This window comes from Micromonospora sp. NPDC048947, from assembly GCF_040649495.1.
Taxonomy (GTDB): Bacteria; Actinomycetota; Actinomycetes; order Mycobacteriales; family Micromonosporaceae; genus Micromonospora; species Micromonospora alfalfae.
The window spans coordinates 129,545-180,213 of sequence record NZ_JBEZFO010000008.1; the positions used below are offsets into that span (position 1 = coordinate 129,545).

The window sequence follows — 50,669 nt, forward strand, 5'->3', positions numbered from 1 at the left end:
CGGGGCCCCGCCGCCCCCCCCGCCGCCGGGGCCCGCGGGGGGGGGCGCGCCGGGGGGGGGGGGCGGGCCTCTGCACCACCCGCGCCGGCCCCCCGTCGGGCCCCGGCGCGGCTCGTCCGACCTTGGTGGCACCGGTCAGCCTCCCGCACCCTGGCTGGTCACCGACGGCTCGCCGGTCGCCGGCTGGGGCACGCCGATGGTCTTGCCGTCCGGCAGCCGGATGTAGCCGGGCTCGCCCGCGTCGACCAGGCCCAGCCGGCGCGCCTCGGCGGTCAGGTTGCCCGGCGCCTTGGACTCGGCGATCTGCTTGTCCAGTTGCTGCTTCTCCAGGTCCAGTCGAGCCTGCTGCTGCTGCAACCGCTCAAGCCGGAACGCGTTCTCATTGATCTTGGTGTTGACCGCCAGGATGCCCAGCACCCCGCCGACCACGAGCACCACGATCAGCGCCGCGAACGGAGCACGCGGCACCGAGATCGGCGGCGGCGGCGCCACCCGCAGCCGCGGCGGCCGGGCGCTGGTGGCGCTGGCGGTCTTCTCGACCGGTCGCAGCGCGGCGCTGCCCTGAGTCGGGAACTCGCGCGCCCCCCGGGCGCGAGTCTCCCCCTGCCGATTCGTTCGATCGATGCGTGGCGTACCGTTTCCGAGGCGCGGAGCCCGCTCCGCCGCGATCCGGCCCCCCGACCGCGGTGCGCGCTGCCCGCCGCCGGTGACGTCCCGGCGGTCGCGCTTGTCAATGCTCATGTCCCTCCCCCTCAACGTCCGTCCCTCTAGCCGTCCCGGTGCCCCTGACCCCCCACGGATCAGGCGGACCCCGTGCCCGGTTGGTGCATTCCCTTCACCCGTCGGCGAGACCGTTCGCGGTCGGTCCGCCAGTGCTCTGTCGCGTTCGGGTCGAGTCGCTCCGCGGCCCGCAGCCGCACCGAGGCGGCCCGCGGGTTCGCGGCGACCTCCGCCTCCCCCGGCAGTTCGGCGCCCCGGCTGAGCAGCCGGAACGTCGGACCGGACCCGGGAAGCTCGACCGGGAGGTCAATCGGGCCCTTACTGCGGACCCGGTCCGTGAGGGCCGCCTTGGTGAGCCTGTCCTCCAGCGAGTGGTAGGACAGAACCACCATGCGACCGCCCACTGTCAGTGCGTCGAGTGCGGATGGCAACGCTGTCTCCAGCGCTGCCAGCTCTCTGTTTACCTCGATCCGTAAAGCCTGAAACGTTCTCTTTGCCGGGTGCCCACCCGTTCGTCGGGCTGGTGCCGGGATGGAGTCCCGAACCAGCTCCGCCAGCAGCGCGGACGAGGTGATCCGGGCCCGCTCCCGCTGCCGGATGATCGCCGAGGCGATCCGACCGGCGAACTTCTCCTCGCCGTAGACCCGCAACACCCGGGCCAGGTCCGGATGCGCGTACGTGTTGACCACCTCTTCGGCGGTCACCCCCCGGGTCTGGTCCATCCGCATGTCCAACGGCGCGTCCTGGGCGTACGCGAACCCTCGGTCGGGCGCGTCCAACTGCAACGACGAGACGCCCAGGTCGAACAGGATGCCGTCGATGGCCGGATAGCCCAGCCGGTCCAGCACGTCCGGCAACTCGTCGTAGACGGCGTGCTCCAGGTGCACCCGATCGGCGAACCGGGCCAGCCGGACCCGCGCGTGAGCGAGCGCCTCGGTGTCCCGGTCGAGCCCGATCAGGACCGTTTCCGGATGCGCCTCGAGCACCGCCTCCGCGTGCCCGGCCAGACCGAGCGTCGCGTCGACGTAGACCGTCCGGCCGCCTCGACCCAGCGCGGGGGCCAGCAGCTCGAGACACCGCTCGAGCAGCACCGGCACGTGCGTGCCGCGCAACTCCCCCATGATGACCCCCACTGGTTGAAACGTCCGTTCTTCTCGTGCGCCTGTCGTCGGACGGCGCTGCCGTCGTACCGCCAGATCCCCATCCGCTCCCGCCTGACACCGGACCGTCGCCCAATGACTGGATCGTGCGCCTGGCACCGGGGAAGTGATGCCAGGAACTCGAAAGCGGCTGGAGATCTCGCAGTACGTCGGGCGCCGTTACCGCCCTACAGACCGCCGGGCAGCACCCCCTCCTCGATGTCGGCGAAGTCGTCTTCGCTCTCGGCGAGGTAGGTCTCCCAGGCGACCTTGTCCCAGATCTCCACCCGCGTGCTCGCGCCGATCACCACCAACTCGCGGTCCAGCGCGGCATAGGCCCGCAGGTGAGCCGGAATGGTCACCCGACCCTGCTTGTCCGGAACCTCGTCGTGCGCGCTGGCGAAGAAGACCCGGCTGTAGGCCCGGGCCGCCTTGTGGGTCATCGGCTGTGCGCGCAACTGCTCCGCGATCCGCTGGAACTCAGGGGTCGGGAAGACGTAGAGGCAGCGCTCCTGCCCTTTAGTGACCACGACACCCCCCGCCAGCTCATCCCGGAACTTGGCCGGAAGGATCAACCGGCCCTTTTCGTCCAGGCGCGGAGTGTGGGTGCCGAGAAACATCGGCCCAACCCCCTCGCCCCTGAGCGGCGTTCGCGGCGCCGCTGACCCCCCGGGCCGGTGAGCCCTCCCGGCCTCACCATTGGTCCCCACTCTACTCCACTTCCCTCCACCCGCAACCAAATTCGCCCGCGTGGCGCGCCTGACTCGGGGACAAAACCGCACGTCACAAGGGGTGGAGCGGAGTGGAGGGCTTCGGCCGCGCCTCGGCGTGGTCCGCTTTCCGACATAGATCGACTCCGTCCGGGGGAGGCCGACCCGGCCGCCCGCGCAGCCACCACTGCCGAACGGTTCCCCGTCGGCGGCGATCTGGTGAGGTCGGCGGTCCGGTAACCTCGCTCGCGTGACGGACGCGAAAATGCCCCTACGGGCCAAGGTGGCCAGCTCCGTGTCACGGACCGCCGCGGCGCTCTCCCGGGCGGCCGGCCGTGGCGACGGTTCAGTGATCGGCGGGTGGATCGGCCTGAAGATCGATCCGGACCTGCTGGCCCACCTGTCGGCCGGGCGCGCGATCGCGCTCGTCTCCGGCACCAACGGCAAGACCACCACCACCCGACTGACCTCCGCCGCTGTCGGCGTGCTCGGCCGGGTCGCCACCAACTCGTTCGGCGCCAACATGCCCAGCGGGCACACCTCGGCGCTGGCCAAGGCCGGCAGCACCCCGTACGCGGTGCTGGAGGTCGACGAGCACTACCTCGCGCAGGTGCTGGAGGCGACCGAGCCGCACGTTGTCGCGCTGCTGAACCTCTCCCGCGACCAGCTCGACCGCGCCAAGGAGGTCGCCATGATGGCGCAGCTCTGGCGCGCGGCGCTGGTCCGGCACACCGACGTACGGGTGGTGGCCAACGCCGACGACCCGCTGGTCGTGTGGGCCGCTACCCCACCGGGTGACCCCGCCCGGGGCATCAACCCGCCGCACGTGACGTGGTTCAGTGCCGGCCAACGCTGGCATGACGACTCCTGGGTCTGCCCGGAGTGCGGCTCCACCATCCAGCGCTCCGGCGAGCAGTGGTGGTGCACCGGCTGCCCGCTACGCCGACCGGAGCCGCACTGGGTCGTCGAGGACGAGGGCGTGCTCGACCCCACCGGCGCCTGGCACAAGGTCTCCCTCCAACTGCCCGGCAAGGTCAACCTCGGCAACGCGGCGACCGCGCTGGCGGTGGCCGCCGAGTTCGGCGTCCGCCCGGTTGACGCGGTGTCCCGCCTCGGCATCGTCACCTCGGTGGCCGGCCGCTACGCACAGGTCGACAAGGACGGGCGCAACATCCGGCTGCTGCTGGCCAAGAACCCGGCCAGTTGGCTGGAGGCGTTCGACATGGCCGACGACGCGCCGACACTGCTCTCCATCAACGCGCGCGATCCCGACGGTCTGGACACCTCCTGGCTCTACGACGTCGACTTCGCCCCGCTCCGAGGCCGGCAGGTGTTGATCACCGGCGACCGGGCATACGACCTGGCGGTTCGACTGGACGTCAACGACGTGCCGTTCCAGCACGTCCGCACGTTCGACGACGCACTCCGGTCGGTCCCGCCCGGCCGGCTGGAGGTCATCGCGAACTACACCGCGTTCCAGGACATCCGAGCGGAGTTGGACCGTGTCATCTGAGAGTCTGCGCATCGTCTGGATCTACCCCGACCTGCTCTCCACCTACGGAGACCGGGGCAACGCCCTGATCCTCGCCCGGCGGGCCCGTCAGCGCGGGATGCCGGTCGAGGTGCTGGAGGTCCGCTCCGACGAGCGGCTGCCCGCGACCGCCGACATCTACCTGGTCGGTGGCGGCGAGGACGGCCCGCAGGCGCTCGGCGCCCAGCGGCTGCTGGCCGACGGCGGCCTGCACCGCGCCGTCGCGCAGGGCTCGGTGGTGTTCGGCGTCTGCGCCGGCTACCAGCTCCTCGGCACCTCGTTCTTCGCCAAGGGTGTGCAGTGCCGCGGGCTGGAGCTGCTCGACCTGCGGTCCGACCGGGGCGAGAGCCGGGCCGTGGGCGAGCTGGCCGGTGAGATCGACCCCCGGCTCGGCCTGCCGCCGCTGACCGGTTTCGAGAACCACGGCGGTCGTACCCACCTCGGTCCGGAGGTCTCCCCGCTGGCCCGGGTCACCGCCGGGGTGGGCAACGACGGTGCCACCGAGGGCGCGTGGCGCGGCAAGCTGCTGGGCACCTACTCGCACGGGCCGGCGCTGGCGCGCAACCCGGCCCTGGCCGACCTGCTGCTGCGCTGGGCCACCGGGGCACACCAGCTCCCGCCGTTGGACGACACATGGTCGGACCGGCTCCGCAACGAGCGCCGCTCCGCGGTGGCCGCCGCCCGGGCATGATCCGTGCCGTCCGGCGGCTGCTCCGGCAGCCGTCGGCCGCCCGGTTCGCGCTGCTCCTGCTCCTGATCGGCGGGTGCGGGTTACTCCTGCTGCTGGTGCCCCGGCCGGATCCGGCGCAGTTGCCGCTGGTCGCCGACCGGCTGGGCGACCTCGCCCCGGTGGCGGCGATCCTCGGTGGTGCGCTGCTGCTTGTCGCGCTGGTGCCCCGGACCTTCATCACGCTCGCCGCAGGTGCGATCTTCGGCCCGCTGGAGGGCGCCACGTACGCCCTGGGCGCGGCGCTGGTGGCGGCGGCGATCGGGTTCACTGTCGGCCGGTTGCTCGGTCGGGAGTTTGTCGCCGAGCGGGTCCGCGGTCGCCTGGCCCGCCTCGACGGCTGGTTCGCCCGGCAGAGCGTGCTCGGTGTGGTCACCGTCCGGCTGCTGCCGATCGCCGGCTTCGGCCTGGTCAGCTACGGCTACGGCACGACCGGCGCCCGAGTGCTGCCGTTCCTGGCCGGCAGCGTGATCGCGTCCGCGCCGACCGCCTTCGGCTACGCGGCGATCGGCGCGGCGGTCAGCTCCCCCGGCCACGTCAACTGGTACGCCGCGGCCCCGGCCAGCCTCGGCCTGATCGCCAGCCTGGTGCTCATCCACCAGTGGTGGCGAGCAGAACGTCGCCGCCGTCGCACCATGCCCGTCTAACCCCACCCCCCACTCCCGCGATCTTGCAGTTTCTGTCCCCGCATCACCGGATATAAGGGACAAAAACCAAACCGAAACTGCAAGATCGCGGGGTGGGGGCGGGCAAGGCGCGTGCGGGGGTTAGGCGACCACCGAAACCATCCGGCCCTTGACCACGATGACCTTGCGGGGCTCCTTGCCACCCAGGGTCGCCGCCACCGCGTCCAGCGCCGCCGCGCGGACGCTCTCCTCGGAGGCGTCGGCGGGGACCTCGACGCGGCCACGGACCTTGCCGTTCACCTGCACCGGGTACGTCACCGTGTCGGCCACCAGCAGCGCCGGGTCGGCGGTCGGGAAGTCGGCGTACGTCAGCGAGGTGTCGTGGCCCAGCTTGCGCCACAGCTCCTCGGCCATGTGCGGGGCGAACGGCGCCACCATCAGCACCAGCGGCTCGGCCACCTCGCGGGGCGTGGCCGACAGTCGGGTCAGCCCGTTGGTCAGCTCGATCAGCTTGGCGATGGCGGTGTTGAACCGGATGCCGTCCATGTCGCCGCGGACCCCGTCGATCACCTTGTGCAGCAGCCGGCGGGTCGCCTCGTCGGCCGGGTCCTCGGTGATTCGCAGGGCGCCCGTCTGCTCGTCGACGACGGCCCGCCACACCCGTTGCAGGAACCGGTACGAGCCGACCACCGCACGGGTCTCCCAGGGGCGGGAGACCTCCAGCGGGCCCATCGACATCTCGTACACCCGGAAGGTGTCCGCGCCGTAGGCGGCGCACATGTCGTCGGGGGTCACCACGTTCTTCAGCGACTTGCCCATCTTGCCGTACTCGCGGTTGACCGCCAGGTCACCCAGGTAGTAGGCGCCGTCGCGCTCGAAGACCTCCTCGGCCTGCACGTAGCTGCCGCGCGAGTCGGTGTACGCGTACGCCTGGATCATGCCCTGGTTGAACAGCTTGCGGAACGGCTCGAACGACGACACGTGCCCCAGGTCGAACAGCACCTTGTGCCAGAACCGCGCGTACAGCAGGTGCAGCACGGCGTGCTCGGCGCCACCGACGTACAGGTCGGTGCCCCCGCAGTCACTGTCGGCGCGCGGGCCCATCCAGTACCGCTCGTTCTCCGCGTCGACGAACCGCTCGCTGTTCGTCGGGTCCAGGTAGCGCAGCTCGTACCAGCAGGAGCCGGCCCACTGCGGCATCACGTTGGTTTCCCGGGTGTAGCGCTTCGGCCCGTCACCCAGGTCCAGTTCGACCTCGACCCAGTCGCGCCGCCGTGACAGCGGCGTCTCCGGGTTGCTGTTGGCGTCGTCGGCGTCGAACGTCTTCGGGGAGAAGTCGTCCACCTCCGGCAGCTCGACCGGCAGCATCTCCTCCGGCAGGGCGATGGCCGCGCCGGTCTCGTCGTAGACGATCGGGAACGGTTCGCCCCAGTAACGCTGCCGGGAGAACAGCCAGTCGCGCAGCCGGTAGGTCACCGCCCCGGTGCCGTGCCCGTTCGCCTCCAGCCAGGCGATGATCGCCGCCTTGGCGTCGGCGACCCCCAGCCCGTTCAGGTCCAGGCCGCGCTCGGGCGCGGCGCTGTTGATCGCCGGGCCGTCCCCTGTGTACGCCTTGCCGTCGAAGCCCTCCGCCGGCTGCACGGTACGGACGATGGGCAGCTCGAAGACCTCGGCGAACGCCCAGTCCCGCTCGTCCTGCGCCGGCACCGCCATGATCGCGCCGGTGCCGTAGCCGGCCAGCACGTAGTCGGCGATGAAGATCGGGATCTGCCCACCGGTGACCGGGTTGGTGGCGTACGCGCCGATGAAGACGCCGGTCTTCTCCTTCGTGTCGGACTGCCGCTCGACGTCGGTCTTGGCCGCTGCCGCCTTGCGGTACGCCTCGACCGCCTCCCGGGGGCTGGCGTGCCCGCCGGTCCAGGCGTCCCTCGTCCCGTCCGGCCAGCTGGCTGACGCCAGCGTGTCGACCAGCTCGTGCTCGGGCGCCAGCACCATGTAGGTGGCGCCGAAGACGGTGTCCGGGCGGGTCGTGAACACCCGCACCGGTGCCGCGCTGGTCGGGAAGTCCACGTGGGCACCGGTGGAACGGCCGATCCAGTTGCGCTGCATCAGCTTGATCGGCTCGGGCCAGTCCAGGCTGTCCAGGTCGTCCAGCAGCCGGTCACCGTACGCGGTGATCCGCATCATCCACTGCTTCAGGTTGCGCTTGAAGACCGGGAAGTTGCCCCGCTCGGAACGGCCGTCGGCGGTGACCTCCTCGTTGGCCAGCACGGTGCCCAGGCCCGGGCACCAGTTCACCGGCGCCTGCGAGACGTACGCCAGGCGGTGGTCGTCGACGACCTGGCGGCGCTCGGCGACGCTCAGCTCGGCCCAGGCGCGGCCGTCCGTGGTGGGCCGGTTGCCGCCCTCGAACTCGGCGATCAGCTCAGCGATCGGACGGGCCCGGCCGGCGTCGCTGTCGTACCAGGAGTTGAAGATCTGCAGGAAGATCCACTGGGTCCAGCGGTAGAAGTCGGTGTCGATGGTGGCCACCGAACGGCGCTCGTCGTGCGCCAGCCCCAGCCGGCGCAGCTGCGCCTTGTACCGCTCGATGTTCGCGACGGTGGTGGTCCGGGGGTGGGTGCCGGTCTGCACCGCGTACTGCTCGGCGGGCAGGCCGAACGCGTCGAAGCCCATCGCGTGCAGCACGTTGCGACCGGCCATCCGCTGGTAGCGGGCGTAGCAGTCGGTGCCGATGTAGCCCAGCGGGTGGCCGACGTGCAGGCCCGCTCCGGACGGGTACGGGAACATGTCCAGCACGTACAGCTTCTCCGCGCCGGCGCGTGGGTGGGTCGGGTCGGCCAGCGGGCCGGTCGGGTTCGGTGCGTGGAAGGTGCCCTCGCGCGCCCAAATGTCCTGCCAACGAATCTCGATCTCGTCGGCCAGGGCCGCTGTGTACCGGAACGGGGGAATGTCGCCCGCCGGTGCGGCTGCCTCACTCATCGTCTCTCCTCGCTTCGCTTCGCTTCGTCTCGGCACCACCGGGCCGGGCCGGCGGCGGGCACAAAAAAGCCCCTCGCGCAGGAGGGGCCGCCGTGCTGTCGCTGGGTTCAGCGCATCAGCACGGCCCGGTAAGAAGCAGGAAGACTCCGGCCATGCCCCGCAGTGTACCTCTTCCATGGTTCGCCCTGCCGGCCCCCGGGCGCTGTCGAAGCCGTTCCCCCGAGTCGGCGAATATCGGTGCGTAACCGACGGACTACCTGCGGGGGTCGGCGATAACGACAAACATGGTTAGCCTGAGAGACTAGTGAGATTCCTGCGGCAAACGAGGCTCGACGTCGCGAACCCAACGGCGGGTCCAGGTGCTCTCTAGAGAGCTGCCGTGACGGCGACGAGGAGGAGGCCCGTGACACAACAGACCTGGGACGAGGTGGGCGGCCTGTTGCCGCACGACGAGTTCCGCGCCGCCAGCGAGGCCATCGTGGCCAACATCGAGCAGGTCATCGAGGGTAAGACCGCCACCGTGCGGCTCGCCCTGGCCGTCCTGCTCGCCGAGGGTCACCTCCTGATCGAAGACGTCCCGGGTGTCGGCAAGACCAAGCTTGCCAAGGCCCTCGCGCGGTCCATCGACTGCACGGTCCGACGGATCCAGTTCACCCCCGACCTGCTGCCCAGCGACGTCACCGGGGTCAGCGTCTACAACCAGGAGACGCACGACTTCGAGTTCCGCCCCGGCGCCGTGTTCGCCAACCTGGTGGTCGGCGACGAGATCAACCGGGCCTCGCCGAAGACCCAGTCGGCGTTGCTGGAGTGCATGGAGGAGCGGCAGGTCACCGTCGACGGGGTGACGTACCAGCTCCAGACCCCGTTCATGGTGATCGCCACCCAGAACCCGATCGAGATGGAGGGGACCTACCCGCTGCCCGAGGCGCAGCGCGACCGGTTCACCGCCCGCATCGCGATGGGTTACCCGGACTCCAACGCCGAGCTGGCCATGCTCGACGGGCACGGCGCCACCGACCCGCTGCACGAGCTGCGCGCGGTCTCCGACGCGGCCATCGTCCGGCAGTTGATCGCCACCGTCCGGCAGGTGCACGTGGCGGACGCGGTCAAGCAGTACGCGATCGACCTGGTCACCGCCACCCGCGAGGCCCCCGACCTGCGGCTCGGCGCGTCCCCCCGGGCGACCCTGCAACTGTTGCGCACCGCCCGGGCGGTCGCCGCCCTGGAGGGCCGCGACTATGTCCTCCCCGACGATCTGCAGGCCCTGGCGGTGCCGGTGCTGGCCCACCGGATCATCCCGACCGCCGACGCGCAGCTCGCCCGGCGCACCACCGACGCGATCGTCTCCGAGCTGGTGCACCGCCTGCCGCTGCCACACGACAGGCAGCGCAACCCGTACGACACCCGGCCACCCGCCACCGGCAACGGTCGCGCACCCTACGAGCCGCGGAGGCCATGACGTGCGTGCCGGGCTACGCGGGCTGACCACCCGCGGGCGGTCCTTCCTCGCCGCTGCGGTCGCGGCGGCGATCTCGGCCGGCATCCTCGGCGAGAAGGACCTGCTCCGGGTGGCTGTGCTGTTGGCCATCCTGCCGTTGCTGGCCGCCGCCTACGTCGGGCGGAGCCGCTACAAGCTGGCCTGCAACCGTTCGCTGGACCCGCACCGGGTTCCGGTCGGCGCCAACTCCCGGGTGGTGCTGCGCCTACAGAACCTCTCCCGGCTGCCGACCGGCACCCTGCTCCTGGAGGACCGGCTGCCCTACGCGCTGGGCAGCCGGCCCCGGGTGGTGTTGGAGCGGCTCGGCGCGCACCAGGCCAGCTCCGTGGCGTACACGGTGCGGGCCGACGTTCGGGGCCGCTACGACGTGGGCCCGCTGGTCGTCCGGATGACCGACCCGTTCGGCCTCTGTGAACTCACCCGCTCCTTCCCCAGCACCGATCACCTGACGGTCATCCCGCAGGTCACCCCGCTGCCGTCGGTCCGGCTCCCAGGGGAGTACGCGGGCAGCGGCGACAGCCGGGCACGCTCGGTGGCGGTGCACGGCGAGGACGACGCGGCGACCCGGGAGTACCGGCGCGGCGACGACCTGCGCCGGGTGCACTGGAAGTCCACCGCCCGCACCGGTGAGCTGATGGTGCGCCGCGAGGAGCAACCGTGGGAGAGCCGGGCCACAGTCGTCCTGGACACCCGGGCGTACGGCCACCGGGGTGAGGGGCCGACTGCCAGTTTCGAGTGGTCGGTGTCGGCCGCCGCGAGCATCGCCGTCCACCTGCGGCAGGCCGGTTACAAGTTGCGCCTGGTCACCGGCTCGGGCGCAGATGTGGACGCCTCGGAGGCCGGCGGGGACGGCGCGCTGCTCGACCACCTCGCTGAGGTCCGACTGGATCAGCGCGCCGAGGTCACCGGCCTCGTGCAGCGGGTCCGTCAACGCGCCGACGGCGGTCTGATCATCGGCCTGTTCGGCACTGTCAGCGTCGCCGAGGCGGAGCTGCTGGCCGGGCTGCGGGGCAACGGCGCCACCTGCGTCGGCTTCCTGCTGAACAGCTCCACCTGGCTCAGCCTGCCGGAGAAGGCGCGGGCCGAGGCGGAGCACGCCCACGCCGCCGCCGTCCTGGCCATGTTGCAGAGTGGCTGGCGGGTGGTCGGCGTCGACCACGGCGGCCGGCTGCCGGCGCTGTGGCCGCAGGTCGGTCGGGGCGCCCAGGGGTTCGCCCTGCGGGCCGCGCTGGCCGAGACGGTCGCCGGCGGTGTGCGATGAACGGAAGGCTCCCCTCATGATCAGCAGTCGGAACATCGGCATGGTGGCGGCCGCTGCCACGCTGCTGGCCGCCGCGCCGCTGTCGGCCATCTTCCAGGGCTGGACGTGGTTGATCGAGTCCATCATCGCGGTCGCCGTGGTGGCCGGGGTGGCCGCGCTGACCCGCCTCGCCCGGGCACCGCTGTGGGGTCAGGTGCTGGGCATGCTGGCCGGCCTGATGCTCGCCCTGACCTGGTTGTTCCCCAGCGGCCAGGAACTGCTCGCGATCCTGCCCACCCCGGGCACGTTCGCGTACTTCGGCGACCTGCTCGCCGGCTCCATGCAGGACATGCGCTCGTACGGGGTCGAGGTCCCGGACACTGACCCGCTGCTGTTCATCGCCGTGCTCGGCGTCGGCGGAGTCGCCGTGCTGGTGAACGTACTGGCCGTTGGGCTGCGCCGGCCCGCGCTGGCGGGGCTGCCGATGCTCGCCATCTACTCGGTGCCGGTCGCCGTCTACGTGGACAGCGTCCCCGCGGTGCCGTTCGTGGTGGGCGCCGCCGGTTACCTCTGGCTGCTGGTCACCGACAACGTCGACCGGGTCCGTCGCTTCGGGCGCCGGTTCACCGGTGATGGCCGCGACGTCGACGTGTGGGAGGCCTCTCCGCTGGCCTCCGCCGGCCGCCGGCTCGCGGCGGTCGGGGTGGCGCTGGCGGTGGTGCTGCCGCTGGCGGTGCCCGGCATGACCGGCGGGCTGCTCGACTCGCTCAGCCGAGGGCCGGGCAACGGCACCGGCAACGGGTCCGGCTCGGGCGGCACGTCGGGTCGGATCGACCTGTTCGCCTCGCTCGCCGGCCAACTCAACCAGTCCCAGGTAGCCGACCTGGTGAAGGTGAAGACGTCCGAGCAGAACCCGTTCTACCTGCGTTACGCGGTCGCCGACGAGCTTCGCCCCGCTGGTTTCCAGGCGCGCAACCCCAGCGGCCGGTCGGTCAACAGGGACCTGCCGAACCCGGCCGACCGGGCCGGTCCAGGCGTGCAGCAGACCACCTACCGGGCGACCGTCGAGGTCACCAAGAGCCTGAGCATGTCGCTGATGCCGGTGTACGCCGAGCCGACCCGCGCCGACGACCTCAGCGACAACTGGCTCTACGACACCACCCAGCAGGTCGTCTTCTCCAACCGGGAGAACTCCCGCGGTCGGAAGTACTCCTTCGACTACGTCCGCTCCACCTTCACGCCTGAGGCGTTGCGGGCCGCGCGGTCACTGCCGACCGAGCACCCCGTACGCCGACAGATGACCGCCACCCCCGGGCCCGTGCCGGAGGTGGAAGAGCTGGTCAAAGAGCTGATCCAGGGCAAGCGCACGGACTACGACCGGGTGCTGTCGATCTACCGGCACTTTTCGGCGGACAACGGCTTCAGCTACCGGTTGAGCACCGAGAGCGGCAGCAGCGGTCAGGACATCGTCAACTTCTTGACCAACAAGGTGGGCTACTGCCAGCAGTACGCCGCCGCGATGGCCTGGCTGGTCCGCTCGGCCGGCATTCCGGCCCGGGTGGCGTTCGGGTTCACCAACGGCAGCAAGCGCGACGGCGACACCTTCACGCTGACCAACCTCAACCTGCACGCCTGGACCGAGGTCTACTTCGACGGGGCTGGTTGGGTGCCGTTCGACGCCACCCCGGCGTACGGGGTGCCCGGCTCCACCCGGTCAGCCTGGGCACCGGACACTGACGCGCCGGAGGCGCCCAGCCCGAGCAGCGACGCCACGAGCGCCCCGACGGACCCGGGCACCTCGACGGAGCCGACCGGCCAGGACAACGCCGACCGGGACACCGACGACGGGCTCTCCCTCGGCGGGACGACGCCGAACGAACAGCCACCGGTCTGGCCCTGGTGGGCAGCGGGCCTGGTGGCCCTGCTGGTGCTGCTCGCGGTGCCCGCCCTGCGCCGGATGACCCTGCGCCGCCGACGCAGTGGCCGCGCGGCGAGCGGGGCGATGGCCCCCGCGAGGGTCGACGGCGGCGCCGAGCCGGGGGCACGTCCGGTGATGGTCAGCGCGGACGCCAACCAGGCCCGCGCGGACGCGCACGCCGCCTGGGCCGAACTGCTCGACACGCTTGTGGACTTCCGGGTCCCGGTCGATCCGACCGAGACGCCCAGGGCGACAGCGGACCGGCTTGTCCGGGACTCCCTCGACGATGACGACGCGATCGGATCCGCGCGGCTGCTCGGCCGGGCGGAGGAGCGGGCCCGCTACGCGCGGGATCCGCTGACCGGTGAGCGGCTGCTGCCAGCGCTACGCGCGGTCCGTGCGGCGCTCGCGACACGGGCGGACCGGCGGACCCTCCTCCTCGCCGCCGTGCTGCCACCCTCGGTGCTGCTGCGCTGGCGCACCGCCATGGCCGACAGGTCCAGCCGGATGGTGGCGCTCACCGGTCAGGCCCGGTACCGACTGCTGCGGTGGAACCCTCGTCGGCTGCTGGCCGACCGGGCCGCACGCTGACCGAAACCCAACGCACCCACCCCGGCACCAGCGCTCCGGCGCACCCGCCGCCGCTCATCATCACTTGATGGTCAGTAGTTGCAGAGCTTCTGGCAGCTACTCCTCGTCAAGTGATCATGGGCGGGCCGGGGTGGGTGCACCGGGGTGGGTGCGCCGGTCCGGCGCAGCGGCACCGTGTCGGGATGAGGCGTAGCCGAGTAGGGCGTAGGCCGCGCGGGCCGAGCGAGGCGTAGACCACGCGGGCCGAGCGAGGCGTAAACCGGGGCGACGTCGGGTCTGCGCAGTGGCGCGGTGAAGTCGCGGTCTCCGGTGGCCGGGTGCCCCCCGATCACGCGGAACTCGAGTCGATCATGCCGCTGGTCGGGGGCGACGTCGTTCCGCGCGGATTCGATCGGGCGCAGCGGCTCAACGACTACCGGGACCGCCCAAGGTCGTGCTCGATCCAGGAAAGAGGCCCCTCCCCTCGCACACGATGCCACTACTTCCAGGATCGAGCACGATCATGCGGGAGCAGGCGCGGGAGAAGGCCACGGACCGGGCGCGGGCGCGGGAGAAGGCCACAGACCAAGCACGATCACGCGAAAGAAGGCGCGGGAGAAGACCACGGACCAAGCACGATCACGCGGAAGAAGGCGCAGCGCAGAGGACGCGAACCGGGTAAGGGCGCGCGGATACGACGGAGGTCGCCGGGGGCTGTGCCCGGCGACCGCTCGTCGCGGCGTACGGCCCGCCTCAGTGGCGGGACCGGCTCAGCGGTGCCCCTCCGGGCGCTGCCGCCACCTGTCCTCCATGCGGTCCAGGATTGACGACCGGCGACCGGATCGGCCACCGCGGGGACGACGACGACTCGTCGTGCCGCCCACCACGTGCAGGTCGGGTGACTGCGCCCGCCGGTGCGACTGCACCGCGAACGCGGCCGACGCCAGCATGACGACGAAGCCCGCCACCGCCAGCGGTGGAGTCTTGATCACCGCGCCATAGACCAGTAGAGCCAAGCCAGCGATGATGACGCCGGCGGCGACGAGCAGGCGACGCCGCGCATGGAAGCGCGGATCGCTGGCGCGCACGGCCGAGGCGAATTTGGGGTCCTCGGCAAGCGACCGCTCGATCTGCTCGAACAGCCGCTGCTCGTGCTCCGAGAGCGGCACGGCACTCCTCCCCGGTCACGTTGGTCGGGCCCACTCGGGCCGACAGACCGTGGCAGCCAACCGGCTGCTTACCCGCAAGTCTACGAGGGGGGTCGCGCGTCGGAAAGCGGGACGACCTATGGGCGGGGTGGATTTTCGTTTCGACGGGGATAACGGTCGCCCATCAGACTGGCCGGACCTATGACGGACCGCCCGAAACGGGCAGCGGCGGCGTCCGCGGCAGCTTCCGCTTCGCGCCAGCCATGCTCGGGCGCGCCGAGGGTGAGTTGCCGGGGAGCGCCCTGCGACGGGGCGAGTCCTTCCACCCGGACACCGACGAGTCGGATCCGCTCGCCGGGGTCCAACGCGGTGTAGAGCGCCCAGACCGTGTCGAACATCTCGCGGGCGGTGTCGGTGGGAACGTCGAGGGTGCGAGATCGACTGACGGTGCGGAAGTCGGCCAGCCGGACCTTGAGTGAGACGGTGCGCCCGACCTGCTCGGAGCCGCGCAACCGGACACCGACCTTCGCGCTGAGCGCCAGCAACGCGCGGCGGATCTCCAACGGGTCGGCCACGTCGACGTCGAAGGTCACCTCGGCGCCGATCGACTTGTCGACGTGCTCGGGGCTCACCCCGCGCGGGTCGCGCCCCCAGGCCAACTCGTGCAGGTGCGACGCCGAGGCGGCACCGACGGCTCGGCGGAGCATGCCCACCGGTGCCTCGGCGAGGTCGCCGACTGTGCTCAGGCCGAGCCGGCGTAGCGCCTCGGCGGCGCGCTCCCCCACCCCCCACAGGGCGTCCACCGGCAGCGGGTGCAGGAAGTCGAGCACCTGCCCCGGGGGCACGACCAGCAGGCCGTCCGGCTTGGCCCGGGTGGAGCCCAGCTTGGCCACGAACTTGGTCGGCGCCACCCCGACCGAGCAGGTCAACGCCTGCTCGTCGGCGACCCGGCGACGGATCAGCCGGGCGATGGTGGCCGGAGAGCCGAAGAGCCGACGGGCGCCGGTCACGTCGAGGAACGCCTCGTCGAGGGAGAGCGGCTCCACCAGCGGCGTGACGTCTCGGAAGATCTGCATGACGGCCCGGGAGGCGGCCGTGTAGGCGGAAAAATCCGGTGGCAGGTAGACCGCGTGGGGGCAGCGGGCCCGGGCCTGACTGGTCGGCATCGCGCTGCGGACGCCGTACCGGCGGGCCTCGTAGCTGGCCGAGCTGACCACCCCGCGCGGGCCGACACCGCCGACGATCACCGGCCGGCCGCGCAGCTCGGGGCGACGACGCACCTCGACGGCGGCGAAGAAGGCGTCCATGTCGACGTGCAGGATCGGGCTGGCGGAGTCGTCGGCGTCCGGCCCGAAGCGCGGATCGTCGCCCCGGGGCAACGACTGGCTGCGGCCCATCCCGGCAGGTTAACCCGGAGGTACGACACCACCATCGGCCAGCGGGCCGAACCGTCGGCGGGTCAGCCCCGGACGACCATCAGCGGCACTGTCAGCTCCGCCGCGGTGTCCGACCCGTGGTAGGCCACCAACTTCGACGCCATCGGCCGCTCGGTGCGACTGGCCATGACCGCGTACGTGTCGTTGCAGATCGCCACCACGTCGCCGATCCGGCCCAGGTGCTCCTCGGCCACCGGCCCGAACCAGCCGGTGGCCACCAGCTCGTCGCGGGTGCGTACCCGGGCCGTGGCACCCAGAACCTCCGACCAGGCGGCCCGCACGTCGTCGACAGCGCCCGGCTCGACGTGCAGGTAACGCACCCGGGCCTCGCCGGCCACCAGCCGCACGCCGGCGCGCAGTCGCGGATCGGTGTCCAGGTCGAAGCGGTGCGCGGCAGGGATGTCGAGCTGCCCGTGGTCGGCGGTCACCAGCAGCGCCGCGTCCGGCGGCAGCCCGTCGACCAGTCGGGTCACCAGGGCGTCCACCTCGGTCGCGGCGACCCGCCAGGGCGCCGAGTCGACGCCGCTGATGTGGCCGTGCCGGTCCAGGTCGGCGTGGTAGCCGGAGACCAGTGTGGGCCCGGCCCCGGCGGCCAGCGCGGCCAGCATGGCGGTGGCCACCGCGTCCCCGCCGGCGGCGCCCCGGAAGTCGCCGCCTCGGTTGGCTGCCACCGTCAACCCGGTGCCGCCGAACTCCGGCCGACTCACCACGCTCGTCGTCACCCCGGCAGCGCGGGCCCGCTCCAACTGGGTGGGCACCGGCTGCCAGCGCAGCGGCGACGGATCGGCGGCCCAGTCGGTGTGGGTGAGCACCCGATCGGTGCCGGGCACCCGCACTGTGAAGCCGAGCACGCCGTGCGCGCCCGGCGCGGCACCGGTGCCCAGCGACACCAGACTGGTCGGAGTGGTGGACGGGAAACCGGCGATGAGCGGCCGGGCCACAGTCGCGGCGAGCCCGGCGATGGTCGGCGCGTACGGGGCCGTGGTCGGCAGCTGGTACCAGCCGAGCCCGTCGACGAGCAGCACGGCGATCCGGCGTACCCCGGCCAGCGCGGGCCGGAGCCCCAGCGGGTCGGTCGAGCCGGGCACCCCGAGCACCGCCAGCGCGCTGGGCAGCACGTCGGCGAGGCGGCCCCCGCCGTGGCCCGGCCCGAGGATCTCCAGCGGGGCCGGCCGGCCACCGGCCTCGGCGGTCATGCCGGCCGGCGGGCGAACAGGTGCAGTTGGGCGGCGAGGTCCCGGTACGGCGGTTGAGCGGCCAGCGCACGTTCCAGCTCGACCACTGCGGCGGACTGCCCATCGGCGACAGCGGCCGGCAGCAGGTCGGCCAGCACGCGTACCCCGTGGATCTCCTCGACCACCAGCCCGGCGGCGCCGAGCAGCGCGGCGGCGCCGGGGGCGTCGTAGCGTCGGCGCAGCGTGTCGCGCGGGCCAGCGGTGCCGGCCGGATCGGCGGCCAGGGTGGTCGCGACGTCCAGGTGCCCGTTCATCGCACGGCCCAGCACGGCGGCGGCCCGGCCGGCCACCAGCACACTGGCCGCGCCACCCGGGCGCAGCGCGGTAGCCAGCGCGGTCACCACCGGCGTCGGGTCGTCGACCACCTCCAGGACTGCGTGGCAGAGCACCAGGTCGACGCCGGCCGGCTCGACCAGCCCGGCGAGGGCGTCACCGTCGCCCTGCACGGCGACGATCCGGTCGGCCACCCCGGCCTCGGCGGCGCGGCGGGTGAGCGCGGCGAGCGCGTCGGGGCTGGCGTCGACGACTGTGACCCGATGCCCGGCGCGGGCCAGCGGAACGGCGAAACCGCCGGTGCCGCCGCCCACGTCCAGCACTGTGAGCTCGGCGTCGCCGCGCCGGTCCAGCTCGGCGCGGAGCACCGACCAGATCACGGCGGTGCGGGGTGTCAGCGGCGGCTCGGCGAACCGGCCTGGGGTCTGCTCCACCCGGCCGAGCCTAGTCACCCGGCCCGGTGGTGGTGCGGGCGTGTGGCGGGGGCCGCCCACCACACGCCCGATCGGTGCGTGGGGCGGCGGCCGGTCAGGCCTCGGTGCCCTCGGCCTCGTCCTCCGCCCGGGACCGGCGCTCGTTGGCCACCGGACCGTTTGTCACCTCGTACTCGCGGGGGTCGGCGAGGTGCGACGGCACCCAGCCGGTGCCCAGTCGGGTCCGCCGGGCGTTGGCGATTCCACCGGTGTACGCGTGATTTCCCGTCACTGTCGTTCCCCCTCACGGATCACGGGCCGCTCTGCCCGCTCGGGACGAGTCTCCCGCTCGACGGCTCGGGAAACCGTAATGTGGATCACTGAATCAGCGGAAGTCACGGGAGGCCGGACTCACCGGTGGCTCGATGGCGTCCAGCCGGTCGGCGATCAGGTTGGTCACTCCCTCGTTTCGCTGCAACCGCCCCCGGACCACCAGCGCGGCGCTGGTCCGCGCCACCCGCCGGTAGCGCTGCCACAGCCCCGGCGAACAGGTGACGTTGAGCATCCCCGTCTCGTCCTCCAGGTTGAGGAAGGTGACCCCGCCCGCCGTCGCCGGGCGTTGCCGGTGGGTGACGATGCCACCGACCCGGATCCGCTGCCCCGGCTCCACCCTGCCGAGCCGGGCGATCGGCACCGCGCCGAGCACGTCGAGCTGCCCCCTGATGAACCGGGCGGGATGGCTCTCCGGCGACAGCCCGGTGGACCACACGTCGGCGACCAGCCGATCCACCGCCTCCATCCCGGGCAGCGTGGGTGCCGCCGCGCCGGTCACAGTGCCGGGCAGCCGACCCGGTCGGTCCTGGGCCGCCGCGCCGGCGGCCCACAGCGCCTGCCGCCGGGTCAGCCCAAAACAGGCGAAGGCGTCCGCAGTGGCCAACGCCTCCAGCTGCGCGGCGGTGAGACCGACCCGCCGGGCCACATCCGGCATGTCCCGGTACGGCCCGCCGGCGGCCCGTTCGGCCTCGATCCGTTCGGCCACGTCGACGCCGAGGGTCCGCACACTGGACAGGCCGAGCCGGACGGCGGGGCCGCCCAGCCCCCACGCGTGCGGCGGCTCCCCCGGCCCGCTACCCCACCGGGTCTCCGGGGTGGACTCCAGCACCGCCAGAGCCCCGCTGGCGTTGATGTCCGGACGACGGACCTCCACCCCGTGCCGGCGGGCGTCGTCGACCAGGGTCTGCGGCGAGTAGAAACCCATCGGCTGGGCGTTGAGCAGCGCGGCCAGGAACGGCGCGGGGTGGTAACGCTTGAGCCAGGAACTGGCGTAGACCAGGTAGGCGAAGCTCATCGCGTGGCTCTCCGGGAAGCCGTAGCTGGCGAACGCGGTGAGCTTGCGGTAGACGTCGTCGGCCAGCTCACCGGTGATGCCCCGCTCGGCCATGCCGGCATAGAGCCGATCGGCGATCCGGGTCATCCGCTCGACCGACCGTTTCGCGCCCATCGCCCGGCGCAACTGGTCGGCCTCGGCCGCGTCGAAGCCGGCCAGGTCGATGGCGAGCTGCATCAACTGCTCCTGGAACAACGGCACACCAAGGGTCTTCTCCAGGGCGTTGCGCATCAGCGGGTGCGCGAAGGTCACCGGCTCCTGACCGTTCTTGCGGCGGATGAACGGGTGCACCGAACCGCCCTGGATCGGACCGGGGCGGATCAGCGCCACCTCGACCACCAGGTCGTAGAACTCGCGGGGCTTGAGTCGGGGCAGGGTGGCCATCTGGGCCCGGCTCTCCACCTGGAACACCCCGACCGAGTCGGCCCGGCAAAGCATGTCGTAGACCTCCGGGTCGTCCAGGGTCATGTCACCCAGGTCGAGCCGGGACCCGATCATGTCGTAGCCGTAGTGCAGGGCGGAGAGCATGCCCAGGCCGAGCAGGTCGAACTTGACCAGGCCCACAGCGGCGCAGTCGTCCTTGTCCCATTGCAGGACGCTGCGCCCGGGCATCCGCCCCCACTCCACCGGGCAGACCTCGATCACCGGCCGGTCGCAGATCACCATGCCGCCGGAATGGATGCCCAGGTGCCGTGGGAACGTCTGCAACTCGTTCGCGTACTCCACCACCTGCTCGGGGATGTTCTCGACATCGACAGTGGCGACCGAGCCCCACCTGTCGATCTGCTTGCTCCAGGCGTCCTGCTGCCCCGGCGAGTAGCCGAACGCCTTGGCCACGTCCCGCACTGCCGACCGGGGCCGGTAGGAGATGACGTTGGCGACCTGGGCGGCGTGCTCCCGGCCGTAACGGGTGTAGACGTGCTGGATCACCTCCTCCCGGCGGTCGGACTCGATGTCCACGTCGATGTCGGGTGGGCCGTCCCGTTCCGGGGCGAGGAACCGCTCGAAGAGCAGTTGGTGCCGGACCGCGTCCACATTGGTGATCCGCAACGCGTAGCAGACCGCCGAGTTGGCCGCCGAACCCCGACCCTGGCAGTAGATGTCCTGGTCACGGCAGAACGTGACGATGTCGTAGACCACCAGGAAGTAGCCGGGGAACCCCAGTTCCTCGATCATGTTCAGTTCGTGGTCGAGTTGCGCGTACGCCGTCGGGTGCGCCTGCGGCGGCCCGTAGCGCTCGTGCGCCCCGTCAGCTGTCAGTTTCCGCAGCCAACTCATCTCGGTGTGCCCCGGCGGCACCGGGTACGCCGGTAGCTGCGGCGCGACGAGCTGAAGGTCGAAGGCCAACTCGGCGCCGAACTCGGCGGCCCGCGCCACCGCACCCGGGTACGCGGCGAACCGGGCCGCCATCTCCGCGCCGCTGCGCAGGTGGGCGGTGGCCGCCGCGGGCAACCAGCCGTCGATCTCGTCCAGGCTGCGTCGGGCCCGGACCGCGGCGACGGTGGTGGCCAGCCGACGCCGGCCGGGGCTGGCGTAGTGCACGTTGTTGCTGGCCACCGTCGGCAACCCGGCCGCGGCGGCCAGCTCGGCGAGCGCGTCGTTACGGTCGGCGTCGATGGGGTGGCCGTGGTCGGTCAGCTCCACTGCCACCGTCTCCGCGCCGAAGAGCGCTGTCAGCCTGTCCAACTCGCGGGCCGCCGCGTCCACCCCGTCGGTGAGCAGCGCCCCCGGCACGTGCCCCTTGCGGCAGCCGGTCAGCACCAGCACATGGTCACGCAGCTCGGCGGCGACCTCCTCCAGGTCCCCGTAATCCGGGCGGCCCTTCTCCCCGCCGCGTAGCTGGGCGCGGGCGATGGTGGTGGCCAGCCGGGCGTACCCCTCGTGGCCGTGCGCGAGCACCAGCAGGTGCGCGCCGTGCGGGTCGGGCTCGCCGTTCTGCGGGCCGGGCAGGCCGAGGGACAGCTCCGCGCCGAAGATGGTCGGCAGGCCCAGCGTCCGAGCCGCCTCGGCGAAGCGGACCACCCCGTAGAAGCCGTCGTGGTCGGTGACGGCGAGCGCGGTGAGCCCCAGCCGGGCCGCTTCCTCGGCCAGCTCCTCCGGGTGGCTGGCGCCGTCGAGGAAGCTGAAGTTCGTGTGCGCGTGCAGCTCCGCGTAGGGCACCACGCCGTCGGGGCGGGTCAGCTCCGGTGGCTCGTACTGCTGGCGCTTACGGCTCCAGGCCGGGGAGTCGCCGCCGTCGGCGTCCACGGCGAGCGGGTCCACCACGTGCAGGTGCCGCTCCTCGCGCGACCGACCGCCGCCCGACCGGCCGCCGCCGCTGGCCCGCCCGGAGAGCACCCGCTCCAGCTCCGACCAGGGCATCTTCGGGTTGTGAAAGCTCATCGAGCCGCCCTCGTCGGGGCATCCGCCGCAAACCTGGGGAGCACCGGCTCAGTCATAGATCGCCTCCACCAACCACTGCCCGGCCTCGACGGCCAGCAGCAGGGCGGCACCGTCGGCCAGGCTGACCTGGAACCGGGCCCGTCGACGGGCCTCGACCGGCGCCCACCACCGCTCGTCCACGGGCCACGGGCCGGCCCAGCCCACGATCTCCGCCGGCTGGCCGGTGCCGACCACCAGCCGAGCCGGTGGGGCGCTCACCGCCAACCGCGCGCTGATCACCACCGGCTCGCCGGCGGCGTCGTGCACCGTCGCCGCGAGCGGGTTGGGCAGCACCACCGCCGGCGCGGGCGCCGGCAGCCGGCCCGGCCACGGCGGAGCCCCGCCTCCACCCCGGCCGGTGCCCGGGTCGGCGCCGGCATCGGCCGGCGGGCCAGGGCGGGCGGGGACGCGTTCGTCGCCCCACGGCACCAGTCGCACCTGGTCGGCCGGGGAGCGCCCACCACCGAGCACCGCGGTGACCACCGCTTCCGGGCCGAGGATGCCCTGCACCCGGCTCAACGCCCGGTGCGCGCGTTCCCGCTCCTCGCCGGTCTCCCCCCAGAGGCCGGCCTGCAGACCGGCCTGGGCGATCACCCCGTCCGGTATCAGTCGCAGCCGGATGATGCCGGCCGTCGGTCGGGCCGGCCGGGCACCGGCGCGGCCGTTGCTGCCGGAGAGCCACCCGTCGAGCTGCCAGCGCACCCGGTCGGCGATGGCCGAGGCGGTGAGCAGGCCATCGTGCCGCCACACCCGGTGCAGCTCCTGACCGTGCTCGGTGACCGCCTCGATGCCGAGCCGGGTGCAGGCCAGCCCGTGCCCGGCCAGCCGTTCGTGCAACCGCTCGGCCAGCGCCCGGGCCACGAACGCCGCCGCGTCGACCCTGTCGATCGGCTCGTCGTGCTCGGCGGTCACCGTCAGGTCGGCCGGCGGCTGCCGGACGGCGAGTGGGCGGTGGTCCCGCCCGGCGGCCAGCCGGTGGGCCAGCGCACCGTCGAACCCGAACCGGGCCAGCACGTCGCCGGCCGGCAGGGCGGCGAAGTCGCCGAGGGTGCGTACGCCCAGCCGACGCAGCAGGTCGGCCAGCGCCGACCGGCCGAGCGCCTCGACCGGCAACCCGGCCAGGAACTCCGGTGTCCCACCCGGTGCCACCACCCGGCCGGCGCGAGCGGCCAACCCGGCCGCGAACACTCCGTCGGCGATGCCGACCTGGCTCTCCACCAGGCACGACTGCGCCACGTGCTCGATGATCCGCTCAGCGGCCGCCTCCTCACCACCGAGGTAGCGGCCCGGCCCCCGGGCGGCCACCGCGCAGGCCCCCGGACGGACCACCTCGACGCCGGCGACCAACTCCTCCACCGCGGCGACCACCGGCTCGAACGCCCGGGCGTCCCGGCCGGGGTCGTACTCCACGACGGTGAGCTGCGGGCAGCGCCCCTGCGCCTCCCGCTTGCGCAGCCCTCGACGCACCCCCTCGGCGCGGGCCCGCTCGGAGCAGGCGACCACCCGATTGGCGTGCAGCACGGCGACCGGGCCGGTCGCCGGCACCCCGTCGACGATCTCGGCGGCGAGCACCGGCCAGTCCGGGCACCACAGCAGCAGCGTGCGTGCCGGCGCGCCGGTCATCCCCGACCGACCAGCGCGAGTGGCGCGGCCGATCGGCCCACGGGCGACGGCAGCGTACGAGGGATCACCCGGGTCAGCTCGTCACCGGGGAGCCAGACCTTGATCTCCTTGGGCCGGGCGGCCGCCCCGCGCCCGCGCGCCGAGACGGTGATCTCCCGGCGGCGCAACCGCCCCCGGCCCAGCCCGAGACCCTCCCAGACTCCCCGGACCACCTGCAGCGTCACATCCGCGCCGTCCCACCGGCCGTACGGGACGAGCACGCTGCCGCGCTGCCGGGCCCGGGCCGCCAACCGGGTGGCGACCGAGGCGGAGACCGAGGCCGGCACTGTGGTGACCACGACGTCCACCCCGTCGATCAGCGCGGCGACCACTGTGGCCCACTCGGGGCCGGGGTTCGGCACCAGGGCCAGCCGGTCCAGGGCGATGCCCAACTCAGCCGCCGCGCCCGCGCCGAACGTCGGCACCCCGACCACGGCGCACCACGAACCGGCCCGGGACGCCTCGGCGAGCAGGGCCAGCAGCAGCGAGGTGCCACCGCTGCGGCGGGGCTGGCCGGCGGCGACCGCGATGGTGCTGCCCCGGCGCAGACCCCGGTTGGGCAGCAGACCGGTCAGCTCGGGCACCACCGGCAGCACTCGGTGGCCACCGACCGGGTCGGGCGCGCTCGCCGGGCGCACCAGATCGGCCAGCGCGGCGGAACCGACCACCATGCGGCCCGCCATTGGACCAACTCCCCCGTCGTTGCTGTGGATCAGATCAGGACCGGCACGCCGTGCCACCGGCCGCCCGGCTCCCCCCGCGGGGCGGCCGGTGGCACGGCGGGATCAGGCGGCGAGGCCGTCCAGGGCCGGTTGGTGGGCCACGCCGAGCGCGGTTTCCACCACCGTGACGAACTGTTCGGCAGCCCGGAGCAGATCGTCGGCCTCCCGGGCGCTGACCACCCGGGGGATGCCGGCCTCGGCGGCGGCACGCTTGCTGGCCCCCGCGGCGAAGAACCGGGACCACTCGTCGAGCTCCGGGGCGACGGCGCAGAGGAGGACCCAGACGCTGGTGATCCGGTTGCGTCGACTCGGCGCGGGTCGGGCCCGGGCGGCGAGCAGAGCCGCCGCCGCGCGCAGGGCGGCCAGGTGGGCAGCTGCGTAGCGCAGGCCGTCAGGTCGGGTCTGGCCGGCCTCGACCAGCCCACGGCGGGCCAACGTGAGGAGTTGGGCGGGGGTGCGGTGCGGCAGCACGTGCGCCGGCACCGTCGGTGCCTGAGCCGGGTTGGTCGGCATGGATGTCTCTCCTCCACGTGGCCGAGACGTCACTGCGGTGGCTGATGCCACCGACGAGACGCCGAGGTCGGGTGGTGCGGAGGAAGACGCACCGGGTGTGGCCGGCCGGGTGTGGATGCTTCCCCACACCACACCCGGCCGGCGGACCGGCGGGTGCGTCGCCCGCCGCCCGGGGGTCGTGGGCGGTGGGCGACGCTCCTGCCTGTTGGGACCAGGCTCGCGACTGCCCGGAAACCCAGGTGCGGCCCGCGGAGCCGCACCGCCCGGAGGTGGCGCCGCGAAACGCCGCGCTCCGGCTGGTTGGAACGGGCGTTCGAGGCAATCGAACACTCGTTCTAACTGCTGCTGACAGTACACCTCCCCTCCGACGAAAATGCAACGTGTGACGCGCCGAGCGTGCCGGCCGACTGAACCGGCCACCAACGGACCGGGAAGAATGGCGGGATGCAGCCACACCCGAACGTACGGGCGGTGCAGGACGCGCTCACCGCCGCCGGCACGCTCGACGGCGCCGGTGAGCCCAGCATGGTCCGTCTGCTGCCCGACGCGGTACACACCGCCGCGGCGGCCGCCGAGGCGCTCGACGTCGAGGTCGGCCAGATCGCCAACTCACTGATCTTCGACGCGGACGACACGCCGTTGCTCGTCCTCACCTCCGGCGCACACCGGGTCGACACCGCCGGTCTGGCGGCATCGATCGGCGTCACCCGACTGCGTCGGGCCACCCCGGAGTTCGTCCGGGCCCACACCGGGCAGCCGATCGGCGGGGTCGCCCCACTCGGGCACCCGCACCCGCTGCGCACCCTGGTGGACACGGCGCTGGCGGCGTACCCGGAGATCTGGGCCGCGGGTGGCGTACCCCAGGCGGTCTTCCCGACCACCTACACCGAGCTGTTGCGGGTCACCGCCGGCACCCCGGCCGAGGTGGCGTGAGCGAGCGAAGCAGCAGCGCCGCTCCGGAACTGGTCACGCTGCACGTGTGGCGGACCTCCCGTGGCGCGCTGCCCCGGGCGCTGACCCGGATGGCGATGGACCCCCGCCGGTTGCGGGCCCTCCCCGGCGTCCGGTTCGGCAAACTGCTGGGCACCGGAACCGGCACCGACTTCGGGCCACGGGACGCCGACCTGACCCGGTGGGCGGCGCTGACCGTCTGGGACTCTCCCGCCGCGGCGGCCGGCTTCGACGACTCGCCGGTCGGGCGGGCCTGGGCGCGCATCGCCCACGCCCAGGCGCGAATCGACCTACGCCCGTTGACCAGCCGGGGCGAGTGGTCCGGCCAGCGACCGTTCGGCGACCCGTCGGGCGGCCGGGTCACCGGCCCGGTGCTGGCACTGACCCGGGCCCGGCTGCGGGCCCGCCGGGCGGCCACCTTCTGGCGGGCGATCCCGCCGGTGGCCGCCGCCCTGCGCGACGCGCCCGGCCTGCTGGCCCGGTTCGGGGTCGGAGAGGCCCCGCTGGGTTGGCAGGGCACGGTGAGCGTGTGGCGCGACCCGACGGACCTGGTGGCGTTCGCGTACCGTCACCCGGAGCATCGGGCGGCGATCATGCGAACCCCCACCGCGGGCTGGTACGCCGAGGAGCTGTTCGCCCGGTTCGAGGTACGCGACGTGGTCGGCGACCGGTCGGTGCTCGGGTGGGTCGCCGACGGCGGCCCGGAAACGGTGAAGGGTGGACGGGCATGAGGTTGGTGCGCTGGACGCCGGACGATCTCGTCCGGCGGCTGGACGACGTGGTGGCCGTCTACGGCGAGGCGATGGGATACCGCACCGACCTGCTGGAAGCCCGGCGCGGTTACATCGCCACCCACGTCCGCCGGCCGGGTTTCCGGGCGGTCGCCAGCCTGACCAGCGAGGGTCACCTCGCCGGCTTCGGCTACGGCTACCTGGGCGCTTCCGGCCAGTGGTGGCACGACCAGGTGCACCGCGCGCTGGACGCCCCGACCCGCACGCGCTGGCTCACCCACTGCTTCGAGGTGGTCGAGTTGCACGTCCGGCCACCGGCGCAGGGGCACGGCCTGGGCACCGGTCAGCTGCGCGCGCTGCTCGGCATGGCGGAGGGCGACACCGTGCTGCTGTCCACGCCGGAGGCCGACGAGCAGACCTCGCGGGCCTGGCGGTTGTACCGACGGTTCGGCTTCGTCGACGTGCTGCGCGACTTCCACTTCCCCGGCGACGAGCGACCGTTCGGCGTACTCGGTCGGGATCTGCCGCTCGAGCCACCGGCGTCATGACCCGGCGGATCTCCTGGACGCTGCTCGCCGTCCTGGTGCTCGCCCAGATCTGCTACCCGCTCACCACCGGCGCCACCCGGGCGGGGCTCACAGTGGCCACCGTCGTCCTCGGTTGGCTGCTCTCGGTCGGCCACGCGCTGCTCAGCCGGGGCCCACGGGTGGCGGCGGCGCTGGTCGCGGTGGCCACCGGCGGCGGGTTCGCGATCGAGGCGATCGGGGTGGCCACCGGCGTGCCGTTCGGCAGCTACGACTACTCCGGAGAGCTGGGCCCCAAGCTGGCCGGCGTGCCGCTGATCATTCCGTTGGCCTGGACCTGGATGGCCTGGCCGGCCTGGCTGGCAGCGGTCCGACTGACCGGCGGCACTGCCGCAACGGCGGGCGGCAGCGGGCCGACAGCCGGCGGCAGCGGGCCCGCTGTGGGTCGATGGGTGGGGCGGATCGCGCTGGCCACCGTGGGGCTGGCCGCCTGGGACCTCTTCCTCGACCCGCAGATGGTGGCCGAGGGCTACTGGGTCTGGCGCGACGCCACCCCGGCCCTGCCCGGCCTGGCCGGCATCCCGGTCAGCAACTACCTGGGCTGGCTGCTGTTCGCGGTGCTGATGATGAGCGCGCTGCGCCCGCTGGCCGGGTCGGCCGCCGCGCACACCGATCGGCGGGACCACCCGATGGTCGCGCTGTACCTGTGGACGTACTTCTCCAGCATCCTGGCCCACGCCGTCTTCCTCGACCTGCCCGCCTCGGCGCTCTGGGGCGCCGCCGGCATGTCGGTGACCGCCGTACCCCTGACGGTGACCCTCCTGCGTGCCCGCCGGGGCGGTGACTCCGGTCGGGAGGCCCACCAGCCACACCGCCCCGGCGTCGACGCGACCCGATGACCGTCCTGCTCGCCCTGCTCATCGCCGTCGCCGCGTTGACCGGGCACACCTGGCTCAACGCCACCCGGTGGCTGCGCCGACCCACCGACCGGCCCGACGACGTCGACGAGCCGGTCACAGTGCTGCTGCCGCTGCGCGACGAGGCCACCCGGGTCACGCCCTGCCTGCGCGCCCTACTGGCCCAGCGGGGCGTACCAGGGCTACGCGTCGTGGTCCTCGACGACGGGTCCACCGACGGCACCGCCGACGTGGTCCGCGCGGTGGCCGGCGACGACCCCCGGGTCACGCTGCTCACCGGGGTCGCCCCACCGCCGGGCTGGCTGGGCAAACCGCACGCCTGCTGGCAGTTGGCCACCCGGGCCGACCCGGACGCCACCGCGCTGGTCTTCGTCGACGCCGACGTGGTGCTCGCCCCGCACGCCGTGGCCGCTGCCGTCACCGAGTTGCGCGCCGCCCGGGTGACGCTGCTGTCGCCGTACCCCCGGATCGTGGTGGCGACGGCCGGCGACCGGTTGGTGCAGCCGCTGTTGCAGTGGCTCTGGCTGACCTTCCTGCCGCTGCGCGCGATGGAACGCTCGTCGCGGCCGTCGCTGGCCGCGGCGGGCGGGCAGTTCCTGGTGGTGGACCGGGCCGGCTACACCGCCGCCGGCGGGCACGCCGCGGTCGCCGACAAGATCCTGGAGGACGTCGAGCTGGCCCGGGCGGTCAAGCGGGCCGGTGGGCGGATCGCCCTGGCCGACGGCTCCCGGCTGGCCACCTGCCGGATGTACGACAACTGGCCGCAACTGCGCGACGGGTACTCGAAGTCGCTCTGGGCGTCGTTCGGGCACCAGGGCGCGGCGGCAGCCGTGGTGGCGGCGCTGCTGCTGCTCTACACCGCCCCACCGCTGATCGCGCTGACGGGTGCGGCGGCCGGCGCACCGAGGGTGGCCGCCGTGGGCCTGGCCGCGTACGTGCTCGGGGTGGCCGGGCGGGTGCTCACCGCCCGCGCGACCGGTGGCCGGTGGTGGCCCGACGCGCTCGCACACCCCGTGTCGGTCGTGGTCCTCGGTTGGCTGACCCTGCGGTCGTACCATCTGCGAAAGCGACGCCGCCTGACCTGGCGGGGCCGCCCGGTCAGCTAGGGAGGACGCGGCATGGCGCGGATCGTGGTCGTCGGCGCCGGGGTGGGTGGCCTCGCCACCGCCGCCCGGCTGGCCGCTACCGGGCATCAGGTGACCGTCTTCGAGCGGGCCGACACGGTCGGCGGCAAACTCGGCCGGTACGCGCACGACACCCCGGCCGGGTCGTTCCACTTCGACACCGGGCCGAGCCTGCTCACCCTGCCCGAGGTCTTCCACGACCTGTTCGAGGCGACCGGGGCGAAGCTCGACGAATACCTGGACCTGGTCGGACTGGACCCGATCGTCCGACACGTCTTTCCCGACGGTGGCCCGACCCTGGACTCGTGCGCCGACCCGGCGGAGTTCACCGCCCGGATCGGGGCCGCGTTCGGTGACCGGGCGGCAGCCGACTGGCAGCGGCTGTGGCGCCGAGCGGCGCGGGTGTGGCAGGCCTCCTCACGGGACATCCTGCGTCGTACCGTCGACTCCCCCCGCGACCTCGCGTCGCTGGCCTGGCGCGTCGGCGACCTGGCCGCCATCGCCCCGGGCCGCAGTCTGCGCGGCCTGGGCCGCCGGCACCTGTCCGACCCGCGGCTGCGGATGATGCTGGACCGGTACGCCACCTACACCGGCGCCGACCCACGTCGGGCACCGGCGGCGCTGGTCGCGGTCCCCTACGCCGAGCTGGCCTTCGGCGGCTGGTACCTGCGCGGCGGGCTGGGCACGCTCGCCGACGCGCTGCTGACCCGCTGCCTGGACCTCGGCGTGGTCGTGCAGACCGACGCCACTGTCACACGGATCGACGCCACCGGCGGCCGGGTGCACGGGGTACGCCTCGCCGGCGTCACCACCCCGGTGCCCGCCGACGTGGTGGTGGCCAACGTGGACGCGCTCACCGTCTACCGTGACCTGCTGCCGCACCCGCGTCGGCTGGCCGCGCTGACCGACCGCAGCCTCGCCGGCTTCGTGCTGCTGCTCGGCGTCTCCGGCAGCACCGGGCTGGCCCACCACAATGTCTTCTTCCCGGACGACTACGACGCCGAGTTCGACGCGGTATTCGGTGACCCCGGGCGCGGTGTACGGGCCCGGCCGGCGGCCGACCCGGCGGTGTTCGTCACAGTGGCCGACGACCCGATGGTCCGCCCAGCCGGACACGAGGCGTGGTTCGTGCTGGTCAACGCCGCCCGGCAGGGCACCGCCGCGGGCGCTGTCGACTGGCGACGCCCGGGGCTGGCCGACGCGTACGCCGACCGGATCCTGGACGTGTTGGCGCGGCGCGGCGTGGACGTGCGTGACCGGTTGCTGTTCCGCGAGATCCGTACCCCGGCCGACCTGGACGTGGCGACCGGCGCGCCAGGTGGCTCGATCTACGGCACCGCCGGTGGGCTGCTCCGCCCGGCGAACCGAGGGCCGGCGAACGGGCTGTGGCTGGTGGGTGGCTCGACCCACCCGGGCGGCGGGTTGCCGATGGTGACCCTCTCCGCGCAGATCGTCGCCGACGAGATCGGCCCCGCCTGGTAGACCCCGCCTGCTCCAGCCGGCGCCTGTCCCGGCCTGCGCCTTTCAGCCGGTGTCTGCGGCCGCTGGCTCACTCAGTCGGCGTCGAGCAGGGCGCGGCGGATGCTGGAGAGCAGTTGCCCAAGGCCGAAACCGGCAAGCAGCACCCAGACCGCTGTCGCCATGGTGATGGTGCCGGCGGCCAGGTCCGGCTCGATCAGCCCGGCCAGCCCGGCGACCAGCAGACCGGCCAGCGCCACCGAAACCCGGGTGGGGCGTTCCCCCACTGTCACCGCGCCGATCTCCCGCATGCCGGCGGCGACCGCCCGCGCCCGGACGTACTCGTGCAACCAGGACAGCGCGCCGCCCGCGACGACCAGCCCACCCGGCGCGCCGACCAGCCAGAACGCCAGCAGCCACGCCACCTCACCGAGCCGGTCGGCGACCGAGTCGTAGACGTAGCCGAGCCGGGTGGTGCGGCCGGTGGCGACCGCCACCGCACCGTCCACGCTGTCCGCCACGGCGGCGAGCAGCACGAACAGCGCGCCGAGGAACGGCCCGTCCCCCGGCCGGCCCACCAGCAACGGTACGCAGAAGCAGAGCAGCACCCCGGCCACTGTGACAGCGGTGGGGCTGACCCGCAGTCGACCCAGCACATATCCGACGTGGTACGCGAATCGCAGCCAGGCGCGCACCACCGGCGCGGCGACCCGAGGGTCGAACCCGCCGTGCAACCGCGCCCACGCCGTGGCGTACTGATCCCAGTTCAGCTGTGTGCCCACCACGGATCAACCGTCGTGCCGGGCAACAGGTGTCGCAGGCGCATCGTTCACACGCGGGCGCCGGCCTTCAGGTTCTGCCAGACCTCGCGGGTCGCGGTGGACCGGTTGAGGGTGATGAAGTGGATCCCCGGCACGCCCTCGTCCAGCAGCCGGCGGCACATCTCGCTGGCCTGCTCGATGCCGAGCCGGCGGACGGCGTCCGGGTCGTCGGCGACGCGTTCGAAGCGGGCCGCCAACGCCGGTGGGAACGGCGCACCGGACAGCTGCACGGATCGCTCGATCGTGCTGAACTGGGTCACCGGCATCACGCCGGCCAGGATCGGGGTGTCACAGCCGGCGGCGGCCACCCGGTCACGTAGCCGCAGGTAGTCGTCGGCGTCGAAGAACATCTGGGTGACCGCGAACTCCGCGCCGGCCCGACACTTACGGACGAACTGGGCAGTGTCGCTGGCCACATCGGGCGAGCGCGGGTGCTTGTACGGGAAGGCCGCCACGCCGACGCTGAAGTCGCCGGCGTCACGCACCAGCCGGACCAGGTCCTCGGCGTAGTCCACGCCCTCGGGGTGACGGATCCACTCACCGCCCGGGTTGCCCGGGGGGTCGCCACGAACAGCCAGCACGTTGCGCACCCCCACCCCGGCGAGCCGGCCGACCACGTGCCGCAGCTCGGCGACAGAGTGGTTGACAGCGGTGAGGTGGGCCATCGGCAGCAGGGTGGTCTCGGTGGCGATCCGCTCGGTCACCGCCACTGTGGTGTCCCGGGTCGAGCCGCCGGCGCCGTACGTGATCGACACGAACGACGGGCGCAGCGACTCCAGCTCGCGGATGGCCTGCCAGAGCAGCTGCTCCCCCGCCTCGGTCTTGGGCGGGAAGAACTCGAACGAGAAGGTCGGCTGGTGCTCACGGATGAGCTCCCCGATCGCCGGCTGCGGATTGGGGAGTGTCGAGGGAAGACCGAGCGCCACGACCCGACTCTAGCGGTCGATGGCACCAGGACCCAGGCCCTTCCCACCCAGCGGCCGGTGCCGCCCGGTCCGGTGGGCGGCCTCACCAGGTCTGCCGTGAAGCGGTGGGCGGCTTCGCCCGGGTCCGCCGTGAGCCGGTGGACGGCGTCGCCCGGGTCCGCCGTGAGCCGGTGGACGGCGTCGCCCGGGTCCGCCGTGAGCCGGTGGGCGGTGTCGCACCGCGCCTCGACCGACGGCGGAAAGGCGTCGTACCTCCGCTGTAGGAAGGGACGGTGCGGGAGGGGCGGCGGGGGTGGCCCCTGACCCCGCGCGGGGGTCAGCAACCGAGCGGTGACGCCGGCCCCGTCCGGTCGGGCGGGTGGGTCGTCACCGCACCGACGCCCGCCAGGAGGACAGATGATCCCGCCCGCATCGCCGCGCCCCGCGCAGCTCGGGCCGCTGCTGGCCCGGCGCCGACTGGCCCGTGGCTGGAGCCAGCAGCGAGCCGCCCTCGAGTTGTGTGCCGCCGCCGGGGTGCCGACGCTGAGTCGGCACGAGGTGTCCCGGTGGGAGCGACAGCGTCGCGTGCCGGGCGGGTTCTGGCTCGGCTGGCTCGCCGTCGTCCTGGACGTGCCGCTGGTGGTGCTCGCGGAGGCCGCCGCGGCGACCCGTCGAGCCGGCTCGACGCGGGCCACCGGGCCGGGCCGCGCCGCGGCGGCCGGCGCGCGACCGGCCGGGCGGACGGGTCCCGGGCGCACCGGCGGGACTACGCGTGGCGGTGGAGCACGAGCACGGACGACCGGCTAGCGTCGGGGCGTGACCCACGCTGCTCCCGTGTCCCCCGTCGACCGCGCCGGCCTGCGGCAGCGGGTCGACAAGGCTCTCACCGAGTTCCTGGCCGGCCAACGGGTCCGGCTCGCCGCAGTGGACGAGGCGTTGGGTCCGGTGGCCGAGGCGATCGAGGCGTTCGTGCTCGGCGGCGGCAAGCGACTGCGTCCCGCATTCGCGTACTGGGGGTTCCGAGGGGCCGGCGGGCTGGACGGCGACCAGGTGCTGACCGCCCTGGCCGCGCTGGAGTTCGTCCAGGCCAGCGCCCTGATCCACGATGACCTGATGGACCGTTCCGACACCCGTCGCGGCGAGCCCGCGGTGCACCGACGCTTCGCCACTCGGCATCGGGAGGCTGGCTGGGGCGGCGACCCGGACGGTTTCGGCGACGCCGCGGCCATCCTGCTCGGTGACCTGTGTCTGGTCTGGTCCGACGAGCTGCTGCACTCCGCCGGCCTGGACCTGTGGTCGTTGGCCCGGGCCCGGCCGGTCTTCGACGAGATGCGCACCGAGGTCACCGTCGGGCAGTACCTCGACGTGCTCACCCAGGTCACCGGGGACACCTCGGTGGAACGGGCCAGCAAGGTCGCCCGGTACAAGTCCGCCAAGTACACAGTTGAGCGCCCGATGCTGCTCGGCGCCGCGCTGGCCGACGCGCCGGAGGACGTGCGGACGGCCTACTCGGCGTACGGGCTGCCGCTGGGCGAGGCGTTCCAGCTCCGCGACGACGTGCTGGGGGTCTTCGGCGACCCGGCGCTGACCGGCAAACCGGCCGGGGACGACCTACGCGAGGGCAAGCGCACCTATCTGGTGGCGGCGACGGTGGAGGCCACCGACGACGCGGGTCGTGAGCTGCTGCTCGGCCGGCTCGGCGACCCGGAGCTGGACGAGGACGGCGTGGCCCGGCTCCGCGAGGTGATCTCGGGAAGTGGGGCGCTGGCCCGTACCGAACAGCGGATCACCACACTCACCGACGCCGCCCTGGCCGCCCTGACCGCCGTCGACCTCGACACCGAGGCCCGCCAAGCCCTGGTCGACCTGGCCATAGCCGCAACCCGCCGGTCCGACTAAACCCACCCGCCCCCGCCTCCAGGCTTGGTCATGAGGTTGGCGGCCTTCGCCTCGGCGTGCCGCGCCACCAACCTCATGATCAACGCGGGGGTACGGAGTTAGAAGCCCTGGGCCTGGGCTCGGCGTTTCACCTCGCGGGCCTGATCGCCGGAGAGGGCGGCGGCTGGGGTGGCGCCGGGGAGGGTGTCGTCCGGCTCGTAGAGCCAGCGCAGGACGGCCTCGTCGTCGTAGCCGTTGTCGGCGAGCAGGTTGAGCACGCCGGGCAGGTGCTTGAGCACGGTCTGGTTGGCAACCAGGTCCGCTGGGATCCGGCGGACGCCGTCGCGGCGGACCGCCAACAGCTCCCGGTCACGGATCATCTGGTGCACCTTGCTGATCGACACGTCGAGGCGTTCGGCGACGTCGGGCAGGGTCAACCAGTCGGCCGGGTCGGTGGGGCCGGCGAGCTCCAGGCCGGGCGCGGCCTGGTCGGGTACGGGTTCGGTCACCCGACCACCCTGCCACGCCGCCGCCGCGACGAGCCACCGGCACCCCGGGCGGCCCTTCTGCGTCCTCTTTCCTGATCGTCGCTGACCAGCGAACAAGGGGCGGGAAACGCGTCGGGAGGGACCAGTTCGGTGTACGGCTGTAGCATCCTGTTCATCCTTCACCCTCTGGACACATAGACTGCCTGCCGATGGACACTCAGGTCGCCGACACGTTGCTGGGCTCGCTGATCGACGGGCGCTACCGCATTCGCGGTCGCGTGGCCCGTGGTGGCATGGCGACCGTGTACACCGCCACCGACGAACGCCTCGAGCGCACCGTCGCTGTCAAGATCATTCACCCGACCCAGGCGAGCGAGGCCCGGGCCCGGATCGCCAACTTCGTGGCCCGGTTCACCGACGAGGCGAAGACCATCGCCCGGCTGACCCACCCGAACGTGGTGGCGGTCTACGACCAGGGCACGCACGCCGGCCTCCCGTACCTGGTGATGGAGTACGTCCGTGGCCGCACGCTGCGTGACGTGCTGGCCGAGCGTCGCCGGCTCAACCCGGACGAGGCGCTGGCCATCGCCGAGCAGATGCTCGCCGCGATCGCCGCCGCGCACCGGGCCGGTCTCGTGCACCGCGACGTCAAACCGGAGAACGTGCTGGTCGCGGAAGCGCCTACCGGTGGCGTCGCCAACCTGGTCGACAGCGTGGTGAAGGTGGCCGACTTCGGGCTGGCCCGGGCGGTCGAGGCCAGCGCCGACGAGGAGCAGGGCAACCAGCTGATGGCCACCGTGGCGTACGTCGCCCCGGAACTGGTCACCGAGGGCCGCGCCGATCCGCGCACCGACGTCTACTCGGCCGGCATCGTGCTGTTCGAGATGCTCACCGGCCGGGTGCCGTACGACGGGGACCGTCCGGTGGACGTCGCCTGGCAGCACGTCGACCGGGACGTGCCGGCGCCCTCCACGCTGGTGCCGGGCCTGCCGTCGGTCCTCGACGACCTGGTGCAGCGGGCCACCCGCCGCGACCCGGGAGCGCGGCCCGCCGACGCTGGCGCGTTGTTGGCCGAGGTGCAGGTGGCCCGGGATCGTCTGGGCGACGCCAACAGCCACACCGCAGTACTCCGCCCGGTCAGTGACGCACCGTCGCTCTCCCAGCCGACCATGATGGTGGCGACGCTCCAGCCGGCCAACCGCCCGTCGTGGGCACGACTGCCCGAGGGCGCCAGCAGCCAGGGGCCGGGGCGGCGTCGCGCCGCCCCGGAGCCGGCGGAGGGCCTGGGCGCCCGGCTCGCCGCGCTGCGCAGCACGGTGCTGAGCAACCCCCGTGGCCGGCTGGCCGTCGCGGCGGTCGTCGTGACGCTGGGCCTGGTGGCCGCGCTCGGGGGTTGGTGGTTCGGCGTCGGCCGCTACACGGACGCTCCGCAGCTGGTGAGCCTGAGCAAGGCCGAGGCGCAGGCGAAGGCCGACCGCGCCGGGCTTCTCGTCAAGTACGCTGAGCCGCGCTTCGACGAGAAAGCCCCGAAGGACAGCGTGCTGGAGCAGGACCCGGCGTCCGCTGCCGAGATCGTCAAGGGTGGCACGATCACCCTGACCCTCTCCCTCGGTCCGGAGCGTTTCCCCGTACCGGATGTGATCGGCAAGGAGTTCGAGCTCGCCGAGGCGGACCTGGTCAACGTGAAGCTGGTGGTGGCCAAGGGCACCCCCCGCTACGACGACAACCTGCCAGCCGGGGTCGTGGTGGAAAGCTCCCCCAAGGTGGGCACCGAGGTCAAACCCGGTGCGAAGGTCACCCTCATTCTGAGCCGGGGCAGGGCGCCGGTGACGGTGCCGAACCTGGTCGGCAAGAGCCTGACCGACGCCCGGACGGCCCTGGCCCAGCTCAACCTGGTGCTGAAGGAGAACTACAAGGACTCCGACAAGCCGAGGGACGAGATCCTCGGCCAGAGCCCCGCCGATGGCGCCGGCGTGGAGAAGGGCACCGAGGTCAAGCTGGACGTCAGCAAGGGCCCGCCGCTGGTCGTCATGCCGCGGGTGATCGACCTGCCGTGCCAGCAGGCCAAGCAGGCGCTGGAGGGCCAGGGCTACCCGGTGACGATGGCGATCAACCCGAACGCCGTGGTCCGGATCCAGATCCCGGGCGAGAATTCGCAGGTGGCGCCCGGCACCCCGGTCACACTGACGTGCTTCTGATGCCGCCGATCTCCGCGCGACCGGTGGGCACGCACACTCCGACCTCGGGTGGGCTGGCGAAGGCTGCCCTGCCGTACGCCGACGCGACCGGTGCGCAGGTGGTGCAGGTCTACGTCTCCAACTCGCGAGGCTGGGCGCTGCCCAACGGCGACCCGGTGCAGGACGCGCTGTTCCGCGACGGTTGCGCCGAGCGGGGCATTCCCGCGTTCATCCACGCCGCGCTGCTGGTCAACCTCGGCTCGCCCACCCCGGCCACCGTCGAGAAGTCGGGTCAGACACTGGCCCACGCGCTTCGTCGGGGCGTGGCGATCGGCGCGCGCGGGGTGGTGTTCCACGCGGGCAGTTCGGTGGACGAGGGGCACGCCGAGGCGGCGATGGGACAGGTCCGCGAGGTGTTGCTGCCGCTGCTCGACTGGGCTGCCGACGCTGGCGGGCCGATGTTGCTTGTCGAGCCGAGCGCCGGCGGTGGCCGCTCACTGGCCTCCCGGGTGGAGCAACTCGGCCCCTACCTGGATGCGGTGGACGGGCATCCCATGCTCGGGGTCTGCTTCGACACCTGCCACGCCTGGGCGGCCGGCCACGACCTGGCGGCCGAGGGCGGCATGACGTCGACGCTGGACACCCTGGTGGCCACTGTCGGCGCGGACCGGCTGCGGCTGATCCACGCCAACGATTCGAAGGATCTGTGCGGCTCCACCCGGGATCGGCACGAGAACATCGGCAAGGGCAGCATCGGCGAGCCCGCCTTCGCCGAGCTGATGGCGCACCCGGCGACCGCTGGCGTCCCGATCGTGGTGGAAACCCCCAGCGAGAAGCACGTGGGCCACGCCGCCGACATCGCCACCCTCACCCGCCTGTCCCACCCCTGACCAACCCTGTTGATCAAGAGGTTTGCGTCACCCGGCGACCGGAATCTGACGCAAACCTCTTGATCACCGAGGTAAACGGGGGGTGGGGTGGATTTTAGGCTGCGGCGAGGATGCGGGGTAGGGCTGCCAGGGCGCGGTCGATGTCCGCGTCGCTGAGGCCCAGGTGGGTGACCAGGCGGGCGGTACGGGGGCCGAGCACCGAGATCAGTACGCCCTCGGCCCGCGCCGCGGCGGCCAGGGCCCGCGCGTCCAGGGTGTGCTTGGTGAGGTCCAGCGCGACCAGGTTGGTACGAACCGTGGTGGCCAGCACACCGAACGGCGCGACCGCCTCGGCGAGCCGGGCCGCCTTCGCGTGGTCGTCGGCCAACCGGTCGATGTGCTGCGCGAGCGCGTACCGACCGGCGGCGGCGAGAATGCCGGCCTGGCGCATGCCCCCGCCCATCCGCTTGCGGATCAGCCGGGCACGTTCGATCTTCTCCGCGCTGCCGAGCACCAGCGAACCGACCGGCGCGCCGAGGCCCTTGGAGAGGCACACCGACAGCGTGTCGAAGAGCCGGCCGTACTCGATCAGCGGCACCCGGTCGGCGACGTGCGCGTGCCAGATCCGGGCGCCGTCACAGTGCAGCGCGACGCCCGCCTCGTCAGCCACCCCGCGCAGATCCCGCAGGGTCGCCAGCGGAATCACTCCGCCGCCGCCGCGGTTGTGGGTCTGCTCGACGGCGATCGCGCGGGTGGGGACGGCGAAGTAACCGTCCGGCCGGATCATCCCGGCCACCACCTCCGGGTCGATGTCCGCGCCCACCGCGGGCCAGGTCCGGGAGGAGATCCCGCCGTACGCGGCCGCGGCGCCGATCTCGTACGTGACCACGTGCGCGTCGGCGTCGCAGAGCAACTCGTCGCCGGGCGACACCAGCAGTTGCAGGGCGATCTGGTTCGCCATCGAACCACTCGGGGCGAACAGCGCCGCCTCGTGCCCGAACAACGCGGCGACCTCGGCCTCCAGCGCGTTGACGCTCGGGTCCTCGCCGTAGACGTCGTCACCGACCTCAGCGGCGGCCATCGCCTCCCGCATCCCGGCGGTGGGTCGGGTCACCGTGTCGGACCGCAGGTCCACGAACAGATCAGGCACTGTCATCCCTTTCAACTGCCAACTGGCAAACTGCGGGCTCGCACGCTCAGCCCCGCGTCAGCCATGGTCATCCTCTGACTTGCCGGCTGCGGGCTCACACGCTCAGCCCCGCAGCATTTCCGCTACGAGGAACGCCAACTCCAACGACTGCTGGGTGTTCAGACGCGGGTCGCAGGCGGTCTCGTACCGGTCGGGCAGGTCAAGATCCTCGATCCCCTGGGCGCCGCCGAGGCACTCGGTGACGTCCTCGCCGGTCAACTCGACGTGCAGGCCGCCGGGGTGGGTGTCCAGCCCTCGGTGCACCTCGAAGTAGCCGAGCACCTCGTCGACGATGCGGTCGAAGTGCCGGGTCTTGTAGCCGTTCGACGACTCGTGCGTGTTGCCGTGCATCGGGTCGCACTGCCAGACCACCTTGGCCCCGGCGGCGGTGACCTTGGCGACGATCGGCGGCAGCGCGTCGTGTACCCGGTGGTTGCCCATCCGGCTGATCAGGGTGAGCCGCCCGGGGATGTTGTCCGGGTTGAGCTTCTCGCACAACTCGATCGCCTCGTCCGGGGAGGTCGTCGGGCCGAGCTTGACCCCGATCGGGTTGGCGATCCGGGAGATGAAGTCGATGTGCGCCCCGCTGATCTGCCGGGTGCGCTCGCCGATCCACAGGAAGTGCCCGGAGAGCCCGTACGCCCGACGGTCGGAGACCCGGGTGAGCGCCCGGTCGTACTCCAGGGCCAGGGCCTCGTGGGAGCAGTAGAGCGTGACGGTGCGCAACGCCTCGTCGTCGGTCATGCCGCAGGCCCGGATGAAGGCCAGCGCCCGGTCGATCTCCCGGGCGATCGCCTCGTAACGCTCCCCCGCCGGGGAGTTCTTCACGAAGCCCTTGTTCCAGTCGTGCACGGCGTGCAGGTCGGCGAGCCCGCCGGCGAGGTACGCCCGGAGCATGTTCATCGCCGCCGCGGAGTTCGCGTACGCGCGGATCATGCGCTGCGGGTCGGCCACCCGGGCGGTCGGGTCGGCCTCCAGCGAGTTGATCATGTCGCCGCGGTACGCGGGCAGGCCGCGGGCGTCGGTCGGCAGCGAGCGGGGCTTCGTGTACTGCCCGGCCACCCGGGCGACCTTGACCACCGGCAGCGACGCCCCGTAGGTGAGCACGATCGCCATCTGGAGAAGGGTGCGGGCGTTGGCCAGCAGGTGGCTCTCGGTGTTGTCCACGAACGTCTCGGCGCAGTCACCACCCTGCAGCAGGAACGCCTTGCCCTCGCAGACCAGGGCGAGCTTCTGTCGGAGTTGGTCCACCTCGTAGGGCGCGACGACCGACGGCACCGTGTCGAGGACCTTGCAGACCGCGGCCACGGCAGCCGGGTCGGACCACGGCGGAACCTGCTCGCGGGGCAGCTCCCGCCATCGGTCCAGACCGAGCGCGGCGTCCTCGGCGGAATCGACTGTCGGTCGGCTGGTCTGCAGGCCCGGGCTGCCCACAGCGGGATGGCTCAACTGATGCCACTCATGGCGCATGTCAGAAAGCGTACGGCGACGGTAGCGGTGGCCGGGCGGCGAGGGGGACGGTTCCGGCAGATGGGAGATCAATCTGCCGGACGCCGGTCAGGACGCGGGGGTGGGGGCGACGCCGGTCGGCGTGGGGGCGACGGGCCCACCCGGCGCTTCGCCGGCGATGCACCAGTCGCTTCCGTCCCGGGTGACGGTGAAGATCAAGGGCCGGATGACGGTGCGCTTGCCGACCGCGACCGAGACCGAGACGCGGACCTCCTGCCCGAGCGGACCGGACCGGATGTCCGTGATGGCCGCCTCCGGCACCTGGAAGTGGTCGGCGAAGTCGCCGTTGGGGCCGGTGGCGCCCAGGTCGAAGCCGTCGTGCAGCAGAGCGCAGAGCTGGCTGCGGCCGGCGTCGACGTCTTTGGCGGCCATCGCGTCGAGGTACGCCTGCACGCGCTCGCGGGAGCGGGTGGTGGCCTCCTCGGCGGGGGCTCGGGCCGGCTTGGCGGCGGACTTCTCGTCCTTGTCGCCGATGCCGCAGCCGACCAGGGCAACCGGTAGCAGCATCAGCCCGGCGGCGGTCGCCGCCAGCCTGCGGTGTGTCGGGCGCATGATCACCTCCGTCGGCGGTGAGATCGAGACGTGCCGAGCCGCGAGTCTGCCACATCCGGCTGACCGAGCCCAACGGCGGCGGCCCGGCCGACGCTGGGCGTCGACCGGGCCGCTGTGTCACGGGCGGGAAGGGACGGTGCGGGCCCCTTCCCGCCGTGTGGGTGGTGCGTCGGCCCTCGGCTCAGCCGAGACCGCCCTTGATGGCGCCGATGAGCTCGCCGTTGCTCGTGTCACCGGAGAGCTCCCAGAAGAACGCGCCACCGAGGCCCTGGTTGTTCGCGTACGTCATCTTGCCGTTGATGGTCGACGGGGTGTCGTAGCTCCACCAGTTGCTGCCGCACTTGGCGTACGCGGTGCCGGCGATCGTGCCGGTGGCCGGGCAGGTGTTCTTGAGGACCTTGTAGTCCTCGATGCCAGCCTCGTAGGTGCCCGGCGCCGCGCCGGTGGCGCTGCCACCCGGAGCGGCCTGGGTGACACCTGTCCAGCCCCGACCGTAGAAGCCGATGCCGAGCAGCAGCTTGTTGGCCGGGACGCCCTTGCTCTTGAGCTTCTGGATCGCCGCGTCGGAGTTGAAGCCCTGCTGCGGGATGCCGGTGTACGAGGTGAGCGGTGAGTGCGGTGCCGTCGGACCCTGGGCGGCGAAGGCGCCGAAGTAGTCGTAGGTCATCGGCATCAGCCAGTTGAGGTTGCCGATGGCGCCGGCGTAGTCGGTGGCGTCGATCTTGCCGCCGTTGCTGCCGTCCGCGGTGATGGCGGCGGTGACCAGGGCGCTGGACCCGAACTTCGACCGCAACGCGCTGATCACGTTCTTGAACGCGTTCGGGCCACTGCTGTCACAGCTCAGACCGCAGGCGTTGGGGTACTCCCAGTCGACGTCGATGCCGTCGAAGACGTCCGCCCAACGCGGGTCCTCGACCAGGTTGTAGCAGCTCTCGGCGAACGCGGCCGGGTTCTGCGCGGCCTGGGTGAAGCCGCCGGACCAGGTCCAGCCACCGAACGACCAGATCACCTTGAGGTGCGGGTTCAGTTGCTTGAGCTTGCGCAGCTGGTTGAAGCTGCCGCGCAGCGGCTGGTCCCACGTGTCGGCGACGCCGTCCACGCTCTCCGCCGCGGTGTACGCCTTCTCGTAGTCGGCGTAGCTGTCACCGATGGCGCAACGGCCACCGGTGGTGTTGCCGAAGGCGTACAGGATGTGGGTCAGCTTGGCGGCCGAGCCGCTGGTCTGGATGTTCTTGACGTGGTAGTTGCGCCCGTAGACGCCCCACTCCGCGAAGTAACCGACGACCTTCTTGCCGCCCGGGTTCGGCGGGTTGGTGGTCGGCGGTGGCGTGGTGGGCGGAGGGGTGGTGGGCGGCGTCGTCGTCGGTGGGGTGGTGGTCGGCGGAGTGGTGGTCGGCGGGGTCGTCCCGCCGCCGCACGCGGCACCGTTGATGGTGCAGTTCAGCGGTGCCTTGTAGGCCCCGCTGCCGTTGTATCCCCAGCTGAACGAGGCGCCGGGGGCGATGCCGCCGGCCCAGCTCTTCTTGACCGCGACGTAGTGGTTGCCGCTGCTGGTGACGTCGGCGTCCCACGCGCTGCTGATGGTGGTGCCCGACGGCAGGTCGAACTCGATGCGCCAGGTGGTGACGGTGGCGCTGGAGCCGTTGGTGACCGTCACCCTCGTCTCGTGACCGGTCCCCCAGTCCTGCGCCTTGGTGAAGGTGGTGGTGACCGTGCCGGCGCCGAACGCGGTGGTCACCGGCACCGCTGCGACGGTCACGGCGACCACGGCACCGGCCCAGAGGGCCCGGCGGAGCGATCTTTTCATGAGGCGTCTCCCGAACTGTTAGGAAACTTTCCAAAAGAGATGGTGAGACGGTACTCACGGCGTCATCAGTTCGTCAAGATGCGCATGTTTCGATTTCTCCTGGTGCACGGAGTGCTCACGCTGCGCCCACCCCGGGTCGACAGCCGACCGGCGCGTAGCCTCGGCCCATGACCGTCTTCGACATCCCGATCGACGCCCTCAACGGCGGCCCCGCCGACCTGGCCCGCCACCGCGGCAAGGCGTTGCTGGTCGTCAACGTCGCCTCCCGCTGCGGCCTCACCCCGCAGTACGCCGCCCTCCAGACGCTCGCCGACTCCTACGCCGACCAGGGCCTCGTGGTGCTCGGCGTGCCGTGCAACCAGTTCGCCGGACAGGAGCCGGGCAGCGCCGCCGAGATCAGCGACTTCTGCCAGGTCAACTACGGGGTCACCTTCCCGCTGACCGAGAAGGTCGACGTCAACGGGCCCGACCGGCACCCGCTCTACGCCGCGCTCGTGGACACCCCGGACGCCGACGGGCACACCGGTGACGTGCGCTGGAACTTCGAGAAGTTCCTGGTGGCCCCGGACGGCTCGGTCGCCGCCCGCTTCGCCCCCACTGTCGCGCCCGACTCCGACGACCTGCGCGCCGCCATCGAAAAGACCCTCCCCACCGCCTGACACCCCGGGGCGCTCCACGGCGCCGCCTTGATCCCGCTCGAACATGGATGTAGTGGCCTCCCGTCTCTCGGATGCCACTACATCCAGGATCCAGCGTGATCTCGCCGGGTCGACGCCACGAAACGACAGGCGGTCCGCCCCGCTCGTCACCGGAGAGTGGCACGTCAGCGGGAAGCCGGTCGGCGACCAGCACGAGCAGTACGTTGTGCAGGACTGGCCCGCGCCGCCACCCAGGCACCCGCCGGGACGGCGTAGGTCGCGACCAGCCTGAGAAGTCGCCCGGCGGCGAACCAACCGAATAACCCACCAGGCTGGTCGGGAATTCGTCGCGGGTGGACGGAGTTGGGAACGAGCATGACAACTGTGGGACTGATCGGCAGTGGCAACATCGGCGGCACCGTGGCCCGGCTGGCCGTCGACGCCGGCTACGACGTGGTGCTGAGCAACTCGCGGGGCCCGGAGACCCTCACCGACCTGGTGGAGACCCTGGGCGAGCACGCCAGCGCCGGCACCGCGCAGGACGCGGCGCAGGTCGGCGACCTGGTGGTGGTCAGCGTGCCGCTGAAGGCGTACCGCGCGGTGCCCGTGGAACCGCTGGCCGGCAAGGTCGTCATCGACACCAACAACTACTACCCGCAGCGCGATGGCGTCTTCCCGGAGCTGGACTCCGGCGAGATCACCAGCAGCGAGTTGCTCCAGCGCCACCTGCCGGGCTCGCGAGTGGTCAAGGTCTTCAACAACATCTACTTCAAGGGCCTGGCCGCGCTCCCCCGGCCGACCGGCGCGGCTGACCGTAGCGCCCTCGCGATCGCCGGTGACGACGCCGCCGCGAAGGCCGAAGTGACGGCCTTCCTGGACCAGATCGGCTACGACGCGGTCGACGTTGGCCCGCTGGCCGAGGGGTGGCGCTACCAGCCGGACACCCCGGCGTACGGCACGCTCTACTCCGCGAGCCCGACCGACTGGGAGCACCCGGCCCAGGGCGACGCCGCGAAGCTGCGCGCCGCCCTGGCCGCCGCCACCCGCTGAGCAAGGCCAACCGCCGCCCTCCCCGCGACCGCCTGTCAGGTGGTCGTGCGGAGGGCGGCGGCGAGTTCGTCGTCGTAGCTGGCGATCGGCTGCCCGTCCGCGGCGTACGCGACGAGCCGACCGTGGGCCATCGTCGCCGACCGGAACGAGAACGTACGCGGACCCGGGTACGCGGCGAGCAGCGGAATGACCCGGGGTGCTCCACCCGGTGCGGAGTAGTACTCCAGGCGGGTCACCTGCGGGGAGACCACACCGTTGACCCGGACCTTTGTCTTCTCGGCGCGGGTGCCGAAGGTGACCGGCGCGTCGGTGGCGTACTCGGCGCATTCGGCCGGACCACGGCAGACGAAGAAGTATCGCGGGTTGACCACGTCGTCGAGGGTGTACGCCTTGAATGTGGGGTCGGCTCCGGCCGGCAGCGGCTGCACGGCGAAGAACGCGACAGTCACCGTGGCAGTGACGCCCACCCGCAGCCAGGCACGGCCTGCGGCCGGTCGTCTGCTCGTGCGCTGGGCAGCGAGGGCGACACCGCCGAAGCCGACGAGGCACAGGACGCACACCCCGACGGCACGGGAGTTCTCGAAGAGAAACTGCACTCCCGGCCGCGACGAGACCGGGCTGAGCACCGCGCCCAACGAGACGACCATGGTGGCGAGCAGTGCCGCGCCGGCGGCCCGCTGGGCGACGCCGGACGCGCCGATCAGCAGCATCGCGGCGAGCACCGGCCACACCTGGTGGTGGGTCCAGGACACCGGGGACGCGGCCACCGTGGCGCAGCCGACGAGCACGGCGGCGTGCCCGGCTCGGGCCTGCCGCGTCAACTGCCGGGCCCGGAGCAGCGCCGCCACGCAGATCAGTGCCACCATGGCGGCCCAGAGCAGGGGCAGCACCGTCTCGTCGACGCCGACGCGCAGCAACATTCCGTGCAGGGACTGGTTGCCCAACGAGGACAGATTGCCGATGCGCGAGGTCTGTCGCACGGTCTCGGTCCAGTAGGACCAACTCTCCGAGGGCAGCACGATCGCGGCGAGCCCCGCGCAGGCCACGAACGCGGCCACCGACCGACCGGCGTCACGATAGCGCCCGACGGCGAGGAAGTAGACCACGAACAGCAGCGGGGTGAGCTTGATCGCCGCGGCCACCCCGACCAGCGTCCCGCGCAGTCGGGGTGGGACGACGCCCAGCCCGTCGAGCAGGGCCATCAAGACGATGAGGATGCTGACCTGCCCGAAGCGTAGGTTGCTCTGCACCGGCGCGGAGAGCATCAGCACGGTCGCCGCCAGCGCCACGACGAGCGGGCGCCGGGAACGTCGGGTGTTCAGCGCGACACCCACCGACCCGGCGATGGCGACGACAGCCGCGCACGTCGACACCAGCCAGATCCCCTGGAGTACGCCCTCGCTGACGGCGGTGATCGGCCACAGCACGAGGGCGGCGAACGGCGGATAGGTGAACGGACCGCCGTTCTCCGCCACATACCCGTACAGCGGCTTGCCGGCGCGCAGGTCGGACAGCGCACCGTAGTAGATGTGCAGGTCGGAGAGGCGATCCGGACGGCGCAGAACGAGCACACAGGACACCAGCGCGACGACGACGAAGGCCGCCCACGCCAGCGCCACCCGGCGATCCCGCATCGCCCGAGAATAGGCGACCGTCTTGGTCCCGGTGGGCCCGGTAACGGCCGGCGCGGGGCTTGCGCGGGGTCAGGTCGTGGGGTCGGGCGACGGCTCTTCCGCAACGCCGGCCACCCGGTGCGCCAGTTCGGCGCGCAGCCGGTGGAGGTTCGGCGTGACGGCAACCACTGACAGGTGGACCTCCTGCGAGTTCCGCCCGCGCGCCCGGTTCCACACGCCCACCCGACCCCAGTCCCAGCGGTCCAGCACCGGCCTGGTCCGATCCCGATCAGCGATGTCGACGATCAGGGTCGGGCGGATCCGGCCGCGTACCTCGGCTCGGGTCAGGTCGGCCCAGTCGACCTGCACCGTCCCGCCGGCAGGCACTGTCAGTTCGAGGAAGTCACCGGTCAGCCGAAGTGGCAGCCCACCCTGACGTCGTAGTTGCACGGGGTAGCGGATCGCCGCCAGCAGGAGTATCGGCCCGTGCGGAAGCGGGTGGTACCAGGCGTTGCCGAACGCGACGCTGAGCAACGCGAAGGCCGGCAGGACCACAAGGCCCGCGCCGGCCACCCGGGCCAGCATCCGCCAGCGGGATCGTCGGAACCAGGTGTCCCCTGCATCGACCTCCGTCACCACTGCTGTTCAGTAGCCACATGTGAGCGGACGCAAACGCCCCACCGCTGCCTCCGGAAGAACGGGTTTCCCGGTTGGGCGCGACTCGTAGCCTGGGCGGATGGGGACGACGAGCACACCGGCGTACGACGCCCACGCGGACTGGTACGAGAGCTTCATCTCCGGCGGCGGCGACTATCTGCGGCGGGTGCACGCGACGGTGTCGGACCTGCTCGGCGCGGGCGAGGGCCCCTGCCTCGACATCTGCTGCGGTACCGGCGCGCACGCGTCGGTACCGGCGGGTCTGGGTTGGACGCCGGTGGGCGTGGACCTGTCCGGCGGGCAGTTGCGGCACGCGCGAGAGCGGTTGCCGGTGCTCCGGGGTGACGCGGGTGCCCTGCCGGTCGCCGACGCGTCGCTGCCGGCCGCGATGTGCGTGCTGGCCAGCACCGACCTGCCCGACTACCCGGCCGTGCTGCGCGAGGTCGCCCGGGTGCTGCGTCCCGGCGGGCGTTTCGTGCACGTGGGTGTGCACCAGTGTTTCGTGGGCGCGTTCGCCGACTGGAGTCAGCATCCGCGTGTCGTCGTCGACGCGCGGTACGCCGATCGGTCGCGCAGCTTCGACAGTTGGAACGCCAGCGGCGTGCGCGTACGGGTGGGTGCCTGGCATCTCCCCCTCGCCGATCTGATCAACGCGATAGTTGTCGCCGGCCTGCGGCTGGTCCGGGTCGTCGAGGCGGGCCCGGGCGGAGTCCCCGACCTGTTCGGCCTCCTCGCCCTCCGCGATCGGTAACGGCAGCCGACAAAACATCGCTGTGGCAACTTGCGCCACAGTCCTGTTCACGGGACCCTGTTCTCTGGGTTGCTGCCCGCTCACCGAACGTGCTCCCCCGGAGGCGACATGCACACGCTCCGTACCGTTCCCCGCCGGCTGCTGGCCGGTTCCGGCGCGCTCCTGCTCGGCACCGCCCTCGCCACCGCCGCCATTCCGGTTCCGGCGAACGCCGCGACCGGAGCGGACACCGTCGGATACGTCCGGCTCGCGCACCTCTCCCCGGACACCCCGGCGGTGGACGTCTACCTTGCCGCGCCGGGCGCGGCCAAGCCACAGGTCTTCCCCGGCGTCGGTTACGGCGTGGTCTCCGACTACCTCGAACTCGCGCCGGGCCGGTACGCGGTGGCCATGCGCGAGGCCGGCGCCCCCGCCAGCGACCCCCCGGTGCTCACCACCGAGGTCGCGGTGACCAGCGGGAACGCCTTCACTGTGGCAGGTGTGGGCCGGCACGCCGACCTCGGCCTGCGGGTGCTCAACGACGACCTCAGCGCCCCCACCGACGGCCGCGCCAAGGTGCGGGTCGTCCAGGCGTCGGTGCGGACCCCGGTGCTCGACGTGGCCGCCGCCGACGGCCCGATGATCGCCGACGGGGTGCAGTTCGCGACCACTACCGACTACCAGCAGGTCGAGCCGGGCAGTTGGCGGCTGAAGCTGACGGGTGCCGGCGGGCCGAGCACCGACGCCGAGGTGCGGCTCACCGGTGGCGCGGTCTACTCGCTGCTGGTGCTCGACGCGAAACAGGGCGGGCTCACCGCCGAGCTGCGCCGCGACGCCGAGGGCGGCACCGTCGTCCCGGCCGGCGGGGTGGACACCGGTGCCGGTGGCGCCGCCGGGGCCGGGCTCGACGCGTACCCGGTGGTGGCCGGCGGTCTGGCCGTGGCGGCCGGCGCGGTGGCTCTGCTGCTCTGGCGTCGGCGGCGGCGCACCACCTGGTGAACGCCGGGCCGGACCCGTCGATCCGGCGCCACCGTGAGCGCCGGATACCGCTGGCCGCGCTGGTGGCGGCCGGCGCGGCGGTCTGCCTGGCCGCCGCCACCGGGGTCGGGCTGGCCACCACCGGCCCACCACCGCCGATGGCGAGCTGGCACCCCGGCTGCGGCGACGACTGCCCGGCGGTGGCCGCCGCGCCCACGCCACACGGTCCACCCACGCGGGTACGCGTACCGCGCATCGACGTCGACTCACCGCTCACGGTGCTGGGTCTGGACAGCGCCGGTGTGCTGATTCCGCCTACCGACTTCCACACCGCTGGCTGGTACGGCGGCGGCCCGGCCCCGGGCGACACCGGTCCGGCCGTACTCGCCGGGCACCTGGACTCACGACGCGGGCCGGCGGTCTTCGCCCGGCTCGGCGAGTTACGGCCCGGCGACGTGGTGGAGGTGTGGCGCGGCGGGCAGCGGTTGCCGTTCCGGGTGACCGGGTCGCTGCGTACCCGAAAGGACCAGTTTCCGACCGCAGTGGTCTACGGCCCGACACCCGGCGCGGAGCTGCGCCTGGTCACCTGCGGGGGCGACTTCGACCGGCGGCGGGGCCACTACGTCGACAACGTGGTGGTGTTCGCTGTGACCGAGGCCCTCGACCCGGTCCTGCCGACGTCCGCGGCCGGCTGAGCCGCGCACCCGGCCGGCATGGGCCAGCGCCGCGAGGTCCCGGCCCGCCGCGTGATCAACTCGGGTTTGAGGAAGGCGCGGTGTCCGGCGTGCCCGGATGCCGCGACTTTCAGGATCCCGAGTGGATCAAGCCCTCAACCCGGCGGCCTCGCTCCGCCTCGGCGCGGGCCAGCACGGCAGGCCGCGCGGGCCCCGGCGCCAGGGCCGGGGGGTGTCAGAGGGGGCGGCGGCCGGCGAAGCCGCACTCTGCCCGGTGGTACCAGCGCACGTCGGAGTCGCCCTCCAACCAGCACCAGAGCACGGCGCGGCCGGCCCGCTCACCGGGAAAGTCCAGTAGCACCGGAGCGATGCCCTTGACCTGGATGTCGTGCTGGTGCAGCTCGTCGACGACGGCGTGCAGCCGAGCTTCCAGTGCCTTGTCCTCGGCCAGCCCGCCGAGCGCGCTCACGCCGTGGTCGGCCAGGTCGGCGCGCAACTCGGCCAGGTCGGCCCGGACCCGGATCAACTCGTCGACGCGCGGTTGCAGGGTGGCCACCAGGTGCCGGGCCTGGGCGAGTGTGAACACCGGGCCAGTATGCGGCACGTACGGCCCCGTGGACCGCCCCGACCGCTCAGTCGGCCTGTGCCGCCAACTCGCGGGCGCGATCCCGGGCGGCCTCCAACGCGGCGAGCAGCGCCGCGCGTACGCCGTGCTTCTCCAGCTCACGAATCGCGGAGATGGTGGTGCCGGCCGGCGAGGTGACCGCCTCGCGCAGCTTGACCGGGTGCTCGCCGGAGTCGCGCAGCATCACCGCCGACCCGATCGCGGTCTGCACGATCAACTCGTGCGCCACCTGACGGGGCAGCCCGAGCAGGATCCCCGCGTCGATCATGGCTTCGACCAGCAGGTAGAAGTAGGCCGGGCCGGAGCCGGAGAGCGCGGTGACCGCGTCCTGCTGCGATTCGGGCACCCGGATCGTCTGGCCGAGCGGCTTGAACATCTCCTCGGCCAGCGTGAGGTGCGCCCCGGTGGCGTGCGCGCCGGCGGAGATCGCGGTCATCGCCTCGTCGACCAGCGCCGGGGTGTTGGTCATCACCCGCACCACAGGGGTGCCCTCGGGCAACCGGCGGCTGAAGAAGCTGGTGGGCAGACCCGCGCACAACGAGATGACGAGCTTGTCTGCAGGCACCTTGGGGCCGATCTCGTCGAGGAGCGCGGCGGCGTCCTGCGGCTTGACCGAGACCGCGAGCACCGCTGCCTCGTCCACGGCGGTCAGGTTGTCGACCACCCGTACGCCGTACCGGGCGGTCAACTCCTGGGCGCGAGCGGGTCGGCGGGCGGTGGCCAGCAGCCGGTCCACCGGCCATCCCGAGCGCAGCAGCCCGGAGAGCATCAGCTCACCGATCTTGCCCGCGCCGATCACCGCGACCGTGTGCACTCCGGCTGACATGTCGGCCCGTACCCCCTCGCATTGGGTCGCGGGGGGGGGGGGGGGGCCCCCCCCCCCCCCCCCCCCCCCCGGGCGCGGGGGGGGGGGGGGGGCGCGGCGCCCCGGCC

45 protein-coding genes and 1 pseudogene are annotated in these 50,669 nt (G+C 72.7%); 22 read left to right on the forward strand and 24 right to left on the reverse strand.

The features are described 5' to 3' along the window. Nucleotides 1–135: 135 nt before the first annotated feature. The 3 genes and pseudogenes from AB0B98_RS14120 to mraZ form a co-directional block, all read right to left on the reverse strand. Nucleotides 136–741 carry a hypothetical protein gene (locus AB0B98_RS14120; protein WP_238667388.1) on the reverse strand — a complete coding sequence of 202 codons (606 nt, stop codon included), beginning with the start codon at nucleotides 739–741 and terminating at the stop codon, nucleotides 136–138. Then, nucleotides 731–1,841: pseudogene (gene rsmH / locus AB0B98_RS14125) on the reverse strand (16S rRNA (cytosine(1402)-N(4))-methyltransferase RsmH). Before rsmH ends, AB0B98_RS14120 begins: the two are co-directional and overlap by 11 nt. A gap of 206 nt (nucleotides 1,842–2,047) precedes the next feature. Next, nucleotides 2,048–2,479, reverse strand: a complete 432-nt coding sequence (mraZ, locus tag AB0B98_RS14130) for a division/cell wall cluster transcriptional repressor MraZ (protein WP_030488958.1) — start codon at nucleotides 2,477–2,479, stop codon at nucleotides 2,048–2,050. A 355-nt stretch (nucleotides 2,480–2,834) separates the two neighbouring features. Here mraZ and AB0B98_RS14135 point away from each other — a divergent pair, with 355 nt between their 5' ends. The 3 genes from AB0B98_RS14135 to AB0B98_RS14145 are packed head-to-tail and all read left to right on the forward strand — an operon-like array spanning nucleotide 2,835 to nucleotide 5,474. Then, nucleotides 2,835–4,082, forward strand: a complete 1,248-nt coding sequence (locus AB0B98_RS14135) for a MurT ligase domain-containing protein (protein WP_091407686.1) — start codon at nucleotides 2,835–2,837, stop codon at nucleotides 4,080–4,082. Next, nucleotides 4,072–4,791 (forward strand): glutamine amidotransferase, encoded by a 720-nt coding sequence (locus AB0B98_RS14140; protein WP_091407683.1) that lies wholly within the window; start codon nucleotides 4,072–4,074, stop codon nucleotides 4,789–4,791. Before AB0B98_RS14135 ends, AB0B98_RS14140 begins: the two co-directional genes overlap by 11 nt. Beyond that, complete coding sequence (locus tag AB0B98_RS14145) at nucleotides 4,788–5,474, forward strand: VTT domain-containing protein (RefSeq protein ID WP_238667389.1); 687 nt, start codon at nucleotides 4,788–4,790, stop codon at nucleotides 5,472–5,474. Before AB0B98_RS14140 ends, AB0B98_RS14145 begins: the two co-directional genes overlap by 4 nt. A gap of 120 nt (nucleotides 5,475–5,594) precedes the next feature. On the opposite strand, the gene leuS is transcribed toward AB0B98_RS14145, so the two are convergent. Then, the gene (leuS, locus tag AB0B98_RS14150) at nucleotides 5,595–8,435 is read right to left on the reverse strand and encodes a leucine--tRNA ligase (RefSeq protein ID WP_357362890.1); all 2,841 of its coding nucleotides are present in this window, start codon (nucleotides 8,433–8,435) and stop codon (nucleotides 5,595–5,597) included. A gap of 403 nt (nucleotides 8,436–8,838) precedes the next feature. Between leuS and AB0B98_RS14155 the strand changes: the two genes are divergently transcribed. Genes AB0B98_RS14155 through AB0B98_RS14165 form a run of 3 tightly spaced genes read left to right on the forward strand, consistent with a single transcriptional unit; the run spans nucleotide 8,839 to nucleotide 13,682 of the window. Continuing rightward, entirely contained in the window at nucleotides 8,839–9,894 is a 1,056-nt protein-coding gene (locus AB0B98_RS14155; protein ID WP_091407670.1) for a MoxR family ATPase, read from the forward strand. 1 nt (nucleotide 9,895) lies between these two features. Continuing rightward, nucleotides 9,896–11,194 carry a DUF58 domain-containing protein gene (locus AB0B98_RS14160; RefSeq protein ID WP_210785716.1) on the forward strand — a complete coding sequence of 433 codons (1,299 nt, stop codon included), beginning with the start codon at nucleotides 9,896–9,898 and terminating at the stop codon, nucleotides 11,192–11,194. A 16-nt stretch (nucleotides 11,195–11,210) separates the two neighbouring features. Beyond that, a complete protein-coding gene (locus AB0B98_RS14165) occupies nucleotides 11,211–13,682 on the forward strand; it encodes a DUF3488 and transglutaminase-like domain-containing protein (protein ID WP_357362891.1) in 2,472 nt (823 codons plus the stop codon). Nucleotides 13,683–14,431: 749 nt separating this feature from the next. Here AB0B98_RS14165 and AB0B98_RS14170 read toward each other — a convergent pair. The 9 genes from AB0B98_RS14170 to AB0B98_RS14210 form a co-directional block, all read right to left on the reverse strand. Next, nucleotides 14,432–14,830: a DUF3040 domain-containing protein gene (locus tag AB0B98_RS14170; RefSeq protein WP_030334542.1), complete on the reverse strand. Its 399-nt coding sequence runs from the start codon at nucleotides 14,828–14,830 to the stop codon at nucleotides 14,432–14,434. Nucleotides 14,831–14,946: 116 nt separating this feature from the next. Then, entirely contained in the window at nucleotides 14,947–16,206 is a 1,260-nt protein-coding gene (locus AB0B98_RS14175; RefSeq protein ID WP_357362893.1) for a DNA polymerase IV, read from the reverse strand. Nucleotides 16,207–16,268: 62 nt separating this feature from the next. Beyond that, entirely contained in the window at nucleotides 16,269–17,441 is a 1,173-nt protein-coding gene (locus AB0B98_RS14180; RefSeq protein ID WP_357362895.1) for a nucleotide pyrophosphatase/phosphodiesterase family protein, read from the reverse strand. After that, a complete protein-coding gene (locus AB0B98_RS14185; protein WP_357362897.1) occupies nucleotides 17,438–18,205 on the reverse strand; it encodes a methyltransferase domain-containing protein in 768 nt (255 codons plus the stop codon). Before AB0B98_RS14185 ends, AB0B98_RS14180 begins: the two co-directional genes overlap by 4 nt. 76 nt (nucleotides 18,206–18,281) lie before the next feature. Further along, the gene (locus AB0B98_RS14190) at nucleotides 18,282–18,458 is read right to left on the reverse strand and encodes a hypothetical protein (RefSeq protein WP_167492956.1); all 177 of its coding nucleotides are present in this window, start codon (nucleotides 18,456–18,458) and stop codon (nucleotides 18,282–18,284) included. A gap of 93 nt (nucleotides 18,459–18,551) precedes the next feature. Continuing rightward, entirely contained in the window at nucleotides 18,552–21,935 is a 3,384-nt protein-coding gene (locus tag AB0B98_RS14195) for an error-prone DNA polymerase (RefSeq protein WP_357362898.1), read from the reverse strand. Nucleotides 21,936–21,983: 48 nt separating this feature from the next. Beyond that, on the reverse strand, nucleotides 21,984–23,597 hold the full coding sequence (locus AB0B98_RS14200) for a DNA polymerase Y family protein (RefSeq protein WP_238667396.1): 1,614 nt from the start codon (nucleotides 23,595–23,597) through the stop codon (nucleotides 21,984–21,986). After that, complete coding sequence (locus AB0B98_RS14205) at nucleotides 23,594–24,319, reverse strand: hypothetical protein (RefSeq protein ID WP_357362901.1); 726 nt, start codon at nucleotides 24,317–24,319, stop codon at nucleotides 23,594–23,596. The genes AB0B98_RS14200 and AB0B98_RS14205 overlap by 4 nt, the downstream gene beginning before the upstream one ends. A gap of 102 nt (nucleotides 24,320–24,421) precedes the next feature. Continuing rightward, nucleotides 24,422–24,871, reverse strand: coding sequence for an SAV_6107 family HEPN domain-containing protein (locus AB0B98_RS14210; protein WP_007463070.1), 450 nt, complete (start codon nucleotides 24,869–24,871; stop codon nucleotides 24,422–24,424). Nucleotides 24,872–25,315: 444 nt separating this feature from the next. Between AB0B98_RS14210 and AB0B98_RS14215 the strand changes: the two genes are divergently transcribed. Genes AB0B98_RS14215 through crtI form a run of 6 tightly spaced genes read left to right on the forward strand, consistent with a single transcriptional unit; the run spans nucleotide 25,316 to nucleotide 30,600 of the window. Continuing rightward, nucleotides 25,316–25,804: a YbaK/EbsC family protein gene (locus AB0B98_RS14215; protein WP_357362902.1), complete on the forward strand. Its 489-nt coding sequence runs from the start codon at nucleotides 25,316–25,318 to the stop codon at nucleotides 25,802–25,804. Next, nucleotides 25,801–26,553: a monooxygenase gene (locus AB0B98_RS14220; RefSeq protein ID WP_357362904.1), complete on the forward strand. Its 753-nt coding sequence runs from the start codon at nucleotides 25,801–25,803 to the stop codon at nucleotides 26,551–26,553. Before AB0B98_RS14215 ends, AB0B98_RS14220 begins: the two co-directional genes overlap by 4 nt. Then, on the forward strand, nucleotides 26,550–27,101 hold the full coding sequence (locus tag AB0B98_RS14225) for a GNAT family N-acetyltransferase (RefSeq protein WP_124817698.1): 552 nt from the start codon (nucleotides 26,550–26,552) through the stop codon (nucleotides 27,099–27,101). Before AB0B98_RS14220 ends, AB0B98_RS14225 begins: the two co-directional genes overlap by 4 nt. Beyond that, nucleotides 27,098–27,976, forward strand: a complete 879-nt coding sequence (locus AB0B98_RS14230; RefSeq protein ID WP_357362906.1) for a carotenoid biosynthesis protein — start codon at nucleotides 27,098–27,100, stop codon at nucleotides 27,974–27,976. Before AB0B98_RS14225 ends, AB0B98_RS14230 begins: the two co-directional genes overlap by 4 nt. Then, nucleotides 27,973–29,100 (forward strand): glycosyltransferase, encoded by a 1,128-nt coding sequence (locus tag AB0B98_RS14235; RefSeq protein WP_357362909.1) that lies wholly within the window; start codon nucleotides 27,973–27,975, stop codon nucleotides 29,098–29,100. The genes AB0B98_RS14230 and AB0B98_RS14235 overlap by 4 nt, the downstream gene beginning before the upstream one ends. Before the next feature lie 12 nt (nucleotides 29,101–29,112). Next, nucleotides 29,113–30,600, forward strand: coding sequence for a phytoene desaturase family protein (gene crtI / locus AB0B98_RS14240; protein ID WP_357362911.1), 1,488 nt, complete (start codon nucleotides 29,113–29,115; stop codon nucleotides 30,598–30,600). A gap of 71 nt (nucleotides 30,601–30,671) precedes the next feature. Here crtI and AB0B98_RS14245 read toward each other — a convergent pair whose 3' ends face one another. Then, nucleotides 30,672–31,361 carry a CDP-alcohol phosphatidyltransferase family protein gene (locus tag AB0B98_RS14245; protein WP_112582773.1) on the reverse strand — a complete coding sequence of 230 codons (690 nt, stop codon included), beginning with the start codon at nucleotides 31,359–31,361 and terminating at the stop codon, nucleotides 30,672–30,674. A gap of 44 nt (nucleotides 31,362–31,405) precedes the next feature. Further along, the gene (metF, locus tag AB0B98_RS14250; protein WP_112623915.1) at nucleotides 31,406–32,323 is read right to left on the reverse strand and encodes a methylenetetrahydrofolate reductase [NAD(P)H]; all 918 of its coding nucleotides are present in this window, start codon (nucleotides 32,321–32,323) and stop codon (nucleotides 31,406–31,408) included. Between the two features lie 104 nt (nucleotides 32,324–32,427). Here metF and AB0B98_RS14255 point away from each other — a divergent pair, with 104 nt between their 5' ends. From AB0B98_RS14255 to AB0B98_RS14265, 3 genes are all read left to right on the forward strand, one after another. Further along, nucleotides 32,428–32,586 (forward strand): hypothetical protein, encoded by a 159-nt coding sequence (locus tag AB0B98_RS14255; RefSeq protein WP_357362913.1) that lies wholly within the window; start codon nucleotides 32,428–32,430, stop codon nucleotides 32,584–32,586. 133 nt (nucleotides 32,587–32,719) lie between these two features. Further along, entirely contained in the window at nucleotides 32,720–33,109 is a 390-nt protein-coding gene (locus tag AB0B98_RS14260) for a helix-turn-helix domain-containing protein (RefSeq protein WP_357362915.1), read from the forward strand. A gap of 9 nt (nucleotides 33,110–33,118) precedes the next feature. Continuing rightward, nucleotides 33,119–34,201, forward strand: a complete 1,083-nt coding sequence (locus AB0B98_RS14265) for a polyprenyl synthetase family protein (RefSeq protein ID WP_238667403.1) — start codon at nucleotides 33,119–33,121, stop codon at nucleotides 34,199–34,201. A gap of 98 nt (nucleotides 34,202–34,299) precedes the next feature. Here the strand turns inward: AB0B98_RS14265 and AB0B98_RS14270 are convergent, their stop codons facing one another. Continuing rightward, a complete protein-coding gene (locus AB0B98_RS14270; RefSeq protein ID WP_091408069.1) occupies nucleotides 34,300–34,689 on the reverse strand; it encodes an Rv2175c family DNA-binding protein in 390 nt (129 codons plus the stop codon). Nucleotides 34,690–34,877: 188 nt separating this feature from the next. On the opposite strand from AB0B98_RS14270, the gene pknB reads away from it, so the two are divergent. Together pknB and AB0B98_RS14280 are read left to right on the forward strand one after the other, a co-directional pair. After that, complete coding sequence (pknB, locus tag AB0B98_RS14275) at nucleotides 34,878–36,866, forward strand: Stk1 family PASTA domain-containing Ser/Thr kinase (RefSeq protein WP_357362917.1); 1,989 nt, start codon at nucleotides 34,878–34,880, stop codon at nucleotides 36,864–36,866. Further along, nucleotides 36,866–37,735, forward strand: coding sequence for a deoxyribonuclease IV (locus AB0B98_RS14280; RefSeq protein WP_238667405.1), 870 nt, complete (start codon nucleotides 36,866–36,868; stop codon nucleotides 37,733–37,735). The genes pknB and AB0B98_RS14280 overlap by 1 nt, the downstream gene beginning before the upstream one ends. A 94-nt stretch (nucleotides 37,736–37,829) precedes the next feature. On the opposite strand, the gene AB0B98_RS14285 is transcribed toward AB0B98_RS14280, so the two are convergent. The 4 genes from AB0B98_RS14285 to AB0B98_RS14300 form a co-directional block, all read right to left on the reverse strand. Then, nucleotides 37,830–38,864 (reverse strand): GntG family PLP-dependent aldolase, encoded by a 1,035-nt coding sequence (locus AB0B98_RS14285; protein WP_238667406.1) that lies wholly within the window; start codon nucleotides 38,862–38,864, stop codon nucleotides 37,830–37,832. 102 nt (nucleotides 38,865–38,966) lie between these two features. After that, nucleotides 38,967–40,373, reverse strand: coding sequence for a class II 3-deoxy-7-phosphoheptulonate synthase (locus AB0B98_RS14290; RefSeq protein ID WP_357362919.1), 1,407 nt, complete (start codon nucleotides 40,371–40,373; stop codon nucleotides 38,967–38,969). A gap of 87 nt (nucleotides 40,374–40,460) precedes the next feature. Beyond that, the gene (locus tag AB0B98_RS14295; protein WP_238667407.1) at nucleotides 40,461–40,964 is read right to left on the reverse strand and encodes a nuclear transport factor 2 family protein; all 504 of its coding nucleotides are present in this window, start codon (nucleotides 40,962–40,964) and stop codon (nucleotides 40,461–40,463) included. Between the two features lie 181 nt (nucleotides 40,965–41,145). Further along, nucleotides 41,146–42,771 (reverse strand): glycosyl hydrolase family 18 protein, encoded by a 1,626-nt coding sequence (locus tag AB0B98_RS14300; RefSeq protein WP_328652807.1) that lies wholly within the window; start codon nucleotides 42,769–42,771, stop codon nucleotides 41,146–41,148. 167 nt (nucleotides 42,772–42,938) lie between these two features. Between AB0B98_RS14300 and AB0B98_RS14305 the strand changes: the two genes are divergently transcribed. Next, the gene (locus tag AB0B98_RS14305; protein WP_357362921.1) at nucleotides 42,939–43,430 is read left to right on the forward strand and encodes a glutathione peroxidase; all 492 of its coding nucleotides are present in this window, start codon (nucleotides 42,939–42,941) and stop codon (nucleotides 43,428–43,430) included. Between the two features lie 354 nt (nucleotides 43,431–43,784). Then, the gene (locus tag AB0B98_RS14310; protein WP_357362923.1) at nucleotides 43,785–44,459 is read left to right on the forward strand and encodes an NADPH-dependent F420 reductase; all 675 of its coding nucleotides are present in this window, start codon (nucleotides 43,785–43,787) and stop codon (nucleotides 44,457–44,459) included. A 35-nt stretch (nucleotides 44,460–44,494) separates the two neighbouring features. Here AB0B98_RS14310 and AB0B98_RS14315 read toward each other — a convergent pair whose 3' ends face one another. Both AB0B98_RS14315 and AB0B98_RS14320 read right to left on the reverse strand, forming a co-directional pair. Continuing rightward, on the reverse strand, nucleotides 44,495–46,093 hold the full coding sequence (locus AB0B98_RS14315; protein WP_357362925.1) for a glycosyltransferase 87 family protein: 1,599 nt from the start codon (nucleotides 46,091–46,093) through the stop codon (nucleotides 44,495–44,497). A gap of 69 nt (nucleotides 46,094–46,162) precedes the next feature. Beyond that, nucleotides 46,163–46,708, reverse strand: coding sequence for a hypothetical protein (locus tag AB0B98_RS14320; protein WP_357362927.1), 546 nt, complete (start codon nucleotides 46,706–46,708; stop codon nucleotides 46,163–46,165). A gap of 100 nt (nucleotides 46,709–46,808) precedes the next feature. Here AB0B98_RS14320 and AB0B98_RS14325 point away from each other — a divergent pair, with 100 nt between their 5' ends. The 3 genes from AB0B98_RS14325 to AB0B98_RS14335 all read left to right on the forward strand — a co-directional run bounded on the left by AB0B98_RS14325 (nucleotide 46,809) and on the right by AB0B98_RS14335 (nucleotide 49,132). Further along, nucleotides 46,809–47,480 (forward strand): methyltransferase domain-containing protein, encoded by a 672-nt coding sequence (locus AB0B98_RS14325; RefSeq protein WP_357362929.1) that lies wholly within the window; start codon nucleotides 46,809–46,811, stop codon nucleotides 47,478–47,480. 108 nt (nucleotides 47,481–47,588) lie between these two features. Further along, nucleotides 47,589–48,458, forward strand: a complete 870-nt coding sequence (locus tag AB0B98_RS14330) for a DUF4397 domain-containing protein (protein ID WP_357362931.1) — start codon at nucleotides 47,589–47,591, stop codon at nucleotides 48,456–48,458. Next, nucleotides 48,455–49,132, forward strand: coding sequence for a class F sortase (locus AB0B98_RS14335; protein WP_357362933.1), 678 nt, complete (start codon nucleotides 48,455–48,457; stop codon nucleotides 49,130–49,132). Before AB0B98_RS14330 ends, AB0B98_RS14335 begins: the two co-directional genes overlap by 4 nt. Nucleotides 49,133–49,346: 214 nt before the next feature. Here the strand turns inward: AB0B98_RS14335 and AB0B98_RS14340 are convergent, their stop codons facing one another. After that, a complete protein-coding gene (locus AB0B98_RS14340) occupies nucleotides 49,347–49,697 on the reverse strand; it encodes a DUF2203 domain-containing protein (RefSeq protein WP_238667414.1) in 351 nt (116 codons plus the stop codon). 46 nt (nucleotides 49,698–49,743) lie between these two features. Then, nucleotides 49,744–50,562 carry a pyrroline-5-carboxylate reductase gene (proC, locus tag AB0B98_RS14345; RefSeq protein WP_238667415.1) on the reverse strand — a complete coding sequence of 273 codons (819 nt, stop codon included), beginning with the start codon at nucleotides 50,560–50,562 and terminating at the stop codon, nucleotides 49,744–49,746. Nucleotides 50,563–50,669: the final 107 nt, after the last annotated feature.

Coding starts and splice junctions, on each gene's coding strand:
- AB0B98_RS14165 (WP_357362891.1), top strand. CDS start 11,211: ATGATCAGCAGTCGGAACATCGGCATGGTGGCGGCCGCTGCCACGCTG.
- AB0B98_RS14235 (WP_357362909.1), top strand. CDS start 27,973: ATGACCGTCCTGCTCGCCCTGCTCATCGCCGTCGCCGCGTTGACCGGG.
- AB0B98_RS14195 (WP_357362898.1), bottom strand. CDS start 21,935: ATGAGCTTTCACAACCCGAAGATGCCCTGGTCGGAGCTGGAGCGGGTG.
- AB0B98_RS14180 (WP_357362895.1), bottom strand. CDS start 17,441: ATGACCGCCGAGGCCGGTGGCCGGCCGGCCCCGCTGGAGATCCTCGGG.
- AB0B98_RS14200 (WP_238667396.1), bottom strand. CDS start 23,597: ATGACCGGCGCGCCGGCACGCACGCTGCTGCTGTGGTGCCCGGACTGG.
- AB0B98_RS14315 (WP_357362925.1), bottom strand. CDS start 46,093: ATGCGGGATCGCCGGGTGGCGCTGGCGTGGGCGGCCTTCGTCGTCGTC.
- AB0B98_RS14260 (WP_357362915.1), top strand. CDS start 32,720: ATGATCCCGCCCGCATCGCCGCGCCCCGCGCAGCTCGGGCCGCTGCTG.
- AB0B98_RS14300 (WP_328652807.1), bottom strand. CDS start 42,771: ATGAAAAGATCGCTCCGCCGGGCCCTCTGGGCCGGTGCCGTGGTCGCC.
- AB0B98_RS14205 (WP_357362901.1), bottom strand. CDS start 24,319: ATGGCGGGCCGCATGGTGGTCGGTTCCGCCGCGCTGGCCGATCTGGTG.
- pknB (WP_357362917.1), top strand. CDS start 34,878: ATGGACACTCAGGTCGCCGACACGTTGCTGGGCTCGCTGATCGACGGG.
- AB0B98_RS14330 (WP_357362931.1), top strand. CDS start 47,589: ATGCACACGCTCCGTACCGTTCCCCGCCGGCTGCTGGCCGGTTCCGGC.
- mraZ (WP_030488958.1), bottom strand. CDS start 2,479: ATGTTTCTCGGCACCCACACTCCGCGCCTGGACGAAAAGGGCCGGTTG.
- leuS (WP_357362890.1), bottom strand. CDS start 8,435: ATGAGTGAGGCAGCCGCACCGGCGGGCGACATTCCCCCGTTCCGGTAC.
- AB0B98_RS14135 (WP_091407686.1), top strand. CDS start 2,835: ATGCCCCTACGGGCCAAGGTGGCCAGCTCCGTGTCACGGACCGCCGCG.
- AB0B98_RS14215 (WP_357362902.1), top strand. CDS start 25,316: ATGCAGCCACACCCGAACGTACGGGCGGTGCAGGACGCGCTCACCGCC.
- AB0B98_RS14210 (WP_007463070.1), bottom strand. CDS start 24,871: ATGCCGACCAACCCGGCTCAGGCACCGACGGTGCCGGCGCACGTGCTG.
- AB0B98_RS14310 (WP_357362923.1), top strand. CDS start 43,785: ATGACAACTGTGGGACTGATCGGCAGTGGCAACATCGGCGGCACCGTG.
- AB0B98_RS14120 (WP_238667388.1), bottom strand. CDS start 741: ATGAGCATTGACAAGCGCGACCGCCGGGACGTCACCGGCGGCGGGCAG.
- proC (WP_238667415.1), bottom strand. CDS start 50,562: ATGTCAGCCGGAGTGCACACGGTCGCGGTGATCGGCGCGGGCAAGATC.
- AB0B98_RS14280 (WP_238667405.1), top strand. CDS start 36,866: ATGCCGCCGATCTCCGCGCGACCGGTGGGCACGCACACTCCGACCTCG.
- AB0B98_RS14225 (WP_124817698.1), top strand. CDS start 26,550: ATGAGGTTGGTGCGCTGGACGCCGGACGATCTCGTCCGGCGGCTGGAC.
- AB0B98_RS14230 (WP_357362906.1), top strand. CDS start 27,098: ATGACCCGGCGGATCTCCTGGACGCTGCTCGCCGTCCTGGTGCTCGCC.
- crtI (WP_357362911.1), top strand. CDS start 29,113: ATGGCGCGGATCGTGGTCGTCGGCGCCGGGGTGGGTGGCCTCGCCACC.
- AB0B98_RS14325 (WP_357362929.1), top strand. CDS start 46,809: ATGGGGACGACGAGCACACCGGCGTACGACGCCCACGCGGACTGGTAC.
- AB0B98_RS14295 (WP_238667407.1), bottom strand. CDS start 40,964: ATGCGCCCGACACACCGCAGGCTGGCGGCGACCGCCGCCGGGCTGATG.
- AB0B98_RS14305 (WP_357362921.1), top strand. CDS start 42,939: ATGACCGTCTTCGACATCCCGATCGACGCCCTCAACGGCGGCCCCGCC.
- AB0B98_RS14145 (WP_238667389.1), top strand. CDS start 4,788: ATGATCCGTGCCGTCCGGCGGCTGCTCCGGCAGCCGTCGGCCGCCCGG.
- AB0B98_RS14175 (WP_357362893.1), bottom strand. CDS start 16,206: ATGGGCCGCAGCCAGTCGTTGCCCCGGGGCGACGATCCGCGCTTCGGG.
- AB0B98_RS14290 (WP_357362919.1), bottom strand. CDS start 40,373: ATGCGCCATGAGTGGCATCAGTTGAGCCATCCCGCTGTGGGCAGCCCG.